Genomic DNA, 57,671 nt, shown 5'->3' on the forward strand with positions numbered 1-57,671 from the left:
GCGAACCAGAACCCCTGGACTTCATCGCAACCCAGTTCACGCAAGCGCTCGGCCTGCTCCTCGGTCTCGACACCCTCCGCTGTCACGCGCAGCTTGAGCGCATGTGCCATGGCGATGATGGCGCCGACCAGCGCCGCGCACTGCGGGTCGTTCATCATTCTGACGACGAAAGACCGGTCGATTTTCAGCCGGTTCAGCGGGAAGCGCGTCAGATACGCGAGACTCGAATAGCCGGTGCCGAAATCGTCCACGGCGACTTCGACGCCTAGCTCGCGCAACGCATGCAAGGTCTGCAACGCCTCGTCGGTATCGCCCAGCAGCACGCCTTCGGTGATTTCAACCTCGAGGCAGGACGGCGCAAGCCCTGCGTCTTGCAGCGCGCTCTCGATCGTCGACAGCAGATTCTGGCGCTGGAATTGCTGCGGTGACACATTCACCGCCACCCGCGGCATCGCACCGGTGAGCCGCAGCAGCCGGCCGGCATCGCGGCACGCGCTGCGAATCACCCATTCGCCGATCCGTTCGATCAGGCCCGCTTCCTCCGCCACCGGCACGAACTCCACCGGGCTGATCAGGCCGCGCTCCGGATGACGCCAGCGCAGCAGCGTCTCGACCTGCGCGATCTGTCCGGTCGCAAGCGTGATCTGCGGCTGATAGACCAGGTGCAGTTGCTGGCGGTCGAGCGCCTCGCGCAGCATGGTTTCAAGTTCGAAGCGACGCGCAGCCTGACCTTCGAGCGCCGGTGAGAAGCGCCGCACCACGTTGCCGCCCGCCGCGCTCGCCGCCGACAACGCGACGTTGGCCCGCCGCATCAAGGTGGAAGCGTCGGCGCCGTCGTACGGATACGTCGCGCAGCCGAGGCTCGCGTTGATGGTGAGCGGCGTGCCCGTGCAGTCGACCGGCTCGGCGATACGCGCGAGCGCCGCGCTCGCCAGTGCATCGACGGCGGGCCCTGTCTCGTTGACCAGCAGCGCGAATTGCGCGCTGCCCACCGACGCGATCGTGCCTTCGTAGGCAATCAGGCCACGCAGACGCTCACCAATGATCTGCAGCACGAGCTCGCCCGCATAGGTGCCGAGTGCGTCGCGCAATTTGCGCAACGAGTTCAGCTCGACCAGCATGACCGTGAAGCCCGCGCCGTCACGCCGGCATCGCGCGATGGTCAGATCCAGCCGTTCGGTGAAGAGCGTCTGGTTCGGCAAGCGCGTGACGCCGTCATGGTGCGAGACATACCAAAGCTTCGCTTCGGATTGCGCGTAGCGGGTCATCTCAACGGCCATGCCCACGTAGTGGGCTGTGGCGTTGCGCGTGCCGTTGTCGAAAGCGATGGGTTGAGCGGCGCGCGACGCGAGCGGCGCGGAGGCGGTGTCGCCTGCGGCCAGCGGCGATAGCGCCAGCATCACCGAGATCCGCGTGTTGTTGCGCCGCACGTAGGTCCACTCGCTCTCGTAGCGGGCGGGTGCCATGAGAGATGTCGACGCGGCGGCGCCCAGCGCGTCCACGTCCCAGCGCCCGACAGTCGGCAGTTCCGTCCGGCGGCGCGTCAGTTCAGCCGTGTCGTGCAGGGAATCGAACGTGCGGCGGCCGACGAGTTCGCCCGCCCGGTATCCGGTCAGCTGTTCATAAGCGGCGTTGACGTACAGGAAGGTGCCGTCCGCCGCGCAGAGGAAAACGCCGTAGGGCGCAGCGGCGAGCGCGCTTTCATGAATCGGCGCGTCGGCATGGCGATCGGATTGCATGCGGGCGCCCTTCAGAACGAGAACCTGCGCATACCGGTCCACGCGTGAGCAGCTGAAAAGTGCCGCCGATGAATACGCCTGCTCATAACTCGCCCGCTCTCAGATTATTCGAATGGTGGCATCTGCAACCGCGCTGCTGCTGCGCGCGGCCGCTGACCGTCTGGCGATGCCGGGCCGCTCTCTCGGCCCCATGCCCATATCATCATAACGTTTTGCGCTTGCCCATCCGCATTTACGCCGTGATGCAACATTTTTTGCGTGCGGAGCCCACGTTCCTGCCAGACGACGACCTTCGGCACTGTTCCGGCCCCGCAGCAAAGCATGCTAATCCGACGAGCGCTCGTCGCGCGGCGCTGGTGTCAGCGAGACGCACCATCGTCCCGACAAATTTCCTGCCGATCCGTGTCGATTGGCTGCCTCTTCGCCCGTCGTGTCGATGAAGCCCGGTTGAACGCAGCCGGGTTTTCTGACTCACCAACCCGCTTACAAGGAGCGCCCGCCATGTCCGCACCTGCTGTCAAACCGATTCCGGAAGGAATGCACTCGCTGACGCCGCATCTGATCTGCGCCGGCGCCGCCGACGCCATCAAGTTCTATACCGAGGCGTTTGGCGCCATCGAACAGTTCCGTCTGCCCGGTCCGGAAGGCAAATTGATGCATGCCTGCGTGAAAATCGGCGACTCGATGCTGATGCTGGTCGACGAAATGGCAGGCTGTTCGATGCTCGGGCCGAAGTCCCTGAAAGGCTCGCCGGTGGCGATTCACCTGTACGTCACGAACGTCGACGCGGTCGTCGCGCAGGCCGAAGCAGCCGGCGCCCGCGTCACGATGCCCGCCGCCGACATGTTCTGGGGCGACCGCTTCGCCCAGCTCGAAGATCCGTTCGGACATCGCTGGTCCGTGGCGACGCATCAGCGCGACGTGCCGATGGAGGAAATGCAGCAAGCCGTCCGGGCGATGCAGTAGCGCGGCGCACGGCGCGGGCGCATGTATGCGGGCACGCGCGACGCGGCCCGCCCGCTCACCACGTCATCACGTCAACGCGTCGAACGAAAACGTGCCGAGCGCGGCCCGCACCTCGTCCAGCGTCGCCTGCGTGACCGCCTGCGCGCGCTGGGTTCCGGCGCGCAGGATGTCGAACACGTGACCCGGCTCGCGCGCGAGCCGTTCGCGCCGCTCGCGGATCGGTGCGATCAAGGCCTGCAACTGCTCCTCGAGGCGGCGCTTGACCACCATGTCGCCAAGGCCGCCCACGCGGTACTCCGATTTCAGGCGCTCGACGGTGGCGCGGTCCTCATCGAAGGCATCGAGATAGGTGAAGACCATGTTGCCTTCTACCGTGCCCGGATCGGCGGCACGCAGATGGTTGGGATCGGTGTACATGCTGCGGACCGACTCACGGATCGCATCGGCCGAGGACGACAGCGGGATCGAGTTGCCCTGCGATTTGCTCATCTTGGCCTTGCCGTCGACACCAGGCAGACGGCCCATGGTCGGCACCAGCGCCTGCGCCTCCGGCAGCACGTCCTTGCCGACCTGCCGGTTGATGCGACGGACGATCTCGTTGGTCTGTTCGATCAGCGCTGCCTGATCTTCACCAACCGGCACGACATGGGCTTTGAAGCCAGTGATGTCGGCCGCCTGCGCAACCGGGTAGCAGAGAAAGCCCGCGGGAATATCGCGGCCGAAACCGCGCGCCTGAATCTCGTCCTTGATCGTCGGGTTGCGCTCGAGACGCGCGACGGTGACGAAGTTCATGTACAGGAGGGTCAATTCAGCCAGCGCGGGCAAGGCCGACTGCACCGCGATGGTGGTCTTGTCCGGATCGATGCCGACCGCCAGATAATCCAGCGCGACCTCCAGCACGTTGCGGCGCACCTTGTCAGGATCGTGCGCGTTGTCGGTCATGGCCTGTGTGTCCGCGACCAGCACGAACTGCCGGTGCGTCTCCTGCAACGCCAGACGGGTCTTCAGGGAGCCCACATAATGCCCAAGGTGAAGCGGACCGGTTGGACGGTCGCCGGTGAGCACAGTGCGGCGTGGGGATGCGGTGGTGTCTTGCATGAAACGGTCTCTCTGAAAGCGCCGCCGCAGGACAAGCTAACCGGAGATACCACACCCTATCAGCCAGACTGCGGCGGACAGGGTCGTAGTAAAGACGTGACGATGCCGCTCCTTCAGGAGCGCCACCAGGCGTAGATCAGCGAAGCGTTCATCGTGCACATGGCGTAAGCATGCCATAGGCGCGCGTGTGTTGACAGCACAGGCGCTGAGCAAAAAGAACGGAAACTACGAGAAAAAAGCAAACGGCAACGTAGCAACCAGATAAATTCCCAGCCCCATTGCTGGCAGCCCTGCCGCAATCGCGACCGTCGCCACCACACTCGCCAGCACCGTTATTCCAAGCAGACGAGCGCGGCGCGCGCACCGTGCCGTCAACGCGGGACTGCGTAGCTCGACGCCGGCCTCTTGTGTGACCGACGGGGTGGGTTGACCGATATTCAGACTCGACATGATCGTGCCTCGCTCATTAACAAGTGGATTCTGGCACCCCACGTATATCGGACGTCTAAATAGTTCGGCAGGAAATGCAAACGCCACGTATAGGAAGGTTGGGCATACCGCGTGGCGCTGCTGCAGCCCCGATGGTCGTAGAAACGTCTACACCTCACATCAACGGCGCAACCGTCGACTCCGCTTCCGGCGCGCAATGCACGTTGAAGCCGATCAGCGTGGACGGACCGAAGGTATTGCTCAAGGCCACATCCGCGGCGTCGCGGCCGAGCGCCATCAGTACGCGACCCGTACGGGCCACGTTATTGCGCGGGTCGAAAGTCTGCCAGGTGCCGCCCAGATAAGCCTCGAACCATGCGGCAAAATCCATTGCACTATACGGCGGCGGCACGCCAATGTCGCTGATATATCCCGTGCAATAGCGCGCGGGGATATTCATCGCGCGGCACAGCGCCACGGCCAGATGCGCAAAATCGCGGCACACGCCGGTGCGCTCGTTCCACGCCTGCCAGGCGGTTTTAGTCGGCCGCGCGTGGCCGTAGCCAAACACAATATGGCGATGCACGAAATCGCAGATCGCCTGCACCCGTGGTCGTCCGAGCGGCGTCTTGCCGAACAGACGCCAGGCGAGATCAGAGAGGAGATCGGTCTCGCAGTAGCGGCTGCCCAGCAGAAACACCAGCGTTTCGTCGGGCAATTCTTCGACAGGATGCTGGTAGTCGTTCGATGCAATCGTTTCGGGTTCGGCGGAGATTTCGAGCACTGCCGTGGTCGACAGCGAGATGCGTCCCGCCGGCGCGACGATGCGGCTGCACAGATTGCCAAAGCCATCCCGGTACTGTGTAATCGGAACCGGCGGATCGACCTTCAGCACATCGATGCTCAGCACATCCTGCACCCGCGAATAGTGCGTATTCAGCATGAGCATCATCGGAGTGGCCTGTTCACACTCGTACACCAGATCGTAACCCACGCGCAATTTCATCGAGCCGCCCTTGCTTCAGTCAAGATCTTCGGTTGAGACTTTCGGTTAAGACGTTTACTTGGGACTTCCGATATTTTCCATCACGCTCACGAAGCGCCCAACGATCCACCTCTGCATCAGGGTATTGGCGGTAGTGATGGTCACGTTACCACCCATGAAAACCTGCTCAAACGTGCGGGGACGGCAGCGGCCGCCAGCATTATGTCGCCGCGTCTGACATTCAGGGTGGCATCACTGATCGCGCAGAAAACATCGTCCAGTCCAGCATACACCGGACGGAATGGTGGAAAGTATTCATTTGGGCAGGGCTGGCGGCGAGGTGTAGTGACCACCACTTGATCTCACCCGTCGATTCACACACCCCGCCCTGCACCATCCGTATTTCCCGTCTCACGCACGCCCGGCGCCGTCCTCTCTTCCTGCGCCCATTGCCGCCGCGAGCGGTACATCTTGCCGAGCGCGAGCCGCGCCATCTTGACCCAGCCAGACGGTCGCGGATCGGCCAGCATGCTCAGCGCACGCGCATAGTCGAGCGTGAGTCCCGGTGTCCAGGCCATCGTCGCCGCGCGTTTGCGCAATTGAGCGGCCACCCATAATTCAGGCGTCATGACGACCCGAAAGAAAGGCTTCCAGCCAGTGTGACGGCCCCATACGCGTGCCGACGCCCCTTCGATCGCCGCTTCGAGCGCACGCGAAACGCTGCTCGAGCAGTTGCGATGCGTGAGGTTGTAGGTCGTGTCCTGCCGGTAGGTTTCCCAGAAACGCCGCAGCCGTTCGGGATCGTAGTTGCGGATGCGCACCTGCACCGTCGACGGGCACCACGCTTTCGATTCCGTCCCGTAGTCGGGCTGGAACAGGCCCGGCACATCGTTTTCACGCGTGGCCCGCAAGAGCCGCGTGAACTCGTCCGGCGAACGGTCGATCTCCACGCCGGGATACAGGCTGATATAGACACCCTCGGGCGATTCGAGGGCCGCGTGTCCGGTCGAGATCACGCCGTTACGGTCCACTGCGGCAATGTAGCGTTCGATGATCGGCTGACGTCGCGCCTCGCCCTTCGACGATCCAACCGGCGTCCACACATGCACGGTCAGCGCCGCTTCATCGGCGGCTGGCGGACCGTCCCACAGCGCAACGGCCGGCGCCGTCCGCTGCGGCCCGGCAGTCGAGCTGGCGGCTTGCGCCGCATCGTCCGTGGCCACCGCCGGATTCGACGACAGCCGCCGCACGCGTGAAGCCAGCAGGATCATGTTCCAGCCGCCGAACATCAAGCCGAGACCGAGGCAATACGGAACCGTGCCGACGTAGTGGGTTGGAAACGGCTGGTAGAAGAACACGGCCAGCGCGATTTCAACGACGCCGCCCGCTATCGCGAGACGCCACGTGCGATAACGCACGACTCGCGCGGAGATGATCTGCAGGAGGCCATCGGCAAAAAAGAGCGTGCCGAAGATCATCGAAAGGATGAAGTTACCGTGATGATGGCCCGCCAGGATCAGCAGCGCGGCCACGCAAAACGCCAGCCCTTTTACGTAACGCAATGTGCGCTGGCCGCCCATGCCCGTCCACGCGACCGCGAGCGTAGCGAGGCCTTCGAGCAGGAGCAGGCAGGCAACCGGCGTGATGGGGAAGTACAGTGCGCTGTCGAGCGCGTCGATGAAGACGGCGATGCCGATCAGCAGACTGAGCCAGCCTGCCGTCGTCAGCGCGCGCCAGCGGGTGCGCAGATAGTCGACGCCCAACAGGATCATCACCAGCCGAACCATCGTCAGTCTCAGGATGCCAGCGCCGTGTTCGAGCGGGGCCGCGACCGCACCGGCGGCGCAGGTGCGGCGACGCGCGTTTCAGCGTTTTATAGCACGCTCGCGGCATGCCACGATCGTGCTGCACCCAGACTGCGCAAAAATGTCAGGCCGCGGCGGCTTGCAACATCGCATCGCCCTGCTCGCCGCCCAGCACCTCGACGATATCGGCGAACATGCGTGCGAGTTCGCCGGTCATCAAGGTCATGTCCGAATCGAACACCTCGTCGTCGTTTTGCGCGGTGGGGTCGCTTGCATCCTTGATGACGTCGAGCGCCGTGACGCGCTTGATGGTCAGCGACGGCGTGAGGACAAACGACACGCGATCGTCCCATGTCATTGCCAGACGCATGCATTGCTTGCCCGCTTCGATGTGGCGGCGCATGTCTTCGATATCCAGCGCATGTCCGACGTAGCGCACGGTCGCATTGCCTTGCGCGGGCGAAACCAGCTCGGTGTCCTGATCGAGCGTGAAGCCGGCCGGCGCCTCGCCCGACAACAACCACTCCGTCATGGCCGCCACCGGCGATTGCGCGACGCGCACGCTGGAAAGCGGCAACTGATCGATGGATTTGACCAGCAAGCCGAGCACCTCGTCGGACACCGCTTGCGACGCGGCATCGATCACGAGCCAGCCGTGCACGGTGTCGATCCAGACGCGCGTATCGCGGCGAATGCTGAAGGCGCGCGGCAGCAGTTCGTCGGTCACCTGCTCCTTGAGCTCGCGCATCTGTTTGCGGCCGAGCTTGAAGCCCTGCTGCTCTTCGACTTCGAGCGCACGCGCCTTGGTCACCTGCGTCACCACCGAGGCGGGCAGCAACTTCTTTTCCGTGCGGAATACCAGCAACATCTGGCGATTGATCGAATAGACGAGCGCGTCGTTATCGCGCGGCGAGGCCCATCCCTGAGTTTGCATCTCGACGCTGCTGCCTGGCTGGAATGCATGCGGCGCAAGCCACTTTTCCATCTGCTCGGGGGTGACGCTCCACGGAACCGGGAGACGATGAAGCTGAAGGTTTTTGAACCACATGAGCGTACGGGCAAAGCGCACCATTCTATACGACCCGGCGGCCCCAAGGGACCCTCGCACGAACATCGAACGCGAGGGTCAGACCGGCGCTTTTCAGGGCCGAGATCACCCGAGCGCCAGCCGCCGTTTTTCGCCAGATCACCTAGACTTTTGTCATGCAGTGGAAATGGATGGAGGCTGCCATGGCGGAATCAATGGTCAGCATCGTGGTGGGACTGGTGGTCATTGTCACGGGCGTCATGATCTTCGGCGCGCACTACCGGCGCTTGCATCACAGGACAGGACACCTGGCGCGGCTGGACGGGCACCGGCTTTGGGACAGGATGCGGCACCGCCACTGAGGGTCGCCCGCCCCCTTGGGCGACGCACCGCCCTGCAACTCGGGCCGCCGCGCCTGATGCGATCGTCGCGCACCCGGCTCGAACGGCCTGAACGGAGACAACCATGTCCGATGAAACCGATGCCTGGCAAATGGTTGATTACGAAGGCTTCGAGATTCACACGTCGCCTCGTCCGAAACAGCCCGACGAGGGTCGTTTTACCTATATCGGCTACGTGTGCCACCCGGGTGCGGACCCGGCGTTGCCGGGGCACGTGGTGCCGTTCCATGCAGACGGCGAAGCGTCGTTTACGAGCGTGGTGGATGCTTCATATGAAGCTGTACACGAGGGACGCAGTATCGTCGACGGCACGCATCCGGACCTGTCGGTGCTCGCGCTCGTGACGGGCGGGGTGTGAACAGGCTCACAGGAATCAACTCGGTTGGCAACCGCTTTTGCACCACGCCGACAGCCGCGTTGGCAGCCCCGATTGCCAGCCCGATTGCCAGCCAACCCCGCGGTTAAGGCAGCCGCCCCGCCACCGCCGAGTCGCGCCCATTCCACGCCAGCCCGGACGGGCCATCGTCGCCGGAAATCTGCTGTGCGAGCGTCAACATGCGTTGATTGGCGCTCTCCGGCGCCAGGGTCGCCACTTTCCTGAGGGCGTTCTGCACCACGCTTCGGCGCAGCAGGGTGTCTGTATGCAGCCGTTCGATGGCGCGCGCCATTTCGTCGACATCGCCAATCGGCACCAGCAGACCCGCCTTGCCGCCCTCCAGCAGATCGCCCGGGCCGGTAGGGCAATCGGTGGAAATCACCGGTGTACCGAGCGCCATCGCCTCGCCGAGCACCATGCCAAAGCCTTCGTAGCGGCTGCTGAGCACCAGCATTTCCGCCTGACGAATGAAAGGGAACGGATTCGAGCAGAAGCCGAGGAAATGCACCGACTCGCGAATGCCGAGTTCGACCGCCAGTCGCTCGAGCGACGCCTGGTCCGGGCCTTCGCCGATCAACACGAGGTCGGCCGTGCTCAGACGTTGCGCGCGCAGCTGGGCAAACGCGCGCAGCAGGGTGCGATGATCCTTTTGTCCCTCGTCGAGGCGTGCCACCGAGACGATAAACGTCTCAGCCGGACGCTCGATTGCCGCACGCGCTTTCTGGCGCAGCACTTCGACATCGATCACGTTCGGCAATTCGACCAGATTCACCCGGCCGGCCGGAAACAGTGCCTGTCCTTCGCGCAACATGTCGGGCGTCAACACCGCGACCGCGGCATAACGGGAATACTGCCGCGTGCGGCGCGCGAGGTAGCGCGCACTCTTCTCGCCCAATCGCGCGGCGAGACTGAAATGACTCACACCGATCCACGGCACGTTGCAGGTGCCGGCAAGGTGCCGCAGCGAGAAATCAAAGTCGCAGACGATATGCTGCTCGCGCGCAATCCGCCGGAAACGCAGGGCGGCGAGCGGCCGGATCACCCCGTAGGTCAGCACCTTGTGCAATAGCTTCAGATGGCCGCCCAGTTTGCCCTGACGGCGCTTCTGGTGCAGCGCATGCATCCACTTCGAGGACGCCAGCACGTGCACGGGCACGTCGTCGGGAATCGAATAGGCTCGCCAGAAAAGCAGTTCGTCCGTCGGATACGTCACGCAGAGGCTCGGCGCGAAGAGTTGCCGGTCGAGCGTTTTCAACCACGCCAGCAAGGAAGTTTCCGTGCCGCCTTTGCCGAAATCGTTGATGTGAAACAGGATGCGCCGCGGCGGATGGAGCGGTTCGGTGCGGTCGTGCCGACTATCGTATTTCATGCTCTGAATGCGTCCAGACCTGACTTCAACGGGTGATCGTGACATCGTATGCGGGCCGGTTCCTGTTGCGCCTAAAACGGCCCGCGCGGAGCACGCCGCGATCCGTCCTCGCCAAGGCGCTGTGCGCTGCCCAATAAAAGGCCCGCGAACGACCAGAATGCGAGCATGGTGGTCTGCCACATGAAATCGTCCGTGGTGTTTTTCGCGATCATGCCCGCGACCAGCGCAATGCCCGCGGCGCACAGCCACGGATCCCCGTGCCGCGCCTTCCAGAAGCTCAGCGCGAGGAATAGCAGCAGCGCCGCTTCCAGCGCGACGCCAATCACGCCGGTCTGCAGCCACGTGTTCAGAAACAGATTGTGCGCGTGCGTCAGCGCCTGCGGTTCGATCGTCAGCAGGCTTTGCGGCATTTCCTGCCGATAAACCATGCCCGGCAACGGCTTGCCGAAACCGACCCCGAGCCACGTATGCCGCTGCGCCTCAGCCGTATAAAACGCCCACAATTTGGGCCGCGTATCGGACGACACCGTGTCGCCAATACTGGAAAACGCCTGCGGGACCAGCACCTGATGACCGTCGATGGCCATATCGTGCGCTGCGCTCGCGGGCGCGACGGCACCGAGACGCAAGCGCGCACTGTATTCGAGCGTGCCGATGCCCGCGGCGCCGACCACCGCAAACGCGAGCAAGGCGAACAGCACATGCCGCCGATACAGCGGGAACAGCGCCACCAGAAGCACGGTGGCAGCGGCCGGCCAGAAAAACCGGTTGAGCGTGGCGAGACCGATGAACAGACACAGCACCAGACCGCTCAGACCGAACACGCGCCAGCCCGGACGCAACAGCGTGCCGGCAAACAACGCCATGGCAAACACCGCCATCGTGCTGGTGTGGCCGACCCGGTTATAGAAATGCAGGGGAAACGTCTCCGCGGTAGGCGGCTGCAGGTGTCCCCAGTAGAGAGCGCTGATCAAGGCAAGCAGGACACACGCGACCCAGGTGACCAACACAAACGGAGCCGGCCGCTCCGCGCGGGTGCCGAGCAGCCAGAAGCCCCAGAACGACACCAGCGGATACAGCACCTCGTCGCACCATGCGTGCATGCTGACCGCCGGATAGGCGGACCATCCTACGGCCGCGAGACTCCAGAGCGCCCAGCAGGCGATCGGCACGAGCAGCGGCCAACGCCTGAAGGACGGGCGCTGCGGCGAAACCACAGCGGCCAGCGTGCCGAGCGCGAGCCACCCCAGCGCGATAAACACGATGGCCGTCATGTGACCGAACATCACCGCAAACAGGATGATCGGACACGCAATCCACAGGACGCGCTCGACGCGCGCGAACGTGTTCGTCATTACACTTCCACCAGAACGTTTTGCAATGCGTTGTACACCGACTCGACCGAGATGCGCCCCATGCAGTCGGCGTGATCGCCCTTCCAGGCCACGCAGGTTTTCCAGTTGCGGTCGCACCGCCGAACCCATGCCACATCGCGCCGGAAAATGAACGGCTGATCCCGGCACGGCATCTGCTCAATGGTCACCGGTACGAACGGCACATCACGCCAATAGCGGCCCGCACCATGAATCTGCGCGTTGCCGGGGCCAAACAGCGTGACCGTGGGCACGCCGATCAGCCGTCCCAGATGCGCGACGCCCGTATCCGGGCACACCACCGCTTTCGCGCCAGCAAACAGGTGCCACACTTCGCCGAGGCCAAGCCGCCCGGCCATATTCGGATGACGCGAGTCAGGATCGATGCTGCGTATCAGCTCGGCCTCGCCCGGCCCACCGCTCCACACGGGAATATAGCCGAGCGCTTCGACCCGCTGCGCCAGTTCACGCCAGCGTGCATCCGGCCAGCGCTTGACTTCGGTACTCGCACCGGGATGCAGAACGACGTACGGTTGCGCGAGCCGTTCCGCATCCGGCAACGGCGCATGCCTGGGCGCGGGCCAGTCGGCGGGCCGGTAAGCACGGGGCGGCGGTCCGCTCACCAGCTCGGCAGCCAGATCCGCCCATGCGGCCGGCGTATCCGGATAGGGCACGTTCTGGTTGACCGGCCAGTTCTTCCACGCGGGCACGTCGCCGGCATGCGCCACGATCCAGCGGCAACCCGCGCCGAGGGCGAGCCAGCTATGCCGGTTGTCACCGAGCACATAGCCGAGATCGTACGGTCCGCTTTGCAGGACCGCCTTGACGGAAGCCAGATCGCGCGGATCGAACGGCACCGCGGTCACGCCGAAAGGCCGCCCCGCGTAAAGCGGCACGATCGCCTTCGGACACGCGAGGTCGATCTGCGCCTGCGGATAGTGTGTGCGCAACTTGGCCAGCAAGGGCGTCAGCAGCAAGGTGTCGCCGAGCAACAGATGGTGCGCCACGAGAATGCGTTGCACCGACGACGGCGCGCGGCGCAACGGCTTTAGAACGAGGCGCGGAATGGCACGCGCAAAGATGCGGATACGCCCGGAAAGTCGGCTCATTGGGTCATCGGCACGTGGCTCGCGTCCGCGATCTGGCTATGCGCCGGTACCCGGCTTGAGGTGGCGTTCCCCACGCAGAATCTCCAGCGGTCTTCTTGTCGATGACTTTCGCCCCCGGTGCCGCTCCGAGGCGTACACAACAACGCTGACGCGGTTGCCGCGGGTAACCCGCACCCGCCGTCTGACTGCGCCGGCACTGAAAGCGAAGTGAATGAATGGATTGGTCGGCGCGGTGGTCGCGCCACCCCGCTGCTTATACAAAAATTATACCATGGGCGTCATGGCTGAATCGCTGCGCGGGCGGGGCTGGGCGGGCTTTCGTCACGGGCCGGCAAAGGTTTCCGGCGCCCCGTCTGCAACGGTCAAGCGCCGCCGCGGATCTGCCTCGCCAACCTCAGCATGGCCTCGACATGGCCGGCCACGCTGACGTCGTACAGCACCGCCCCACGCGCCACTTCGGCTGGCTCGCGGGGCGTGGCGGCAAGCCGCTGCTGCACGGCACGCTCGAGGGTTGCGCGCAGGTCTGCCTCGTCGTCCGGCTTGAAGACGAACTTCGCGTGCGACGCGATCGCATCGCAGCAACCGATGCTCGACGGAAAGATCACCGGCGTGCCGCACATTACCGATTCGACGCCGACCAGCCCGAACGGCTCGTACTTCGAGGCAAGCAGGGTGAAATCGGCGGCCCGGTAGCCGTCCTCGATGTCTTTCACGTAGCCGATATAGCGCACCCGCTCCGACGTGCGCGCGGGCGGACGCCCCGCCACCGCGAGGACCACGGGCAAGGTCGTGTCGCGCAGCGCGGCTTCGATCAGCGGCAAACCCTTACGCTCGTGGCTGCTGGAGGGAAATAGCAGCACGACTTCATGATCCGCGAAGCCGAACTTGCGCCGCAACCCGGCGCGCCGTGCGGCGTCCACCGGCGTGAAGCGCGCGCCGTCGACCGGCGGATACAGCACACGGATCTTCGCTTCCTCGACACCGTAGAGTTCGCGCAACTCGTCATGCATCAACTGCGAATGCGCGACGATCACGCTCGACTGCTCGTACTGGCGGCGTTCGAGCGCGATCTGCCAGCTATCCGAACGCTTTTCCGGGCGCGCGGTGGCACGCAGGAAACCGAGGTGCGTGCCGCCGCAGATGGCGATTTCGGACGAGTCGACGCGGTTGCAGCCAATCAGCACATCGACCTTGGCGGCGCGGCGCGCGCGCCGCAAACGCCAGGAGAACCAGCGGTCGCGCAGCTTGCCGGGCAGGACCGACACGTTGATACGATGCGCCTCGACCATCCGGCTTTCCGGCACGGACATGTCGAAACGGCGCGCGAAGAAAGCCAGTTCGATGCCAGCGGCCGTGAAGCCGCGCACCAGATCCATTGCATAGCGTTCGAGGCCGCCGCTATGCTTCAGCGCATTGCTGGAGACGCCGATTTTCATCAGGCCGCGTTCTGCTGGAACTGGATTCGATGCAGATGCGCGTACAGACCATCTTGCTCAAGCAGTTCGCGATGACTGCCGCGCTCGACGATGCGCCCGGCTTCCATCACGAGAATCCGGTCCGCGCGCTCGATGGTGGACAGCCGGTGCGCGATGACGAGCGTGGTTCGTCCCCTCATCAGCGTTTCCAGCGCCGCCTGCACATGGCGCTCCGATTCCGAATCGAGCGCCGAGGTGGCTTCGTCGAGGATCAGGATCGGTGCATCCTTGTAAATGGCGCGCGCGATTGCGAGGCGCTGGCGCTGACCGCCCGAGAGCATCAGGCCGTTGTCGCCGACCAGCGTCTCCATGCCCTTGGGCATGGATGCCACGGTGTCCCACAGGTTGGCGGCCTGCAGCGCTGCCTTCACCTTGTCCGCATCCGGCGTCTGACCGTAGGCGACATTGTGCGCAATGGTGTCGTTGAACAGCACCACGTCCTGGCTCACCATGGCGATCTGGCTGCGCAGCGCGTGCACGTTGTACTCCGGCAAGGCAACACCGTCGACCAGAATCTCGCCGCCGGTCGGATCGAAGAAACGCGGCAGCAGGTTGACGAGCGTGGTCTTGCCGCTGCCCGACGGCCCGGCGAGCGCGACCATCTCGCCCGGGGCGATCTTGAACGACACGCGGTCCAGCGTTTGCCGGTCGTGCGTGCTGGTGGCGCCGTAGTTGAACGACACCTCGCGAAACTCGATATGACCGGCCGCATTGTCGAGCGTCGCTGCGCCGCCCTGCGGCTCGGACGGCTCGTCGATCAGGCCGAAGATCAGCTCAGCCGCGGTCAAGCCGCGTTGCAGCGGCTGGTTGACGTCCATCACGTGCTTCAGCGGCGAGACGATCAGCAGCATCGACGTAATGTACGAGACAAAGCCGCCGACCGTGGTGTGCCCATGCGCCGACTGCACAACCGCAATCGTGACGACGACAGCGAGCGCGATCGCCGCCAGAAACTGCGTAAGCGGCTGAGCCAGCCCGCCGGAAGTGACCATGCGCAGCGAGTACCCGCGCAGGCGCCGGCTCATTTCGGCAAAGCGGTCGGCCTCGTACTTTTCACCGTTGTGCACCTTGACCACCTTGTAGCCGGCCACCGTCTCTTCGACGATGTACGACAACTCGTTGGTGAGCATCTGGTTTTCGCGATTGAGCCGGCGCAGCTTCCGGTTGATCTTGCTGGTCACCCAGCCGATGGTGGGCAGCATCACCGCGAGGATCAGGGTCAGCTTCCAGTCCAGATAGAACAGATAGCAGAGCAGAAAGAAGACCGTCAGCGAATCGCGCACGAGCGTGACCATCACCCCCAGCAGCACGTTGAGAATCTGATTGACCTCAAAGACGATTGCGTTGATGACGGTACTGGCGGTTTCACGCTGGAAGAAGCCCACGCTGGCGTGGGCCAGCCGGTCGAACATCTCCAGGCGCAAGCGAAGCAGGATCGTGTTCGATACGTAGGCGATCAGATATCCCGACGCGTATTGGCTGACGCTTCGTACCAACGCGAGTGCGATCATGCCGAGCGGCACCAGCCACACCAGCTTGTGGCTGGCAGTCGGGCCGAAGCCCTTGTCCAGCAGCGGCTTGAGCAGCATCGCAATGAGCGCGTCGCTGCCGGCGCTGACGCCCATCGCGACAATGGCGCCCACCAGGGTCCACAGGACCGGCTTGATATATGGCCAAAGCCGGCGCAACAAGGCGAAAGGCGAAGAGGCGTCGCCTGATGAACCGATGACTTTGCTTAACGTGGGCTTCGCGCTCAAGGAATCCTCTGGGAAGGCGAACAGCGCGCCCACCGGCTGGGCGAACGCACAAAATACCGCATTGTAAACGCTTGGGCGGTCCCGGCACGGGACGCGTTGTGCCGGAATGACACGCTGCCGGCAGCCGGCCGGGATGAGCGCGCCGCGCGCTGTGTATACTTGCGCGACGCGTTTTGCCCACTCCGCACTCTCCACGCTATTCAGGCATGAAAGAAACCACTCTCGGCGTCGCCATCATCACCAAAAATGCGGCGCCGCGCCTGGCCGAGTGCCTGTCCGCCCTGGCCTTCGCCGACGCGATCGTGTTGATCGACGGCGGCAGCACCGACGGCACCGTCGAGATTGCGCGGGCTCACGGCGCACGGGTGCTGCAGCAGACCGACTGGCCCGGTTTCGGACCGCAGAAAAACCGCGCGCTCGACGCGCTCGATACCGACTGGATCCTCTCCATCGACGCCGACGAAATTGTCTCGCCGGAACTGGCAGCGGCGATCCGCGCGGCGATTGCCGCGCCGGACGCCGAGGTGTACGCCGTGGACCGTCTGTCGAGTTTCTGCGGACACTGGATTCGCCACAGCGGCTGGTATCCGGACTGGATTCCGCGTCTGTTCAAACGCGGTACCGCCCGCTTCTCCGACGACCTCGTGCACGAGCGGCTCGTATTCGATGCCCCGGCGCGGCGGCTGACGGGCAAGCTGATGCATTACTCGTACGAAGACTTCGAAACGGTGCTGCGCAAGCTGGACGCGTATTCGACGGCCGGTGCGCAGCAGCGCCACGCAGCAGGCAAACGCGGCAGCTTCGGTCAGGCGCTTGGACGCGGCGCGTGGGCGTTCGTCCGCACTTACGTGCTACGGCGCGGGTTTCTCGACGGGCGGGCTGGCTTCATGATCGCGGCGTTCAATGCGCAAACGGTTTATTACCGGTTTCTCAAACTCGCGCAGTTGGCGACTCGGGAGCGGTGAGCGAGTTTGCTTGCGGTGGGTGGCGGGGACGACGAGGTTGGTTGTCGGGCGCCTGGTGCCGGCTACAGGTTACTGCCTACCGGCTACCCAATGATGTTGCCAGCCCGCGCCGTGGAGCGCGGGCCGTTGCCTTCCATCAATAGACGATCTCGATCGAGCTTCCGGCAAACTCGCCACGCAAAGCTGCCAGTAGCTCGTCGGTAGGCTTCACGCGCCATGCATCGCCGAGGCGCACTTCACCTTGCGCATTCTCGCTGCGGTAGACGATCTGCACCGCCAGTCCGCTCGGGATCTGCACGGCCTGGCGCTGACGGCCGCCGTCGCCACCATAGCCGCCGCCTCCACCGAAACCACCACCGTTGCGTCCACCGCCACCGCCACCGCTCCGCGCTGGCGCGGCAGGTGCCTGCGCGGCGTGCGGCTCATCCGAACCAGCGCTATGCGCCTCCAGCACGCGACGCAGCGCGAGCGCGTCCGCGTTGCCGTTCATCTGCACCTTCACGGCTTCTGCATAACGGCAACGCGCGCGGCCGAGATCCATCACGGTGTCGACCGTGAAGCGGATGCCGCCCGTGAACGCGTCGTTGCGCGCCTGACCTTGCACCACCAGCAGTTCGTCTTCCTTGAAGAGCTGTTTGTGGGCTTCGAACGTTTCATTGAAGACCGTGACTTCGCACTGGCCGGTGCCGTCGTCCAGCAGCGCGATCAGCATCTTGCCGCGCTGGGTCATCTGCGTGCGCAGCGAGGCGATCACGCCCGCCACGAGTTTGTCGCGGCCTTCCTTCAACTCGCCGATCTTCTGGCGCGCGAAGCGGCGCACTTCGTCCTTGTAGGCGTCGAACAGGTGGCCCGACAGATAGAACCCGAGCGCACCCTTCTCCTCCTGCAATTTCTTCTTTTCAGGCCATTCGGCCTCGTCGACCAGTTCGTGGCCTTGCGAGGGCGCGTCGCCCATGTCGAACAGACCCGCCTGCATTGCGTTGGCGCTGGCCTGGTCGGCGGCTTCCATGGCGAGCGAGACCGAAGCGATCAACTGCGCGCGATTTGCATGCAGCGCGTCGAACGCCCCGGCGCGGATCAGCGCTTCAACCGTACGACGGTTGACCACGCGGCGGTCGATACGATTGCAGAAATCGAACAGGTCGATAAACGGACCTTCTTCGCGCGCCCGCAGGATTTCTTCGATCGCGTTCTGGCCGCTGCCCTTGATGGCGCCCAGGCCATAGCGGATCGTCTTCGAGCGCTTGCCGTCAGCTTCCGCAACCGGCTCGAAACGATACGCGGATTGATTGATGTCTGGCGGCAGCACGGCCATCTTGTTCGTGATGCAGTCTTCGAACAGGATCTTGACCTTGTCGGTATCGTCCATGGCGAGCGACATATTCGCTGCCATGAATTCGGCCGGATGGTGCGCCTTTAGCCACGCGGTGTGATACGCGAGCAACGCATACGCAGCGGCGTGCGACTTGTTGAAGCCGTAGCCCGCGAACTTCTCCATCAAGTCGAAGATTTCGTCGGCCTTTTCGCCGGTCAGGCCGTTTTTGGCCGCACCTTCGCGGAACAACGCGCGGTGCTCGGCCATCTCTTCGGCCTTCTTCTTACCCATCGCGCGACGCAGCAAGTCGGCGCCACCGAGCGAGTAACCGCCGATGATCTGCGCCATCTGCATCACCTGCTCCTGGTAGACCATGATGCCGTAGGTCTCTTTCAGGATGGGCTCGACGCGCGGATCGGGATATTCCACCACTTCGCGGCCGTGCTTACGCGCACAGAAGCTCGGGATCAGGTCCATCGGACCCGGACGGTAGAGCGCCACGAGCGCAATGATGTCTTCGAAGCGGTCAGGCTGGGCGTCTTTCAGCATGCCTTGCATGCCGCGGCTTTCCAGCTGGAACACGGCAACCGTGTTGGCCTTCTTGAGGATCGTGAACGACGGCGCGTCGTCGAGCGGCACTTGTGCAAGCGACCAGTCCTGCTTCGACGGATCGAGCCTGCGGATATAACGCTCGGCCCAATCGAGGATCGTCAGCGTGGTCAGACCCAGAAAGTCGAACTTCACGAGGCCGACCGCTTCCACGTCGTCCTTGTCGTACTGGCTCACGACGCCGCTTTCGTCGCCCTGCGTGTAGAGCGGGCAGAAATCGGTAAGCTTGCCGGGCGCAATCAGCACGCCGCCCGCGTGCATCCCGACGTTACGCGTCAAACCCTCGACGCGCTGCGCGAGTTCGATCAGCTGATGCACTTCGTCTTCGTTGTCGAAGCGCTCCTGCAAGAGCGGCTCTTCCTTCATCGCGTCGGCAATGGTGACGTGCTTGCCCGGCTTGAACGGAATCAGCTTGGCGATACCGTCCGTAAACATGTAGCCGAGATCGAGCACGCGGCCAATGTCGCGCACGGCCGCCTTCGCGGCCATGGTGCCGAAGGTGGCGATCTGCGATACGGCGTCCGCACCGTATTTTTCCTTTACATACTGGATGACGCGATCACGCCCTTGCTGGCAGAAGTCGATGTCGAAGTCGGGCATCGACACCCGTTCCGGATTCAGGAAACGTTCGAACAGCAGGTTGTAGCGCAGCGGATCAAGGTCGGTCACGCCGAGCGCATACGCGACCAGCGAGCCTGCGCCCGAACCCCGGCCCGGCCCCACCGGGACACCGTTGTTCTTGGCCCAGTTGATGAAGTCCGCCACGATCAGGAAGTAGCCGGGAAAGCCCATCTTGACGATCGTGCCGCACTCGAATTCGAGGCGTTTGTAGTACGTCTCACGCTGCGCTTCGCGCTCCGCCTCATTCGGGTACAACTGCTCGAGGCGCTTTTCCAGCCCTTCCTTCGACAGATGCACGAGGTAGTCGTCAAGCGACATGCCGTCCGGCGTGGGGAACAGCGGCAGCTTCGGCTTGCCGAGTTCGAGCGTGAGGTTGCAGCGGCGCGCGATTTCGACCGTATTGGCGAGCGCCGACGGAATGTCAGCGAACAACGCGGTCATTTCCTCCTGCGAGCGGAAATACTGTTCGGTCGTGAAGCGCTTCTGGCGACGCGGATTCGCGAGCATGTCGCCTTCCGAAATACACACGCGCGCTTCGTGCGCGGTGAAGTCGTCAGGCGTCATGAACTGCAACGGATGAGTGGCGACCACCGGCAATTTCAGCGCAGCCGCCAGCGTCACCGCCTGCTGCACGTAGGCCTCGCCGCCAGGCTGACCGCAGCGCTGCAGCTCGATATAGAAACCGTTGGGGAAAACCTTTGCCCAGTATTGCGCGTTGCGTTTGGCCGCCTCTTCGTTACCGGCGGCGAGCGCCAGGCCGATATCGCCTTGCTGCGCGCCGGAGAGCGCAAGCAGCCCTTCGCCCAGGCCGGTTTCGAGCCAGCCGGCTTCGACTTCTGCACGCCCGCGATACTGATTCGTGAGCCATGCCTTGCTTAGCAATTCGCACAGATTCAGGTAGCCGCGTTTGTCCTTGACCAGCAGCAACAGACGCGAAGGCTTGTCGCGGTCGTCCGGATTGGTGATCCAGACGTCGCAACCGGCAATGGGTTTGACCCCTTTGCCGCGGGCTTCCTTGTAGAAACGGACGAGGCCGAAGGCGTTGCCGAGGTCGGTGAGCGCGAGCGCGCCCTGACCGTCTTTGGCCGCGGCCGCGACGATGTCGTCAAGGCGCACGATGCCGTCGGCAATCGAGAATTCGGAGTGAACGCGGAGATGAACGAAGCGGGGATCTGACATGGGCGTTATTGTAACTCCACCCTCCCGAAGTTTTGGGCCGAAACCGGCGCGTTAGCCGTCCGGCCAGGACGCGACCGGCGCGCACCGCATGCGCGCTGCGGCACTGACCATTTGCAGCGCTCGCGAGCCGCCCGCGCAGCACTGCTCAGCGGATACGCGTTGCGGGCCGCCCGGACAAATTGACGGGTGTCTTGCGCTACCGCAACCGGATAGCCGTTCGGCCGAGTCGGGCAATCCGGCCGGTTGAGGGATAATAGAGGTTTCGCCCTGTTTGCCGTGGCCGCGCCACGCGCGCGGCCACCTCGTGCCGCTTGCGCTGTTTGCTGCGCCGCCGGGCCACTTTACCGCTGGACCATCATGAGCATCGTCAATCTCGCCGCCTATCAATTCGCGACCCTCGAAGCCACTGCCGAGTGGCGCCCGCTCCTCACTGAGCGCTGCAACGCCCTCGGGCTGCGCGGCACGATCCTGCTCGCGCCGGAGGGCATCAACCTGTTCGTCGCGGGCACGCCGGACGCCGCGCAAGGGTTTATCGACTACATCCGCCACGATCCGCTGTTCGAGGGCAAGTTTGCGAACCTGCAGTTCAAGGAAAGTCTCTCGGAGAAGCAGCCGTTCCGCCGCATGCTGGTGAAACTGAAGCGCGAGATCATCACCATGAAGAAGCCGGCGATCCGCCCTGAACTGGGCCGCGCGCCGTTCGTGGATGCGCTCACGCTCAAAACGTGGCTCGACCGCGGCCACGATGACGAAGGCCGTCCGGTGGTGATGCTGGATACGCGCAATGCGTTCGAGGTGGACGTCGGCACGTTCGACGCCGCGCTCGACTACCGCATTACAAAATTCAGCGAATTTCCGGCTGTGATCGAGCAGAATCGCGCCGACCTCGAAGGCAAGACGGTCGTGTCTTTCTGCACGGGCGGCATCCGTTGCGAGAAGGCGGCAATCCACATGAAGGAAGTCGGTATCGAGAACGTGTACCAACTCGAAGGCGGCATCCTGAAGTATTTCGAGGAAGTGGGTGGCGCGCATTACCACGGCGAGTGTTTCGTATTCGACTACCGCACGGCGCTCGATCCCAACCTGAAGCCGACCGCGACGGCGCAATGCTTTGGCTGCCGCGCGGTGGTGAGCCCGGAAGCGCAACAGTCGCCGCTCTACGTGCCCGGTAAAACCTGTCCGGAGTGCCATCCTGAGCGAAACGCCGCACGCGCAGCGTGATGGCAGACTAAGCTTCAGCGCGTGGATGGCGAGGGCAAGCCTCGCCGCCTCTCCTGCGGCAAGTCGACGTGCCGGGATGCCTTCGGCGAGGAGACGAAAGTGGCCTTGTGATGCAGCCCGACAAGCAACCCGCGGTTAGCGCGAGGCAATCCACCTTCCTATATCTGCCCCGAGCCGTGGCGCAATACGCGACCCAGTTGCCTGATGTCCTTGAACCCGCGCAAGCATCGGCCCAGCGCGACGACATGATCGAGAACGGTATCGGACCGAGAACCAGACCATGAACTACCGAGGCCGTTTTGCGCCATCTCCCACCGGGCCATTGCATTTTGGCTCGCTGGTGAGCGCCCTTGCGAGCTGGCTGGATGCACGCACACATGATGGCGCGTGGCTCATCCGGATCGAGGACATCGACGGACCGCGCACCGTGCCGGGCGCGGCCGAGGACATTCTGGCGACGCTTGACCGCTTCGGCCTGCGCGCGGACGAACCGCCCATCTGGCAAAGCGAGCGGACTGCACGCTATCAGCAGGCGCTGGACCAGTTGCGGGGCGCGGGTCTTGTCTATCCATGCGGCTGCACGCGCAAAGAGATCAGCGATTCGCTGCTGAACGCCCACGCCCGCAACACCACGCTCGCCTATCCCGGCACGTGCCGCCATGGCCTGCACGGCAAACCCGCGCGCGCGTGGCGTTTGCGGGTACCGGATGGCGATGCGGGGAAAAACGCGGCAGACATCGCTGCGACGATCGCGTTTGACGATCGCTGGCAGGGATTGCAGACTCAGGACCTGGCGCATGAGGTGGGCGACTTCGTTTTGCGACGAGCGGACGCCCAGTGGGCGTATCAACTGGCGGTGGTGGTGGACGACGCTGACGCGGGCATCACGCACATCGTGCGGGGCGCTGACCTGCTTGACTCGACCGCGCGTCAGATCTATTTGCAGCGTTGCCTGGGTGCTCCGACACCGAGCTACCTGCATGTGCCGGTGGTCACGAACCGTGAAGGCGAGAAGTTGAGCAAGCAAACTGGGGCAACGGCACTTGACGCGAGTCGTCCGCTGGACGCACTGCACGCGGCGGCGCGCCACCTGAATCTGGATGTGAGTGCGGACGGCCAGATGCACACCTCGCTCGACGCGTTTTACGGCGCAGCAACGAGAGCCTGGGCAAGACGTTACAAACAAGAGACCTGCTGACGCAGGGAGAAGATGGCTAAATAGCGCCGCGAACAGTGATCGCGAGAAATAACGAGCGATTGAGTTGAATTGAATCGCGCAGCACAGCACAGCAAGCATAAGGCGACGCCCCGCCCAGAAGCAAAGATCGAAGGGGGGCAACCCAACGGCGGCGCGCAGCGCACGCTGGAGCGGATGACTGCTGTGCCACTGAGAGAAGAGATGCGAGAGCACACCTCGTCTCGGACCACTACCGACACAGCACAGAGAGGGCTCACTACGAGCTAGCGGTGTGAGGCCGCTTTCTTTTGCCTACTTTTCTTTGCGGCCGGCAAAGAAAAGTAGGTGCCGCCCCGCACAGGGGCAACGCCAATAAACCACGAACAAAACAAGAGAAGGCCAACACCCCAAAGCGACCACCAAAAGACCCGCCGGAGGCAAAAACCCAAAAAAAACCAAAAACCAAAAACGAAAAAACGAAAAACCCAAACTACGACGAAGAAGGACTCTTCCTGGGCATCCCAAACCCACCCAACAAAGCAGCAAGCGGCTGCTTGGAAGCCGCCTTGGGCAGCGCGGCGACATCCGCAGCGTCATCCACCTTGCGACTGGAAGGCGACGGCTCATACGGCCTGGAGAAAAAATCATCCACCGGCTGTTGGCGATGATGATGCGGCCGCTCGAACGAACTCGAAGCCCCCGAACCGGAAGCCCCAGCACGCCGCCGCCCGCCGCGCTCATCACGCGCTTCACGCTCACGCCGCGGACTACGCTCTTCGTGGTGATGCCGCACCGGCACGGCAACAGTCAGCCGTTGAACATCGAGCGGCCGTTTGATCAACTTCTCGATATCGGCGAGCTGCTTGCGTTCATTCGGGCTACACAGCGAGAGCGCATCCCCCGAAGCCCCCGCGCGCCCAGTGCGCCCGATCCGGTGCACATAGTCTTCCGCGTTGAACGGCAGATCGAAGTTGATCACCGCCGGCAACTCGACGATATCGAGCCCGCGCGCCGCGACATCCGTCGCCACCAAAGCCTCGATCTCACCGCGCTTGAAGGCGTCGAGCGCCTGCATCCGCTCGGTTTGTGTCCGGTCGCCGTGAATCGCGGTCGCCACCACACCGTCGCGCTCGAGACTGCGCGCAAGACGGCTCGCGCCGATCTTGCTGTTACAGAACACGATCACCTGCTTCAGACCGCGCTCGCGAATCAGTTGCACCACCGCGCCAGTCTTGTCGCCCTCGGCGACTTCATAGACCGTCTGCGTCACATTGGTGGCCGTCGAATTGCTGCGCGCCACTTCGATAGTCTGCGGGTTGCGCAGATACGTCGCGGCCAGCTTCTTGATTTCGCCGGAGAAAGTCGCCGAAAACAGCAGCGTCTGACGTTCCTTCGGCAACAGATTCAGAATGCGCTGCAAATCCGGCAGGAAGCCCATGTCCAGCATACGGTCGGCTTCGTCGAGCACCAGCATCTGCACCTGACCCAGATTGGCCGTCTTCTGTTGCACGTGATCGAGCAGACGACCCGGCGTCGCAATCAGGATCTCGACGCCGCGGCGCAGTTGTTCGGATTGCGGATTCATATCCACACCGCCGAACACCACGGCGCTGCGCAGCGCCGTGTGCTTGGCGTAAGCATGCACGTTGGCGGCGACCTGGTCGGCCAGTTCGCGGGTCGGCGTGAGAATCAGCGCACGCACCGGGTGGCGAGCCGGCGAAGCGCTCGTGCTCGCGTGCGGCAGCAGGCGCTGGATGATCGGCAGCGAAAAACTCGCGGTCTTGCCGGTACCGGTCTGGGCGGCGCCCATGACGTCGCGACCTGACAGCACGACGGGAATCGCCTGTTCCTGAATCGGCGTGGGCGTGGTGTAGCCCTGCTCGACGATCGCTTTCAGGATGTCGGGTGCGAGGTCAAACTGGTCGAAGGTCGCGGTACTGGGCGTGACAGCTGTGTCGGACATGGTGGCTTTCGCTAAAAATGCGCCTGCGCGGGGGGCGCGGCAGCGGCCGGGACCGCGGAGGGCATCAGGATGAAGCGGAGCCACGGCGTGCCGCACGGTACCTGATTCGGTCAGGAAGGATGCAGCCGGCTCCGGCCGACGGAAACACCCGCCGGAAAGGCCGGTATTGTAGCACTTCAGCAAAAACACTCATGGCGCACGCGCCCGCTTTCTGCTCACACCCCGCACAAGCAGGTCGCAGGACGCCGGGAACGGCCACAGGCTCGCACAGACTAGGCCACTCAGACGACAGTCCTGTGACAGCGGCGCGGGGTTGCGTCGAACCCCGGCCACCCCTCACCCGGCAACGCTCACCACGTCTCGCGCATCACCATCAGCCGCAGTTCGGTCATGTCCTCGATGGCGTAGCGGATGCCCTCGCGCCCCAATCCGGAGTCTTTGACCCCGCCGTACGGCATATTGTCCACCCGGAACGACGGCACATCGTTGATCACCACACCGCCGACGTCCAACTGGTCCCACGCCTGGTGCGCATGGGCGAGCGAATCCGTGAAGATGCCCGCCTGCAGGCCAAAGTCGCTGTCGTTGACGGCCGCGAGCGCCGCACCGAAGTCGTCGAAGCGCTCGAGGATCGCCACCGGCCCGAACGCTTCCTTGCGGTACAGGTCCGAATTGCGCTTCACGTCTTCGAGCAGGGTGGCTTCGAAATTCGCGCCGTCCACCTTGCCGCCCGCCACGATATTCGCGCCATCCAGCACCGCGCTCTCCATCCAGCCGGCCAGACGCTTCGACTCCGACTCGGAGATCATCGGCCCGACAAACGTCTTCTCGTCCTTCGGATCGCCCATAATCAGCGAGCGGGTCTTGGCAATCAGCTTCTCGCGCAGGGCGTCGTAGACGTCCTTGTGGACGAGAATGCGCTGCACGCCGATACAGCTCTGCCCCGACTGATAGAACGCGCCGAACGCCAGCCGGTCGACCACGTAGTCGAGCTTGCCACCCTGATCGCCATCGACGATCGCCGCCGCGTTGCCGCCCAGTTCCAGAATCACCTTCTTCTTGCCGGCCTTTTTCTTCAGATCCCAGCCCACTGCAGGCGAACCGGTGAAGGACAGCAGCTTGAACCGCTCGTCGGTGGTGAACAGGTCCGCGCCGTCGCGATGGGCCGGCAAGATCGAAAAAGCGCCCTTGGGCAGGTCGGTTTCCGCGAGAATTTCGCCCATGATCAGCGCGCCGACTGGCGTGCGGCTGGCTGGTTTCAGCACGAACGGCACGCCCACGGCCAGCGCCGGCGCCACCTTGTGCGCGGTCAGGTTGAGCGGGAAATTGAACGGCGAGATAAACGAGCACGGTCCGATCGGCACACGCTTCACATAGCCGTGATAGCCCTTGGCGCGCGGCGAAATCTCCAGATTGATGATCTCGCCGTCGATGCGCACCGATTCCTCCGCGGCCACCTTGAACGTATCGATCAGCCGCGTGACTTCGCCGCGGGCATCGTTGATTGGCTTGCCGGCTTCGATGCACAGCGCCATCGCCAGTTCGTCGTAGCGTTCGCGGAAACGGCTCACGCAATGCTCCAGCACCGCCTGGCGCTTGAACGGCGGAAACGCGCGCAGCGCGGGCAGCGCGTCGACGGCATGGCCGATCGCCTTGTCGATCGCCGCGGCGTCCGCCATCGCGACACGCGTCGCCACCTCGCCGCTGAACTTGTCGGTGACTTCGAGATCGGTATTGGCCGCCACCGCAACGTTGGCGAGGTAGTACGGGTACGTCTTCTTCAACATGACACGTTCTCCTTTAAGCGAGCTGTCCTAACCGGTTCCACGCGGCAAGCCACACGTCGCGCCGACCTTCAGAGTTGCGCGCTCAGCCGCTTGATCTCGCGGTTCAGTACACGCTCGTTGTCCGAATAGTCGATCGGCAGATCGATCACATGTACGCCCGGCGTCGCGAAGCATTCGCGCAACAGCGGCGCAAACTCATCGGCCGAGGAAATGCGGTGACCCTGTGCGCCATAGCTCTGTGCATAGGCCACGAAATCGGGGTTCTTCAGCGTCATGCCATAGTCGGGGAAGTTCATGTTCTCCTGCTTCCAGCGGATCATCCCGAAGGCATCGTCGCGCAGGATCAGCACCACCAGATCGAGCTTCAGACGCACCGCCGTCTCGATTTCCTGCGAATTCATCATGAAGCCGCCGTCGCCGCACACCGCCATCACCTTGCGGTCCGGATGCACGATCTTGGTCGCAATCGCCGACGGCAGCCCTGCGCCCATCGAGGCGAGCGCGTTGTCGAGCAACAGCGAATTCGGCTCATGCGCACGGTAGTAGCGCGCGAACCAGATCTTGTACATGCCGTTGTCCAGACAGACGATGCCGTCCACCGGCGTGGTCTCATAGACGTCGTTGACGATCCGCACCGGATACATCGGGAAACGGTTGTCGAGCAGCCCTTTGACCAGATGTTCCTCGAAATGCTGCTTGATCTCCTTGAAGCGCGCAAAGTCCCAGTGCTCCTGACGCTGCTTGAGACTTTCCTTGAGTTGCCATACGGCATTAGCGATATCCCCCACCACTTCGATCTGCGGGAAATACACCGGGTCGACTTCCGCGCCGAGAAAATTGACGTGAATCACGGTCTTCTCGCCGGAGTCGCCCGCGCGCATGAAAAACGGCGGCTTCTCGATCACGTCATGGCCGACGTTGATGATGCAGTCCGCATGATCGATGGCGCGGTGTACGAAATCGCCGTCGGACAGCGTGGCGTTGCCGAGCCACAAGGGATGCGACTCGTCGATGACGCCCTTGCCCATCTGCGTCGTGAAGAACGGAATGCCGATCTGGTCGACGAATTCGCGCAGCATCTTGGTGGTGGTCTTGCGATTGCCGCCCGCGCCGATCATCAGCAGCGGATGCTTCGCGCTGGTGATCGCCTCGACCGCCCGCGCGATCGCCTTGTCCTCGGCAACCGGCCGGCGGCTGAAGCTCTTCGGAATCGGCTTGCCATCGCCTTCTTCGTCGGCGACGTCCTCGGGCAATTCCAGATGCGTGGCGCCGGGCCGTTCCTCTTCCGCCTGCCGCACCGCTTCGCGCACCAGCGCGGGAATATTGCCGATGGAGACAATCTGCCGCGTGTATTTGGTGAGCGGCTCCATCATGCGCACCACGTCGACGATCTGGAAATGCCCCTGCTTGCTGGTCTTGATCGGCTTCTGGCCGGTGACCATCAGCATCGGCATGGCACCGAGCTGGGCGTACGCGGCGGCGGTGACGAGGTTGGTGGCGCCTGGACCCAGGGTCGAGAGGCACACACCGACGCGCCCCGTCAGACGTCCATAGGTCGCGGCCATGAAGCCGGCCGCCTGTTCGTGACGGGTAAGAATCAGTTTGACTTTTGAGCGGCGCAGCGACTCGAGGAGATCGAGATTTTCTTCCCCTGGAATGCCGAACACGTACTCGATACCTTCGGCTTCCAGCGACTTGACGAACAGATCCGATGCTTTCATTGAGAGTCTCGCTTGACGAACGAGCGCGGACGGCACGCCCACGCAGTGGGTCCGGGAACGGATGACCGAAGACGACGACAGGCGCGGCCACCTTTGAAGCCGTGGACGCGTGGACAGCTTACTACCTGGGAGAAAAAACTGCGCGCAGACCGGGCCGGAGGCCGAGTCTGCGGCGGCGCAGCATTTGGGAAAGGGGGGTGCTGTGTGGGTGATGCTGTTCGGTTGGCGCTGTGCGGGTGGCGCTGTGTGGATGACGCTGTGCAGTTGGCGCCGTGCGTGGGCGGGCCGCCCGCTTACCGCACAATCGTCACGCAGTCGGACAGAATCGGCGGGGCGTTCTCGCCCGCTGTCGCGTCGTACAGATCAGCGCGCGGACCTTTGGTCCACCACGTATAGCTGCCCGCCTGATATTTCGCGCCGGAGGCGGCGAGCGTATTGACGAACAGCATTGGCTGCCCTTTCACCGGCACGAGCGCGAAGCTCTGACCGTTCTCCGCGCTCCAATAGGTCACCTGCAGGATTTTGCCGGTCGCGCAGGTGTACTTGTGGGTCTGCCGGTCTTTTGTCTGAATCTCGGCGAGGCGCAAGGAGGCCGACCAGGCGCTATCCATCGATGCTGCGACTGCCAGCACACCGGTTACTGCGACGAGCCATTTCCGCATCTGCTGCCTCGCTGGGTGATTGCCTGCCTGCGCGGCCGGACGGGCTATCGGCGCGTCCGGACATGCGAGCCTCGACGAACGAACCCGCAGCCGCCGACGCTCGAGCGTCGACCACTCACGGATCGATCACCGCCGCGCACGCGTCGGTCGGCGCGGCGGCTACGTGACCGACCACCGGTACGATCTTCAAGCCAGCCGACGCCACGCGGCACGGCGCCGCGGCAAGACCGCAGCCCGCCAGCCCCGCGCACAGCGCGACCAGCACGCCCAGCGCACCGAGGCGGCCGGCCTGACGAAGCCGCGCGATCTTGCGGGTGCCTGCGTTCATGAGTCCTTTTCCTGCCTTCAATGCTGTAACGGTTCGCGCGCCTGCGGGACGCCCGACAGGCCGGTTGCGCACCCTGCGCGAACTGCGCGGATGGCACCCGTCACAACCTCACTGTGCCTTTTGACTGCCGGACACCGGACGCACCGCTGCCGCAGCCTGCTTTGCGCGGGTACGCGCTTCGTCCGTGTCCGCACCGGTGGCAAGCGCCACGCCCATGCGCCGCTTGACGAAGCTCTCCGGCTTGCCGAACAGCCGCAGATCGGCGTCCGGCACGGCCAGCGCAGCCGCCACGCCTTCGAATGCGATCCCCGCTTCGTCGAGACCGCCGTAAATCACCGCCGATGCCCCCGGCGCGCGCAGCGACGTATCCACCGGCAAACCGAGGATCGCCCGCGCATGCAACTCGAACTCCGACAGACGTTGCGAACACAGCGTGACGAGGCCCGTGTCATGCGGACGCGGACTCACTTCCGAAAACCATACGTCATCGCCGCGCACGAAAAGTTCCACGCCGAAGAGGCCACGGCCACCGAGCGCCGCCGTCACCTTGTGCGAAATGTCGCGCGAACGCTCGAGCGCAAGCGCGCTCATTGGCTGCGGCTGCCAGGATTCGACGTAGTCGCCGGCCACCTGCACGTGGCCGATCGGCGCGCAGAAATACGTGCTCGTCTCAGCCGTTGCCGGGTCGATCGCGCGGACCGTCAATTGGGTGATTTCGTATTCGAAGTCGATAAAACCTTCGACGATCACACGCCCATGATTGACGCGGCCGCCCGCCATGGCGTACTGCCAGGCCGGTTCGACATCGGCATCGCTTCGCAACACCGATTGCCCCTTGCCCGACGACGACATCACCGGCTTCACGACGCACGGATACCCGACCTTCGCGATGCCCGCCTTCAACTCCTCGAGCGAATCCGCGAACGCATACGGCGAGGTCGGCAAGCCGAGTTCTTCGGCGGCCAGACGGCGAATGCCCTCGCGGTTCATGGTCAGTTGCGTGGCACGCGCGGTCGGGATCACTTCGGCGAGACCGTCGGCTTCGATGGCGGCGAGCGCATCCGTGGCGATGGCTTCGATCTCCGGCACGATCAGATGCGGGCGCTCCTGTTCGACCAGTGCGCGCAAGGCGGCACGGTCCGTCATGTCGATCACATGGGCGCGATGCGCAACCTGATGACCCGGTGCATTCGGATAACGGTCCACCGCGATCACTTCGACGCCAAGGCGCTGCAATGCGATGATCACTTCCTTGCCCAGTTCGCCCGCGCCGAGCAGCATCACGCGCGTGGCGGAGTTCGAAAGGGGGGTGCCGATCCGTTGGCCGATCTGCATGAGGTCTCCAGAAAAATGTCAGATGAGATGGAATGGGTAGATCAGCAATGTTAACATGCGCAACCTCTGCACCGGACGCACGGCGCCGTGCGCAACAAGGCTGTGCGCGGCCTCGTGCACTCGCGTGCGGCAACCTGAGTGCGTTACCCTTACGCCTTTGCCAGTTTGAAGAGGATCGACGCCATGTTCCCAACGTCTTCAGCGCGACGTGTTGCGCGTCTCGTTGCAGCGCGCCTTGCACCCTGTGTTGCAACGGTTTTTGCAACGCTCCAGCCTCCCCGTGTTGCAACGGTTCTTGCAACGCTCCGGGCATCCTGCGCTGTAACCGTTCTTGCAGTGCGCCGTGTCGTCCGCGTGGCGTTGCAGGACACGCGCCGGCTCGCGTCGTCCGGCTTGCGCCGGCGTCTGCAGACCCGCACCCGCTTCGCCGCGCTGGGCGTTGCCGCGCTGTTGACCGCCTGCGCGATGCCCACGCATCCTGACGCCAAGGCGCCGCCGCCCGATCCGTTCAATCCGGCGGCCACGCAACTGCTCGACGATACCTCGTGGGACCTCACCAGCTGGAAGCAGGCCGACGGCACGCTGCGCGCCATCCCCGGCGCCGGCAACGGTGCGCCGATCACGCTCACGCTGTCGACGGCAACCGGCCAGCGGCACGCCAGCGGCTTCTCCGGATGCAACCGCTACATGGGCACTTATGTGCTGAAGAACGGCAAGCTGAGCTTCGGAACGCTGGGTGGAACGCGCATGGCGTGCGCGACACCGGGCGGCCAGATTGAAGGCGCCTATCTCGATGCGCTGGGACACATCGACCACAGCGGTGTGCAGATGCTGGCACCGCAGGCGTTGCAGTTGATCCTCGACAATGGCGACCAGCTGGTTTTTGCGCCGCACGTTCCGTGACGGGCGTGCGAGCGGTTTGCAGCTTGGGCGGCGCTGAGCCCGACGAGGCCCGCTCAGGCCCGAACACGCGCCATCCGGCTTTTCAACCGGGTCGAGCAGAAGCCGATCCGCTTGCCGCTGTCTTCGAAGCCTCGTGCTTCGCCGGTTTAAACTCGACGGATTGCGTTTTCGCGGATCCGTCATTCGTTGATGTCTAGCATGCACACGGTAGTTTTCGGCTGGTTCGGCGGGTCAGCCGTCTGGTTCCTCCCCCTCTTGTGGCGTCTCGCGAAGTCTGTGCTGCCAGGCGGCGTCGGCCTGCGCGGGCCCGGCACGATCCGGCTCTGGCTCGGCTTTATCTGCGTCCTCGTGGCGAGCTGCACGCTGGAAGCGTCGTTGCTCGGGATGGCGGGCGTCGACGGCTTCGGGCATGCGCTGACTGCGGGTTTCGGCCGGCTGCTGGGACATGTCGGCACGCCGCTCGTGATGCTCGGCCTGCTGGGCGTGAGTCTCCCGTGGCTGCTCGAGTTTCGCTGGAGCGCCGTCGCCATCTGGGCGGACGGTGCCTTCGGTCTTGGCCTGAGCCGTGGCTTGGCGAGGCGCGATGAAGACGCGCGCCGCCGCAGCAGCATCGACGACACGCTGCCGCCGTACGCGTCGACACCGACCAATACGATGGCGCCGAAAGCCAAGGGTCGCTACGCGCGTCCGACCGTCTGGCGGCCGCCTGCGGCGACACGCGGCGTTGGCGTTGGCGCGGCGGGGCTTGCTAGCGGCAAGGACGTGCTGGGCAAAGACGCGTTGGGCGGCGACGCCCGTGCGAGCGGAACGCAAGGCGGTGTCAGCTGGCAAGCCAGAAATGCGACGCTACGCAGTCAGCCGGACGCCGCTGATGGTGCTGGCCGCACGCGCGCCGGCACGCCGGGTCGGTCTGGCGGTGGGGCGGCCGCGGGGCAAAAAATCGGCACGTCGTCGGATAGGGCCGCGCCGTGGACGCCGTCGGAACCCGTCGCGCCAGCGGGATGGCTGCGTGAGCCGGGCGTCGCGTCGCGTAGTGCGGCGGGAGCGCGGGGTGCGGCTCAGGCGGCCCATGGAGGTCAGGTGGGTCAGGTAGGTCACGCCACGGCAAATCTCGATGGTCGCTCCGCCGGCCCGTCGAGTGCCGTTGGTATCGCTTCGATGGCGGCCGTTGCAAGTGGAACAGCGGGCGCGACAAAGGCGGCCATCCCGAGCCGCGTCATGACGGGTGCGACAGCAGGCTCCATAGCCACCACCCACCGTGCGTCGTCTGCGCAAGCGCTCAACCACACGACCCGCCGTGGCACACCCTCCACCGTCACGCGCAGCGTGGCGCCGGCCACACCCATACCGGCCCAGCGCGCCGTTGCCGACGGGCGTGAAACGCAGCGGCGTCGTGACCTCTCTGCAACGCGCGCGCCGAGCTTTTCCCGGCCCGCCGCGCCGAGCGAACGCGTCACTCCGCCCGCCAGCGTGCAGGAGACCCTGCGCAGTATCGAAGAGAACGCTGCACAGTGGACCACCATCGCAGGCGCCAGCCTCGCGCGCCGCAGTGGTGCCGATACGACCAGAATCATCACCGACGCACCCGCTGTGAGCGAGGCGCCGGCCGAACCGGTAGTCTGGCCGATTGCGCCGCCGCAAGCCGCGCAGACTGCGATCGGTGAGTCAGCGGCGGACGCCGTTTCAGTCGCGCCGCGATCGAGCGACACACAACGCAATGCTGAGACGCCGCTGGAAGTGGCAATGGATACGCCCTCGCATACAGCCAGTCACGAGGCAGTGAACCCTGCCGCGACAGTCGCTGTCGCTACAGCAAACGAAACCGCTCTGCCCCGCGTCGAAGACGTCGCAGTGACGGCGGCGCCTGCCCTTTCGGCCACCGTCGCCGAGGCGGCGACACGCGTTGCGCCGCTCACGGCAACACTCACGGCGCCACTCTCAGCGCCGCTCTCGGCGACGGCCACGCCCGCAGCCGCAGCCGCGACCGTCGAGAACGTCGAAACAGTCGCTCATGTCGCGACCGCCGTGAATGCCGCCGACCACGCAGGCGCAACGAACTTGGCACGTGCGCCGGCAGCGGAACTCGTCATCGACCAGGCGCTCGTGCCGTGGGAAACAGAAATTGATGCCGCCACGCTTCGTAGCGAATCGTTGACCGACTCCAAGTCTGCCGCCACCGCACTTCACACCGCAGCGCCGACCGAGTCTGGGTCTACTGCCACCGAACCCGCCGCGCCGGATCACAGCTCACGCGTGCAGACCATCGTGCCGCCGACGCCACCTCTTCAGCCCGCAGCGCCACCGATCGCCTCCGCTCCATCCAACGTCGTACGCTTCCCCGGCTTTGCCGCGGCGAATGTCGCGAGCAGCGCGGCTCAGGCCCCGCGCGAACCGCGGCATCCCCTCGTCGACAGTCCCGACGAAACTCCGCTCACTGCCATACCTGCTGTCTCAACTGCAACTGCAATTGCAACCGCCGCCTCAACCGCAACGCCAGTTTTCGACGAGCCGGACTACGAAATCGACGGCCAAACCGACGACGATCTCGTCAACGAAACCAGCAACGCAACCAGCAACCAACCCGACGCCCCCCTCTCCGCGCCGCTCACCCTCCCGCGCAGCGAACCGGCCAACGAACCCATCGCACCGCGCCAGCCCCCGCGCGGCCACGCATCGACGGGATTCGAATTCCGCGCCCCTGCGGCGTCGATGGTCGAACTCCCGACCCTCGACCTGCTGGCGCGCGCCGACACCGATGTCGAACCCGTCTCCGAAGAACGCCTCGCCGAAACCGGTCAGTTGATCGAACAGCGTTTGCAGGAATTCAAGGTGCCGGTCACCGTGGTGGGCGCATCGGCCGGCCCGGTGATCACACGCTTCGAGGTCGAGCCCGCGCTCGGCGTGCGCGGCAGCCAGATCGTCGGCCTGATGAAAGACCTGTCGCGCGGCCTCGGCCTCACGTCGATCCGCGTAGTCGAAACCATTCCGGGCAAGACCTGCATGGGTCTCGAATTGCCGAACGCGAAACGCCAGACCATCCGTCTGTCGGAAATCCTCGAGGCGAACGTCTATCAGCATTCGCACTCCATGCTCACGCTCGCGATGGGCAAGGACATCACCGGCCATCCCGTCGTCGCCGATCTGGCCAAGGCGCCGCACATGCTGGTGGCCGGCACGACCGGTTCGGGCAAATCGGTGGCGATCAACGCCATGATCGTCTCGTTGCTCTACAAGGCGACGCCCGAGGAAGTGCGGCTCATCATGATCGACCCGAAGATGCTCGAACTCTCGGTCTACGAAGGCATTCCGCATCTGCTCGCACCAGTCGTGACCGACATGAAGCTCGCGGCCAACGCACTCAACTGGTGCGTCGGCGAAATGGAGAAGCGTTACCGGCTCATGTCCGCAGTCGGCGTGCGCAACCTCGCGGGCTTCAACCAGAAAATCCGCGACGCCGAAGCCGCCGGCAAGAAGCTCGGCAATCCGTTCTCGTTGACGCCCGAAGCCCCCGAGCCGCTCGCCACGCTGCCGTTGATCGTGGTCGTGATCGACGAGCTGGCCGACCTCATGATGGTCGCCGGCAAGAAGATCGAAGAACTGATCGCGCGGCTCGCGCAGAAAGCGCGCGCCGCCGGCATTCACCTGATCCTCGCCACGCAGCGCCCGTCCGTGGACGTGATTACCGGCCTCATCAAGGCCAACATTCCGACGCGGGTCGCCTTTCAGGTGTCCTCGAAGATCGACTCGCGCACGATCCTCGATCAGATGGGCGCCGAATCGCTGCTTGGTCAGGGCGACATGCTGTTCCTGCCGCCCGGCACCGGTTATCCGCAGCGCGTGCACGGCGCGTTCGTGGCCGACGAGGAAGTGCACCGGATCGTCGAATATCTGAAGCAGTTCGGCGAGCCGCAATACGAGGAAGGCATTCTCGACGGCCCCGCCACCGAAGGCGCAGCCCAGGACCTGTTCGGCGAGACGCCGGACGCCGAAGCCGATCCGCTCTACGACGAAGCGGTGGCCTTCGTGGTGCGCACGCGGCGTGCGTCGATCTCGTCGGTGCAGCGGCAACTGCGCATCGGCTACAACCGCGCAGCGCGGCTCGTGGAGCAGATGGAGACCGCGGGGCTGGTGTCGGCGATGGGCATCAACGGCAGCCGCGAAGTGCTGGCACCGGGACCGGCTGAATAAGCGGCCACTGATGCAATGAAAACGGGCTTCGGAGCGATGCTTCCGAAGCCCGTTTTACTTCGGATTCAGGATGCAGCAAAAGGCTGCTGCATCCCCTCAACCCTTACGCTTAATCCCGCCGCTAACCTCAGGACGGCGAAACCAGCTTGAAATCGACCGGCGAACCGATCTCGATCCGCTTCGGATTCGCTTCCAGCAGCCCGGTCTGCGGATCGCGCCTGAACACATACACGGTGTCGCTGTTCTGATTGCCGACGATCAGCCAGTTGCCGGTCGGATCGATGACAAACTCGCGCGGCGACTTGCCAAGGCTCGACTGGCGGCCGATCAGTTTCAGATGACCGCTCGCCGGGTCGACCGAAAAAATCACGATCTCGTTCGCATCACCCCGGTTGGTCGCGTACAGAAAACGTCCATCCGGCGAAAGATGGATCGCCGCGGCCCCCACCTGCCCCTTGAAGCCCGGCTCGGTGAGCGGCGACACCTGCAGCAGCGTGAGCTTGCCGTCGTCGTAGCGGAACGTGCTGACGGTCGCCGCCAGTTCGCTCGTCAGATACGCGTATTTGCCGTCCGGCCCGAACACCAGATGACGCGGACCGCTGCCGGCCTTCACATCCGTATAGCGCCATTCGGTGGGACCGAACAGACCCCGGCTGCCATCAGGCGTGTAACGGTACGAGTACAGCTTGTCCGCGCCGAGATCCTGCGCGAACAGATACTGGCCGTCCGGCGAGAACACGGTTGAATGCACATGCGAATTGTCCTGACGTCCCTTCACCGGGCCGCCGCCTTCATGATGCACGGTCAGCACCGCCTGCCCCACCTGACCGTCGGCCTGCAGCGGGAACACCGCGAAGCTGCCGCCCGGATCCGCCGCAACCGAATAGTTCGCGGTCAGCAGATACTTGCCGTCCGGCGAAATCTTCAGATAGCAGGGGTCGTTGCCCTCCGCCGACACCTTGTTGAGAAACGTCAGCTGGCCGCTCACCCGATCGAAGCCAAACGCGCTGATGCCGCCGCGTTGCGAAGCCGGGCCATTGTCGCCGGGCAGTTCGTTGACCGAATAGACATGGCGGCGGTCGCTGCTCACCACCAGATACGACGGGTTGACCGTCTTTGCGACCGATACGGGTGTGGCCTCACCGGTTTTCGTATCGAACCGGTAGACGTAAATGCCTTCGCTCTTGCCGCCCGTGTAGGTGCCAACAATCATGTCGTAGACACCGTCCGCGGGGGCCGGCCCGGTATCCTGGGCAAACGCATGGGAAGCAACTAGCGAGACCATAAGCACGAAACCTTTTATTATCGAATGGGCAGACCGGGCTGGCTGCGCAAAGGCGGCCTTCCGAACAGGTTGAAGCGAGGGCTGTGACGCGGCGCTTGCGGCGACTCTGGCACTACGAAGCATGTCGACCTCCTGGACATCGGATTGTTCGGTTTTGACGGTGTCACTGGTCTGCCGCGCGATTTGGAACGTTTTAGTTATCGGCGCAAGTATAGAAGATAGCAGCGCAGCGTTGAGCCGGATCGCGCAGCCCGTCAGGCTGGCAACCGGTGCTGGCGGGCGATGTAGCCGGGCGCCCGATGAGAAGCCCCTCTCACCCCCGTGCCACCACTCGGAGTCGCCATGAACGTCACATTCAGTCTGGGTCCGCTTGTTTCGCTGATCGCCGGCATTCTCATTCTCGTCATGCCGCGCCTCCTGGCTTACATCGTCGCGGTCTATCTGATCGTCATCGGGGTCATTGGTATCTTTGGCGTGGGCGCCTCGCACTTCTGAGCGGGCGACGCTAACGTACAGCTCATGACGCGCCGCCCGCTGTGCGTGGCATAGCGCGTGCTACCCCGCACACTCAGGAGCAACGGAATTGTCGGGACGAACGGAACCGGCCGGGAGCGCAGCAGGCTTCGCCCGGATGAGGTGAAATTGATCGCAGAAGATACCGCGCCGCCGATCCCGCGGGATCACCCGCTGGGTTCAGCCGTTGGCCAGTTGGTCCAGACGCAGCCGTCCCTGCAGCGACAGTCCGCCGACGGCATAATGACCGTCACCGTTCTGGTAGCTTCTGAAACAGGCGCGCTCGCTCAGGAACGCGAGGGCGGTCAGCATGCCGTTGCGGGACAGGCCGAGGCGGCCGGCATCGAGCGGCAGCAAGGAGTCGTCAGCGAGTTCGCTGGCGACCGAGAGAATGGTGATGCAATCGGATTTCGACGGGTTCAGCATGGCTTTCGTCCTCGAAAACAGCGTTTGCGTGCGCGACGGACTGGCGTTCCCACGCTTGCGGCCAGACCCTCGCCCATCATTCGAAAGCCTGATTGTAGGCAGACAAAATTCGACCTGCCAATGCGAACTTGCCCCGAATGCGCGCCGACCCTGCCTGCGGCACACGCTGAACGAAACCGTATGGAACCGGTCCGGTCATAACCACGTCGCGGCACGCGGCGAGCGCACGCTGTACGCGCCCGTCACGCCCCGCTCACTCCGCTTACTCGGTTACTTATGCCCGCACTCATCGAAGACTATGCTCTCGTCGGCGACGGCCACACCGCCGCACTGATCTCACGTGACGGTTCTGTCGACTGGCTCTGCTGGCCGCGCTTCGATTCCGGCGCGTGCTTTGCCGCGCTGCTCGGCACCGAAAAGAACGGCCGCTGGCTGATCGCGCCCGTCTCCGACACGCCGGTGAAGACCACCCGCCGCTATCGCGGTGAAACGCTGATTCTCGAAACCGATTTCGAAACCGACGAAGGCGCCGTCACGGTGATCGATTTCATGCCGCCGGGCAACGGCTGGTCAGAACTGGTGCGGATCGTAGTGGGCCGGCGCGGCACCGTGCGCATGAAGATGGAACTGGTGCTGCGCTTCGATTACGGCTTTTCGATTCCGTGGGTCAGCCAACTGAAGCACGACAACGGCATCAAGGCGATCGTCGGGCCGGATACCACCGTGCTGCGTACGCCCGTCGAACTGCGTGGCGAGAATATGCATACCGTCGCCGAGTTCACGGTGTCGCCCGGTGAACGGGTGCCGTTCGCGCTCGCGTATTCGCCGTCGCACTTGCGCATTCCGCCGGCCCGCGATCCGTACACCGCGCTCGCGCGGACCGAGAATCACTGGCTCGAGTGGTCAGCGCGCAGCACGGTAGAGGGCAAATATGCCGAGCCGATCCGCCGCTCGCTGATCACTCTCAAGGCGCTCGCTTATGAGCCCACCGGCGGCATCGTGGCGGCACCCACCACGTCCGTGCCCGAACAGCTGGGCGGCACGCGCAACTGGGACTATCGCTACTGCTGGCTGCGCGACGCCACCATCACGCTGCTTGCCATGATGCGCGGCGGCTATTTCGACGAAGCACGCGCGTGGCGAAGCTGGCTGGCCCGCGTGATGGCCGGCGCGCCCGAGCAATTGCAGATCATGTATGGAATCAGCGGCGAGCGGCGCCTGCCCGAGTTCGAAGTGGACTGGCTGCCGGGCTACCAGGGGGCGAAGCCGGTGCGGATCGGCAATAACGCGGCCGGCCAGTTGCAGCTCGACGTGTACGGCGAAGTGATGAACGCCCTGCATCTCGCGCGGGTAGGCGGCCTGCAAGCGGACGAGACCACCTGGAACGTGCAGTGCGAGATGCTGGAGCATCTGGAGACGATCTGGCAGGACCCCGACGAAGGCATCTGGGAAACGCGCGGCGGCCGCCAGCATTTCACCTTCTCGAAGGTGATGGCCTGGGTGGCGTTCGATCGCGCCATCAAGTCGGCGGAATCGTTCGATTTGCCCGGCCCGATCGACCACTGGCGCCAGGTTCGCGAGCAGATTCACGCGCAGGTCTGCGAGAAAAGCTGGAATCCCCAGCTCAACGCGTTCACCCAGGTCTATGGCGGCGACGAACTCGACGCAAGCGTATTGCTGTTGCCGCAAGTCGGATTTCTGCCGCCATCGGATCCGCGCATCATCGGCACGCTCGCCGCCACCGAGAAATACCTGCTGCGCGACGGCTTCGTGATGCGCTACCGCACGACCGAAGTCGACGACGGCCTGCCGCCCGGCGAGGGCACCTTCCTCGCCTGCAGCTTCTGGATGGTCGACAACCTCGCGATGCAAGGACGCGTCGCCGAAGCGGAAGAGATGTACGAGCGGTTGCTGGCGCTCGTCAATGACGTCGGTCTGCTGTCCGAAGAATATGACCCGGCTGCGAAGCGACTGGTTGGTAATTTCCCGCAGGCGTTTTCACACGTGGCGCTGGTGCACACCGGACTGAACCTGATGAAACACGAGCAGGAAATGGCGAAGGCAACCGGACAACCGGCGCATGGCGCAGCATCCACTGACGCCACGACCGCGAACGCCTGATCGGCCATAACGGCAGTCGCAGGGCCAAACTTGACCCTGCGGCAACCCCGGATAGCGGCAAAGCAACATCGCTCGTACCATGATTTAATGACGTTTTAGCTGCCGAGGGGCCCCGCGTTGCTGCATTGCACAAATTCGCTTTGTCCGATATCATCAAACGAGACTCTTGGCCGATAATCAAGCGCCTACAACCAAAACGGCCCGCCGCAACGCGATACGCGTGTTTGCGCAGCCCCATGCGAATCGCCTCACCACGGAGCGCCCATGCTCTATCAACTGCACGAATTCCAGCGGGCATTGCTTAGCCCGCTGACCGCCTGGGCCCAGGCCGCGTCGAAATCCTTCGCGAACCCGGCCAGCCCTTTTGCCTACGTTCCGGGCGCCACCCGGCTTTCCGCCGGCTATGAACTGCTCTACCGGCTAGGCAAAGACTACGAAAAACCCGAATTCAATCTGCACCAGATTGTTAAGGATGGTCATAACATCCCGATCATCGAACAAACGATCGTCGAGAAACCGTTCTGCCGTCTGCTGCGTTTCAAGCGTTTCGCTGACGACAGCGCCGCTGTCAGCCAACTGAAAGACGAGCCGGTCGTGCTGGTCTGCGCGCCGCTTTCCGGTCACCACTCCACGCTTTTGCGCGACACGGTGCGCACCCTGCTGCAGGACCACAAGGTGTACATCACCGACTGGATCGACGCACGCATGGTCCCGCTCGCGGAAGGCGAGTTCCATCTCGACGATTACGTTGCTTACATTCAGGAATTCATCCGCCACATCGGCGCGAAAGATCTGCATGTGATTTCCGTGTGCCAGCCGACGGTGCCGGTGCTGGCCGCCATTTCGCTGATGGCGAGCCGCGGCGAAGACACGCCACGCACGATGACGATGATGGGCGGCCCGATCGATGCGCGTAAGAGCCCGACCTCGGTCAACTCGCTCGCCACCCAGCATTCCTTCGAATGGTTCGACAACAATGTGATCTACACGGTGCCGCCGAACTATCCGGGTGTCGGCCGCAAGGTCTACCCGGGCTTCCTGCAGCACACCGGTTTCGTGGCAATGAATCCGGAACGGCACGCGGCTTCGCATTGGGACTATTACCAAAGCCTGTTGCGTGGCGACGAAGACGACGCCGAAGCACACCGCCGCTTCTACGACGAGTACAACGCCGTGCTCGACATGGACGCCGACTATTACCTCGACACCATCCGCGTGGTCTTCCAGGAGTTCCGCCTGGCCGAAGGCACCTGGGATGTGGCGGGTGAGCGCGTCCGGCCGCAGGACATCAAGAAGACTGCCCTCTTCACGATCGAAGGCGAGCTCGACGACATCTCCGGCGACGGCCAGACGCGCGCCGCCCAGGATTTGTGCAGCGGCATTCCGGCCGAGCACAAACAGCATTTCACGGCGGAAAAATGCGGTCACTACGGCATTTTCTCAGGACGGCGCTGGCGCACCATCATCTATCCGCAGTTGCGCGAGTTCATCCTCGCGCATAACAAGGCTCCGAAGACTTCGAAGGAAAAGGTCGAAGCCTGAAGCGACTGCGCGCTGGGCTCCGGGTAAACCGGGACCCCAGCGAGAAGGTTGCGCGCGCATCCATTGCAAAACAACGGCCCCTGCGGGGGCCGTTGTCGTTTGTGGCTAGCCTGGCTTAGCCGCTTTAGCGTCTAAGCAGATACGCGAGCAGCAACTCGGTGTTCATCTGCACGATTTCGCTGCGCTCGGACGCGGTGCTGAAATCGCGGCCGAGTGTCGCCTCGAGCGTGAAGCGATTCGACACGATGTAATAGCCCATGCCCGACAGCGTGACATAGAAGCGCAACGGGTCCACATTGGTGCGGAACAGACCGGCGCGCTGGCCGCGCTCCAGGATGCTGCCTAGAGTGGCAACAATCGGCGAGATCATTTCGCGAATGCGCGTGGACTTCTGCATGTAACGCGCTTCGTGAAGATTCTCGTTGTTGACGAGACGCAGCAGCTCCGGATGATCCCGGTAGTAGTCCCACACAAAATGCGCAAGACGCGTAATCGCCTCGACCGGCGCAATGCCGTTCAGGTCCAGCGTGCGCTCAGCCTCCGTGAGCGCGCCGAAGGCGTGTTCGAGGACGGCCGTGAAAAGCTGCTCCTTGCTACCGAAGTAGTAGTAGAGCATTCGTTCATTGGTTTCTGCGCGGCGGGCGATCTGGTCGACGCGTGCGCCGAACAACCCACCATTTGCAAATTCCTCAGCCGCCGCGAGCAGAATACGGCGCCGGGTGCCTTCAGGATCTCTTTTGATTTTCGGCTGATTCATGGTGGCATCATCGTGAGCCGCGTTATCCGGATCGCGCCGCCGGCCTCTCCTCGGGCCTTGCACCGACAGCGTTAGCGGGCGCGCCATGGTTGGGGGACACCCTTCTGCGGTCTTTCGAAAAAGCGCTTCGATTATGGCACATGGTTTGACAATGGCAATCGGGGAAATCGGCGATAATGCGCTATTTCCCCTACGCCTGACTGAGTCAGCCAATTCGTGCTGCTCCCGTCTGCCGCCAGGCGCCCGCAGCGGCTTGCCGGCAAGCCTCACCGTCGTGACCGTGACCGATTCCATAACACTCGCAGACCGCATCGAAGATCTGCTTCCCCAGACCCAATGTACGAAGTGCGGCTATGCAGCATGCCGGCCGTACGCCGAAGCGGTGTCCGTTGGCACAGCCAACTACAACCAGTGCCCGCCGGGCGGCGCCGAAGGCGTGGCGCGACTTGCCGCCCTCCTCGGCAAGCCCGTGATACCGCTCAATCCCGTCAACGGTCTGGAGCGGCCCCGGCCGCTCGCGGTGATCGACGAGAGTCTGTGCATCGGTTGTACGCTGTGCATGCAGGCGTGTCCGGTGGACGCGATACTTGGCGCACCGAAGCAGATGCACACGGTGATCGAATCGTTGTGCACCGGCTGCGATCTCTGCGTCGCACCCTGTCCGGTCGACTGCATTGCCATGGTGCCCGTCACCGGCAATGCAAGCGGCTGGGAAGCGTGGAGTGAACAACAGGCGAGCGCTGCCCGCGCACACCACGATCAGCGCGCCGCGCGTCTCGAGCGCGAACGCCAGGCCGCAGAAGCGCGTGTGGCAGCCCGCAGGGCCGCGAGTACCACAACCGGCGAACTTGCCGCCGGCGGAAGCACTGCGCCCACCGGCTCCGGTGCTGCCGCTACCACCACCGCCCCCGCTTCTGACGACGCCGAAGCGAGAAAACGCGCGATCATCCAGGCCGCGCTCGAACGTGCTCGCCAGAAGAAGCAGGAACTGGCCGCCAAAGGCGCGGGTCCGCACAATACGGAGCGCGTAAGTGCCGACGTGCAAGCCCAGATCGACGCGGCGGAAGCTCGCCGCCGGCGTCTCGGCATCGAAGCCGCGCAGCCGGAGCAGGCAGCGCCGGCTACCGAAGTCACGCCCGGCCCCCGCACCTCCAAACCCTGACCTTCCGCCCCGGTATGAACGCGAACAAACGCCGCGCCATCTACGAGACGCTCCAGAGCCTCAACCCGCATCCCACCACCGAACTCGAATACACCACGCCGTTTGAACTGCTGATCGCGGTGATGCTGTCGGCGCAAGCCACGGACGTATCGGTCAACAAGGCGATGCGCAAGATGTTCCCGCTCGCGAACACGCCGCAACAGGTGGCCGATCTCGGCGAAGAAGGCGTGGCCGACTACATCAAGACCATCGGCCTCTATCGGACCAAGGCAAAGAACGTCATCGCGACCTGCCGGATTCTGCTGGAACAGTATGACGGCGAGGTGCCGGACGACCGTGTGGCGCTCGAAAGCCTGCCTGGTGTGGGCCGCAAGACGGCCAATGTGGTGCTGAACACGGCCTTCGGCCATCCCACCATTGCTGTCGACACGCACATCTTTCGGGTTGCGAATCGAACCGGTCTGGCGCCGGGCAAGGACGTGCGCACGGTGGAAGCGGCACTGGAGAAATTCACCCCTGCCGAGTTTCAGCAAGACGCCCATCACTGGCTGATCCTGCACGGACGGTATGTTTGCAAGGCGCGCCGGCCTGAATGCTGGCATTGCGTGATCGAGCCGCTGTGCGAGTTTCGACCAAAGACTCCGCCGCCCGACCTGTAAGCATCCCGCGCGTGACCGGCCGCGCCGCGGCCTTGCGACCTCGTTGCGGTGCCAAGGCCCGGTGCCAGGGCCGCGTGCCAGCATGGCGGCGGGCTCCAGCGTAAAATAACCGCTCACCGTCGCGCACCGGATTTGCCCCGCATGCGCACCCTCTCCCATACCGCCTTTAGTTCACGATGTTCAATCCCAGCCGCGACGAAGTCCGAAGCTTTTTCACCGAGACCTGGCGCAAGCAGCGCGAAGGCGCAATCCTGACACCGCTCGAGGCCATCGCCGCCGACTGGATCGTCGAACACCCCGAATACCACGCCGAGTTGACCGAAGGCGAAGCGGCGTCCGCTCAGGACTACTCGCCGGAGCGCGGCCAGACCAACCCGTTTCTGCATCTGTCGATGCATCTCGCGATCAGCGAACAGTTGTCGATCGATCAACCGCCCGGCATTCGCGCCGCCCACGAGCGGCTTGCCGCGCGCTTCAACTCGACCCATGACGCGCAGCACGCAATCATGGAGTGCCTCGGGGAAACCCTGTGGGAAGCGCAACGCACCGGTACGCCGCCCGACACCGACGCATACCTGCAACGCATCGAACGCCGCGCCTCGCGCGACTGATACATCCACGGAGCCATCGTCGCGCAACCACGGCGACCGGTGTCGAGTCTCATGGTCCGCCTCAAAGCAAAACACCCCGCCATAGCGAGGTGTTTTGATAGCGGCAACGCAAAGCGCAGCGTGCGATAAGACGCTTACTTCTTCTGGACCAGATCGCCGTTCAGCGACTCGACGTAGGCCGCGATGTCCTTCATGTCGCTTTGCGACAGGCTTTGCACCTGCGCCTGCATGATCGCGTTGTTGCGACCCAGGTGCGGGTTGCCATTGCCCATCTGATACTGACGCAGCGCCCAGTAGACGTAGTCGGAATGCTGGCCTGCGAGCTTCGGATATTCCGGACTCACCGGCTTGTTGAGGTTCACGCCGTGGCACGCGGCGCAGTTGTGCGCGTCGGCCAGCACCTTGCCATTGCCGGCGTCGGCGGCGTGCGCCACGTTGGCTGCGGCCAGACCGAGCAACGCCGCCGCTGCACAGGCAGCCTTGAACATCGTGTGGAGTGCCAGTTGAGGCTTCTTCATGAATTCTCCTGTCCCGCGAAAGTAAATAACCGAATGACTGGAATGGATGACCGCAGCCGGTTACTTGTCGGGATTGCTTTTCGAAGCGGGGGTCTGCGCCGCGTAGTACGCAGCGATGTCGGCAATGTCCTGGTCCGACAGCGACGCGGTGATGGCATGCATGGTCTCGAAGTGACGGTCGCCCTTCTTGTATGCGTGCAACGCGTTCTCGAGATACGCCTGATTCTGGCCGCCGAGCATAGGCACCCGGTAGACCTCCGGATAGGCCGTGCGGTATTCGGGAATGCCGTGGCAGCCAATACACATCGCGACCTTGCCCTGACCTGCCTTGGCGTTGCCGACGACATCCGCTGCCTGCGCACTGGCCGCGTAGCCCGCTAGCACCGACAGCGCTGCGATTACAACGTGTTTGCCGACGAATTTATTCATAGCATGTAACCTGGCTTGAGGGGAAACGGGCGCCCGAAAGGCAACGGCCTGCACCATTCTTCTTCTAGGGTTGCCACGCAGGCCAAAAAAATCGGGCTAATTGTACCGCGCCGCCGCCGCGGGCGTCCACCGGGCGGGGAGGCGCGGTCCGGCGCGCCTCCCCGCTCGCCACCGGCTGCCCTGGCACGCCGCCCGCCCACCGGGCCGCGCACCCGGCAGCGGTGCGGGTGACACCATACGACAGCCCGCGTCAGCCCAACAGGGCTTCTGACTTATACTGGAATTTTTCTCCGAACGAGCGTCTCGTCATGCGTTTCGAAGGCTCATCGCAGTACGTCGCCACCGACGACCTCAAGCTCGCGGTCAACGCCGCGATGACCTTGCAGCGCCCGCTGCTCATCAAAGGCGAGCCCGGCACCGGCAAAACCATGCTCGCCGAGGAAGTCGCCGCGGCGCTTGGCATGCCGCTCCTGCAATGGCACATCAAGTCCACTACCAAGGCGCAGCAGGGCCTGTATGAATACGATGCGGTGTCGCGCCTGCGCGATTCGCAGCTCGGCGACGAACGTGTCAAGGACATCCGCAACTACATCGTCAAGGGCGTGTTGTGGCAGGCGTTCGAAGCGGATCAGCAAACCGTGCTGCTGATCGACGAGATCGACAAGGCCGACATCGAATTTCCCAACGACCTGCTGCGCGAACTCGACCGCATGGAGTTCTACGTCTATGAGACGCACGAGCTGGTGCGCGCGAAACACCGCCCGCTCGTCATCATCACGTCGAACAACGAGAAGGAATTGCCCGACGCGTTCCTGCGCCGCTGCTTCTTCCACTACATCAAGTTCCCGGAGCCGGTGACGATGCAGCAGATCGTCAACGTGCACTTCCCCAACATCAAGAAGGACTTGCTGAGCGCGGCCATGGCGAGTTTCTTCGAACTGCGTAACGTCTCGGGGTTGAAGAAAAAGCCGTCCACCTCGGAACTGCTCGACTGGCTGAAGCTCCTGCTGGCCGAAGACATTCCGCCCGAAGCGCTGCGCTCGACGGACAACAAGCAGATCATTCCGCCGCTGCATGGCGCGCTACTGAAGAACGAGCAGGACGTGAGCCTGTTCGAGCGGCTCATTTTCATGAATCGCAACAACCGTTGAAACTGGTGCGTGCGTGGAATAGACAAGCGCACGAGTGGGGCCGGCGCGCCGGAAGCACGATGCGCGAGGCGCGTTAACGAGAGAGGGACCTGCATGCTGATCGATTTCTTCTATTCGTTGCGCGCGGCGAAATTGCCCGTTTCCGTCAAGGAATATCTGACGCTGCTCGAAGCGCTGAAGGCGAACGTGATCACGCCGTCGCTCGACGAATTCTATTACCTCGCCCGTCTCGCGCTGGTGAAAGACGAGCAGTATTTCGACAAGTTCGACCAGGCGTTCGGCGCGTATTTCAACGGCGTCGCAGCGAAGTCCGAACTCGCGCTCGACGTACCGCCCGACTGGTTGAAGAAAAAGTTGCAGCGCGATTTGTCGCCGGAAGAAAAAGCGCAGATCGAAGCGATGGGCGGTCTCGACAAGCTGATGGACCGCCTCAAGGAACTGTTCGACGAGCAGAAGGACCGCCACGAAGGCGGCAACAAATGGATCGGCACGGGCGGCACGTCGCCGTTCGGCAACGGTGGCTACAACCCGGAAGGCATCCGCATTGGCGGCGAGTCGAGCGGCAACCGCACCGGCGTCAAGGTGTGGGAAGCGCGCGCCTATCGCGACTACGACGACCAGGTCGAGATCGGTACCCGCAACATCAAGGTCGCCCTGCGGCGGCTGCGGCGCTTCGCGCGCGAAGGCGCCGCGGAAGAACTCGACCTGCCCGACACGATCCGCAGCACCGCCGCCAACGCCGGCTGGCTCGATCTGAAGATGGTCCCGGAGCGGCACAACAACGTGAAGGTACTGATGCTGCTCGACGTGGGCGGCTCGATGGACGACCACATCAAGCGCACCGAGGAACTCTTCTCCGCCGCCAAGGCCGAGTTCAAGCACCTCGAGTTCTATTACTTCCACAACTGCGTGTACGACTTCCTGTGGAAGAACAACCGCCGTCGCCATGCGGAACGCATGCCCACGTGGGACGTGCTGCACAAGTTTACGCCGGAGTACAAACTGATTTTCGTCGGCGATGCCACGATGAGCCCGTACGAAGTGCTGCAGCCGGGCGGCTCGGTCGAGTACAACAATCCTGAGCCGGGAGCCGTGTGGCTACGGCGTCTGGCCGACCACTTTCCGCGACATGCCTGGCTGAATCCCGAGCCCGAGGGTCTCTGGGAATACCGGCAATCCGTCTCGGTGATTCGCGAAGTGCTGGGCCACAGGATGTATCCTCTCACCCTCGCCGGACTGGAAACCGCCATGCGCGCGTTGAGCAAGTAATCTGGCCGACCCGCCGCGCGAATCGGCCGAGCAAGCAGCGGCCAGTACCAAGTTGCTCGTAACGCCAACCAGAATCTGATCCACCAGAAACCCGAGACACCCTGCATGAGTTCCCCTTCGTCGCCTGAGTTGTCCCCTTCCGCCGCGCCGCCTGCGCGCCTACGGCCATTCGCGGACACCTCGCTATCGGCCGTGGTCGCCGGCTTTGTCGCGATGATGACGGGCTATACCAGCTCACTCGTGCTGATGTTCCAGGCGGGCCAGGCGGCGCATCTGTCCGATGCGCAGATTTCTTCGTGGATCTGGGCGCTCTCGATCGGCATGGCCTTGTGCACGATCGGCCTGTCGCTGCGCTTCCGTGCGCCGATCGTGATCGCCTGGTCGACACCGGGCGCCGCGCTACTGGTCTCTTCCCTGCCGCATGTGACCTATCCGGAAGCGATCGGGGCGTTTATCGTCTGCGCGGTGCTGTTGACGGTGGTCGGACTGACCGGCTGGTTCGATACGCTGATGAAAAAGATTCCAGCCGGGATCGCCTCCGCGCTGCTGGCGGGCATCCTGTTCGAGATCGGCATCGAAATTTTCCGCGCGGCGCAGTTCCAGACCGCGCTAGTGCTGGCGATGTTCTTCACGTACCTCGTCCTCAAGCGCCTCGCGCCCCGCTATGCGATCGTGACCACGCTGATCGTCGGCACGGCGGTGGCCGGCGGGCTCGGCCTGCTCGACTTCAGCCACTTCCGCGTGGCGCTCGCCCATCCGGTGCTGACCCTGCCGGTGTTTTCGATCGCGGCAATCGTCAGCATCGGCATTCCGCTGTTCGTGGTCGCGATGGCGTCGCAGAACGTGCCGGGTATCGCCGTGCTGCGCGCCGACGGCTACACGACGCCGTCCGCCCCGCTGATCGCCACCACCGGCCTCGCCTCGTTGCTGCTCGCGCCGTTCGGCTCGCACGGCATCAATCTCGCGGCCATCACTGCGGCCATCTGTACCGGCCCCGAAGCGCACGAGGACCGCAACAAGCGCTACACGGCGGCCGTCTGGGCTGGCGTGTTTTACCTGATCGCGGGGATTTTCGGCGCCACCATCGCCGCCCTGTTCGCTTCGCTGCCCAAGGCGCTGGTGGTGTCGGTGGCGGCGCTGGCGCTGTTCGGCTCGATCATGAGCGGTCTCGCCAACGCCATGCAGGATCTGAAACAGCGCGAAGCGGCGCTGGTGACCTTCATGGTGACTGCCTCCGGACTCACACTTCTGTCGATCGGCTCGGCTTTCTGGGGACTGGTGGCGGGCGTTCTGACGCAGATCGTGCTGAACGCGCGGCGTGCCTGAACGAAGGTGGGACGGCAGCTGAGCGATCCCTGAACGAAGGCTGGCCGAACCCTGAACGAACTCTGAGCGAAGCCTGAGTAAAGCCGGAACGAAGCACGACCAAAGCACGAACCCTGCCGGGACGAGGCTCAGCCCACCCGCACACAGCCGGGAGCCGGCCGCGACGAAGGTTGAACGTATCGGCAAATGCACATGTCAATATCGCATGAGCCGATCCGCCATAGAATAGAAGTACCGGGCGGCATTTCCCGGCAGAATCATGGAAGTGCCGCAGCGTGAAATGCGGCCGCCCGAGCAACCGCCCCTGGTTGCCTCTGCGGCACCCTCCACCCTTGGACCATTGCGCCTGTGCGCCTTGAAGGCTCGACATGACTACCGCACTCGATCAACTCAAGCAGTTCACAATCGTCGTCGCCGATACTGGTGACTTCCAACAACTCGCCCAGTACAAGCCGCGCGACGCGACCACCAATCCGTCGCTGATCCTCAAGGCCGTGCAGAAAGACGACTACCGCCCGCTGCTCGAAAAAACCGTGCGCGATCACGCGTCGAAGCCGGTCGGTGAAATCATCGACCATCTGCTGATCGCCTTCGGCACCGAAATCCTCAAGATCATCCCGGGCCGCGTCTCGACCGAAGTCGACGCGCGCCTGTCGTTCGACACCAAGGCTTCGATCGCCAAGGGCCACGAACTGATCAAGCTGTACGAAGCTGCCGGCATCGGCCGCGAGCGCATCCTGATCAAGCTCGCCTCCACGTGGGAAGGTATCCGCGCGGCCGAGCAACTGCAGAAAGACGGCATCCACTGCAACATGACGCTGCTGTTCTCGCTCGCCCAGGCCGCGGCCTGCGCCGAAGCCGGTGCGCAACTGATCTCGCCGTTCGTGGGCCGTATCTACGACTGGTACAAGAAGAATGCCGGCAGCGCGTGGGACGAAGCGAAGGACGGCGGCGCGAACGATCCGGGCGTGCAGTCGGTCCACCGCATCTACGCGTACTACAAGAAGTTCGGCTACAAGACCGAGGTGATGGGCGCGAGCTTCCGCACACCGGGCCAGGTTCTCGAACTGGCGGGCTGCGACCTGCTGACGATCAGCCCCGACCTGCTGCAAAAGCTGCAGGACAGTACCGACAAGGTGGAGCGCAAGCTGTCGCCGGAACTGGGCCAGAGCGGCAATATCGAACGCGTGCCGGTCGACGAATCGTCGTTCCGCTTCCTCGTCAACGACGAAGCCATGGCCACTGAAAAGCTCGCCGAAGGCATCCGCGCATTCGCCGCTGACGCCCGCAAGCTGGAAAAGCTGATCGAAGAACTGCGTTAAGGGCCGCTTCGGGCTCGGTGGGGCTTGGCGTTCTGTCGGACAGGTCAGGTTCCATCGGGTGTCCCACGGCTTTACCGGCTTTCACAATTGACGCCACAGCAGACGGCTACAATCGTCTGCTGTGGCGTTGTTCTATCCGCCCGGATAGTCAATGCGCCGCGTGAGTCAAATATTCCGGGAGACGACGATGGAAATCCAGCCCTATGTATTTTTCGACGGCCGCTGCGAACAAGCGCTGAGCTTCTATGCCGACACGCTCGGCGCCGAGGTCATGCTCAAGATGCAATACAAGGACGCGCCGCCCGACGCCAACCGCCCGGCCGATCCGAAAAACGACAACAAGATCATGCATGCCTCCGTGAAAATCGGCTCGAGCATCCTGATGATGTCCGACGACTGCATGAGCGAAGACGTGACCCCTAACGGTTACAGGCTGTCGCTGACGGCCGACGATCTCGCCCACGGCGAAAAACTCTTCAACGCGCTGGCTGAAGCCGGCACGGTCAATATGCCCTGGCAGCCCACGTTCTGGTCCAAGGGCTTCGGCATGGTAACCGACAAGTTCGGCATCGGCTGGATGGTGACCATTCCCCAAGGCAGCTAAGGGCAGCTAAGGGCAGCTAAGGGCAGCTAAGGGCAACTAAGCGCGGCCGGCTCCGCCTTCCGGCCGAAGCGCAAAACACGCGCTTCAGCGCCTCAACCGGACCGGCCCGCGGCACGCACCTGCGGGCCGTGCCGCTCGATATTCCAGTTCGGCTCCGTCTCGAGCAGCAGCGCCCGCAAGTGGTCCACCTGCTCGATCATCCGCTCGCCCAGCCAGTACGGCCCCTGCAGTTCCGGGGCAAGGTGCTGCGCGAGCGCGGCGCCCGGAACCCGCGCCAGCACGACCTTAGGCGCGAGGAACCGCGCCGCGCCGCCGAAGCGCAGGCCACGCGCCATCGTCAGCAACATGGCGCGCACCGCGCGTGCCTCGGCGCCGCACTGGCGCGCAAACGCCGCACGCCCTGCGACGTCCGCTTGCGCCAGCGCGCCGGTCGCCATGATTTCGAGGGCACTCAACACCGAGCGGTGCACGCGCTGAATCTCATCCAGTTTTCCTGGCGCTGCCTCGATTTCCTTCGCCACCGAAGGCATCAACCCGCGCAATTGCACGAGCCGAGCGCCGAGTTCGAGAAACGTCTTGAGCTGTTCGTCCGCACTCAATGGCGCGCCCTCCACGAGGCGCGTATAGATGCGCGCGCAGCCACGCAGATTGTCGGCGAGCAGGTAACGCCACGAATAGGTCGCATGCAGCGGTAGCGCGAACGAGAACGCCAGCGCAATCACAATGCCGATCAGCACGTTCAGCGTGCGCCACAAGCCCGTATCCATCATATTGTCGCCGTGGCCCGCGACGACGCACATGGTGATCGCCGTCAACAGCCCGATATACCCGGCCTTGCCGATGGCGTACCACGCGCAGATACCCGCCACGATGGACATCAGCACGTAGGTGAGCCACAGCGAACCGATCAGACTCTGCTGCAGGATCAGCGTGAGTCCGATGCATGCCCCGAGCAGCGTGCCGGCCGCCCGGTCCGCGGATTTCTTGCGGATATTGCCGTGATGCTGCAAGCCGCCGATCACCACCAGCACCGTCACCGAGGCCCAGATGCCATGCGGAATATTGATGCCCGTCGTGGCGAGGATCGACACCATCATCGCCAACCCGACCCGCACGCTGTGCAGCAGTTTGGCGTGCCGGTAGCGGTAGTACGGCGAGGTGATCATCCTGATGACGCGACCGACCCGGCTACGGGGTAGACGCGGCATCGCAGAATCAGAATCGGCTGAGGACATGGTTGCGCGGGAGCGGGGGACGCAGTTCGCCTATCCTGCACCAAAATGCAAAACGCCCGCAAATTTTCGTTGCGGGCGTCTGGAAAATGCCTGGAAAACGCCTGGGAACGCCTGGGAACGCCTGGGAACGCCTGAAGAATACATACGAACGGCTGGGGATGCCTCGGGACGCTGACTCCCCCGCCGCCGCCGGATCGGTCTTAAGCCAGGTCCAGATAGTCTTCCGGCCGGGTGCGATCTTCCGCGTGCTTCATGCCCATCGCACGCACCAGCAGGCTCGCCACCACGGACACTACCAGGTTCACGATCAGCGACCACACCGCGGCATAGCCCGGAATTGCGAGACCGAACAGGTGGAGGGTAAAGATCGAGGTCGTCAGCTTCAGCGACACCGCCATCCACGTGCCGGTCGCAATGCCCGCTGCCCAGCCTAGCAGCAGGCCGCGATAGTCGAGTACGCGCGTGTACAGTCCCAGCACGATGGCCGGCAGCGTCTGGATGATCCAGATGCCGCCCAGCAACTGCAACTGGATCGCATACGTGAGCGGCAAGCCGAGAATGAAGGCCACCGCGCCCACCTTGACGATCAGCGAAACCAGTTTGGCGATATTGGTTTCCTGCTCATTCGTCATGTTGCGGTTGATGAACTCCTTATGGATGTTGCGCGTGTAGAGATTGGCCGCCGCGATCGACATGATGGCGGCCGGCACCAGCGCGCCGATGCCGATGGCCGCGAACGCCACACCGACGAACCACGACGGAAAGAAATGCAGGAACAGCGCCGGCACCGCGAAGTTCGGGCCAAAAGCCTTGAAGTACGGCGCGAATTCCGGCATGTCCTTCACGCCCGCGGCGAGCGCCATGAAGCCGAGCAGCGCCAGCAGGCCGAGCACCAGCGAATAGGCCGGCAACATCGCCATGTTGCGGCGGATCGTATTGCCCGACTTTGACGACAGCACTGCGGTAATCGAGTGCGGATAGAGGAACAGCGCGAGCGCCGAGCCGACTGCCAGCGTGGCATACGCGCTATAGCCGTTCAGACTCGACACGTCAGGCGCCTTGAGCAGCAGCTTGGCAGGCGGTACCGCGCTGAAGATGTGACCGAAGCCGCCCAGTTGCGGCGGAATCACGATCACCGCGGCGGCAATCGTGATGTAGATCAGCACGTCCTTGACGACCGCGATCATGGCCGGCGCGCGCAGGCCCGACGTGTAGGTGTAGGCCGCCAGAATCGCGAAGGCGATGATGAGCGGCAGATCGCCGACGAAACCCGTGGTGTCGAAACCGAGCGCGCCGATCACCACTTCGATACCGACCAGTTGCAGCGCGATATACGGCATGGTGGCCACGATGCCGGTCACGGCGACTGCCAGCGCGAGCGTTTTGCTGCCGTAGCGGGCGTTGACGAAGTCGGCGGACGTCACGTAGCCCTGACGTTTCGCAATGCTCCACAGTTTCGGGAAAACCACGAACGCGAACGGATAGATCAGGATCGTATAGGGGAGCGCGAAGAAACCGGTGGCTCCGGCGCCGAACACGAGTGCGGGCACCGCGACGAAGGTGTAGGCAGTGTACAGGTCGCCGCCCAGCAGGAACCACGTGACGATGGTGCCGAAGCGCCGGCCGCCGAGGCCCCACTCTTCGAGGTGCGCGAGATCGCCGCGCCGCCAGTGCGCGGCAATGAAGCCGAGGATCGTGACGCCGATAAAGAACAGGACGAATACAAAGGTAGCGACGGGATTCATTGAACGCCTCCCTGTGAGCTACCCGTTGAACGTTTTTTGGTCTTGAAGTAGACGAGTGCCGTGATGACTGCGCTGATCAACACCCACAGCAGTTGATACCAATAGAAGAACGGGAAATCGAACAGTTGGGGTTCGACCTTGTTGTATGACGGCACCCAGATCATCGCGATCCAGGGGAGCAGCAGCAACCAGAGCCAGTGTTTGCTGGCCTTGTTCGCGGTGGCGTCTTGAGCCATGACGTCTCTTTCCTTTTATTGATTTGTGTCCCGTAGTTGACGGACGGCGACCCCGGTGGCTAGAGGCCGCCCCGCGGATGGGCCACGAACGCCCCCGAAAGCAATGAAAGAGTATAGGAGTCGCAAAGGTACGGTCAAGCAGGGACGACCCGAGGCGAAACGGCCATGTTCGGGGGTAGGAGAAGCGATGTATCGCGGTCAGGAACGTTCGCTGGGTGGACGTGGTGGTGGCTTGGAGTACGTGCCTGGCGGGGGCCACACCGTGGTGGTGCGGTGGTGCGGTGGTGCGCTGGTGCGCTGACGCAATGACGCGATGACGCAATGACGCAATGTACGGGCCGGCGTCGCCGCCGGCCCTGCTGCCGGTGCACGAGGTCGCGTGCACCGGGCCATCAACCTAGATCGAGAACGAAACGCCCTGCTGGCCGGTCGATTCCTGCAGACCCTTGATCCACTTGCGCGCCGGCAAACCGAGTTCGGCTTCGATCAACCTCGCGCGGTCCTGCAAGGTCGCGAACGGCACATCGAGCGCCGGCCCCGAAAACGCGATCGCCACGCGGTTGCCGTCATGCACTTCCGGCAGCGCAAACACGCGGCCGTCAAAGGCTTCGTTCAGGCGCTTCATGTTACGCACGAAGCTCGGGTGATCGCCGAACAGGTTCACCGTCACCACGCCCGCATCAGTCAGGCACGCGCGCACGGCACGGTAAAACGCCACGCTGTCGAGCACCGGACCCCGTGCGGTGGCATCGTAGACGTCGATTTGCAGCGCGCCGATCGTGCCGTGGTTGGCGCGATCGTTGACGAAGTCCCATGCATCGGTTTCGTGCACCGTCAAACGGGCATCGTCATGCGGCAGTTCGAACATGGTGCGTGCCGCGACCACCACCGCCGGATTCAACTCCACCGCTTCGACCTTCGCCTGCTTCAGGAAACGATAGGCGAACTTGGTCAGCGCCGCGGAGCCGAGGCCGAGCTGGACGACGCGCGCCGGCGTTTCGAGGAACAGCAGCCAGGCCATCATCTGCTGCGCGTATTCGAGTTCGATGTGATCGGGCTTGCGCAAACGCATCGCGCCTTGCACCCATTCCGTACCGAAGTGCAGATAGCGCACGCCGCCCTCTTCCGAGAACGTCACCGGTGCGAAGCGCGGCTTGCGCGGCGCTTCGATTGGCGGGGCGTCGTCGAGTTCTTCGTCGCGCGCTGCACGTTTGCCCGTGCGCGCGATTTTCTGCAGGGTCTGGCTGGCGTCGGCCGGGTCGGCGCGCTTGCTGCGGAATGCACGCGCTTCAGCCGAAGCGCGCTTGATGAGTTTCGTCATGTGGGGATATCGCGTCGAAGACGCCATTTTGGTTCGAACGAGAGCATAGCATTCGCCAGACCCGGATTTCTTTTCCATGTACGCTGCCGTTTACCGCGTGGTTGCCGGCGCGCGGTCCGCGGATATGCGGCTGTTACCTTGCCTGAAGCTTTCTTCGCCGTGCCGTCACCTGAGCCTGATACGGTCGTCCGGTCAGACATACACCACCACAAAGGAACCGTAAGCATGAGCACCATTCACTTCATTGGCGGGGAAAAGGGCGGCGTGGGCAAATCGCTCGTCGCCCGGTTGCTGGCCCAGCATTTTATCGACACCGGCGTGCCGTTTCTGGGCTTCGACACGGACCGCTCGCACGGCGCACTGCTGCGCTTTTACGCCGATTACGCCGCGCCGGCCGTACTCGACCAGCACGACAGCCTCGATCCCATCATCGAGGCCGCCAGCGAAGATCCGCAGCGACGCGTTCTGGTCGACCTCGCCGCCCAGACGCAGCAGCCGCTGGCCCGATGGCTCGACGATGCGGATGTGCTCGGCGTCGCCGGCGAGCTTGGCATCACGCTGACGTGGTGGCACGTGATGGACAGCGGCCGCGACTCGGTCGATCTGCTGCGGCAGTGGCTCGACCTGTTCGGTGGACGGCTCAAGCTGGTTCTGGTTCTGAACGAAGTGCGCGGCGATCGCTTCGAGATTCTGGAGGCTTCCGGCGAACGCGCACGGGCCGAAGCGCTGGGCGCCAGCGTGATGACCTTGCGTCATTTGCCCGACACGACGATGCAGAAGATCGATAGGCAAAGCACGAGCTTCTGGGCGGCGGTGAATCATCCCGACCGCGCCACGACCGGGCTCGGTCTGCTGGAGCGGCAACGCGTCAAGGTGTGGCTGCAGCGCGTGTACGGCGAATTTGCAAGACTCGGGGTATAGGCCGGCGTGACGACGGTCGCGCGCGGTGTCGACTGCGCGCGGCTAGACCAGCCACTGCCGTAGCGCCTGCCATGCCTTGAGCTTCTCCGCATACGACAGCGTGTAAGCCGGGCTGCTCGAAGGCAGGCTGATGAATGCAACCTGCCCCACTGCGCCCTGCAAAGCGCGCATGCCGAGCCGCGTCGCCGTGCCGCCGTTGAAAGCGACGGCGGCAAGATGCGGCAGCGATTCAACCAGCGCCAGCAGGTCATTGCTTGCATGGTTGCGAATCCGGCTGTCCAGACTGCCTTCCCGCTGCGCCTCGGCGACGACATCCCACAAGCCGATGCGTTGGCGCAGCAGCGTTTGCAGGCGCGCGTCGTAGTCGAGGCTCAGCAGATCCTCTCCCGTTACATCACCGATCAAAGCCCAGAAGCGATTCTGCTTGTGGGCGTAGTACTGGGATTGCGCCAGTGAGACTTCGCCCGGCAAGCTGCCGAGCACCAGCACGCGCGTACGGGCGTCGACCACGGGCGGAAAGCATCGCTTCACTGCGCCTTCCCGCTGCACTCATGCTGCGCCACCGGATGGGCGCGTGAAGCCGTGTGCTCGAGCGGCCGGCCATGTTCGCGAACATGCGCCCGCGTCTGCTGCGC

The 57,671-nt window shown here is 63.8% G+C and carries 49 protein-coding genes (2 of these 49 cut by a window edge); 20 read left to right on the forward strand and 29 right to left on the reverse strand.

The features are described 5' to 3' along the window. A protein-coding gene (locus P3T43_RS16135) for an EAL domain-containing protein (RefSeq protein WP_429282032.1) crosses the window boundary here: on the reverse strand, window positions 1–1,739 show its 5' portion. The gene continues 100 nt to the left of window position 1, outside the view; the window shows 1,739 of its 1,839 coding nt (coding positions 1–1,739); its start codon is at window positions 1,737–1,739; its stop codon lies beyond the left edge, outside the window. 501 nt (window positions 1,740–2,240) lie between these two features. Here P3T43_RS16135 and P3T43_RS16140 point away from each other — a divergent pair. Next, window positions 2,241–2,705, forward strand: a complete 465-nt coding sequence (locus P3T43_RS16140) for a VOC family protein (protein ID WP_429282033.1) — start codon at window positions 2,241–2,243, stop codon at window positions 2,703–2,705. Between the two features lie 66 nt (window positions 2,706–2,771). Here P3T43_RS16140 and trpS read toward each other — a convergent pair whose 3' ends face one another. The 5 genes from trpS to P3T43_RS16165 form a co-directional block, all read right to left on the reverse strand. Further along, window positions 2,772–3,803 carry a tryptophan--tRNA ligase gene (trpS, locus tag P3T43_RS16145; protein ID WP_429282034.1) on the reverse strand — a complete coding sequence of 344 codons (1,032 nt, stop codon included), beginning with the start codon at window positions 3,801–3,803 and terminating at the stop codon, window positions 2,772–2,774. 225 nt (window positions 3,804–4,028) lie between these two features. Then, on the reverse strand, window positions 4,029–4,253 hold the full coding sequence (locus P3T43_RS16150) for a hypothetical protein (protein WP_429282035.1): 225 nt from the start codon (window positions 4,251–4,253) through the stop codon (window positions 4,029–4,031). Window positions 4,254–4,407: 154 nt separating this feature from the next. Next, window positions 4,408–5,238: a transglutaminase-like domain-containing protein gene (locus P3T43_RS16155; RefSeq protein ID WP_429282036.1), complete on the reverse strand. Its 831-nt coding sequence runs from the start codon at window positions 5,236–5,238 to the stop codon at window positions 4,408–4,410. A gap of 353 nt (window positions 5,239–5,591) precedes the next feature. Then, window positions 5,592–7,004: an HdeD family acid-resistance protein gene (locus P3T43_RS16160; RefSeq protein WP_429282037.1), complete on the reverse strand. Its 1,413-nt coding sequence runs from the start codon at window positions 7,002–7,004 to the stop codon at window positions 5,592–5,594. Window positions 7,005–7,146: 142 nt separating this feature from the next. Beyond that, a complete protein-coding gene (locus P3T43_RS16165; protein WP_429282038.1) occupies window positions 7,147–8,070 on the reverse strand; it encodes a recombination-associated protein RdgC in 924 nt (307 codons plus the stop codon). A gap of 182 nt (window positions 8,071–8,252) precedes the next feature. On the opposite strand from P3T43_RS16165, the gene P3T43_RS16170 reads away from it, so the two are divergent. Together P3T43_RS16170 and P3T43_RS16175 are read left to right on the forward strand one after the other, a co-directional pair. Then, window positions 8,253–8,411, forward strand: a complete 159-nt coding sequence (locus tag P3T43_RS16170) for a hypothetical protein (protein ID WP_429282039.1) — start codon at window positions 8,253–8,255, stop codon at window positions 8,409–8,411. Between the two features lie 103 nt (window positions 8,412–8,514). Then, entirely contained in the window at window positions 8,515–8,808 is a 294-nt protein-coding gene (locus P3T43_RS16175; protein WP_429282040.1) for a hypothetical protein, read from the forward strand. Window positions 8,809–8,911: 103 nt separating this feature from the next. On the opposite strand, the gene P3T43_RS16180 is transcribed toward P3T43_RS16175, so the two are convergent. From P3T43_RS16180 to msbA, 5 genes are all read right to left on the reverse strand, one after another. After that, entirely contained in the window at window positions 8,912–10,195 is a 1,284-nt protein-coding gene (locus P3T43_RS16180) for a glycosyltransferase (protein WP_429282041.1), read from the reverse strand. 71 nt (window positions 10,196–10,266) lie between these two features. Continuing rightward, the gene (locus P3T43_RS16185; RefSeq protein ID WP_429282042.1) at window positions 10,267–11,550 is read right to left on the reverse strand and encodes an O-antigen ligase family protein; all 1,284 of its coding nucleotides are present in this window, start codon (window positions 11,548–11,550) and stop codon (window positions 10,267–10,269) included. Next, on the reverse strand, window positions 11,550–12,677 hold the full coding sequence (locus P3T43_RS16190; RefSeq protein ID WP_429282043.1) for a glycosyltransferase family 9 protein: 1,128 nt from the start codon (window positions 12,675–12,677) through the stop codon (window positions 11,550–11,552). Before P3T43_RS16190 ends, P3T43_RS16185 begins: the two co-directional genes overlap by 1 nt. A gap of 362 nt (window positions 12,678–13,039) precedes the next feature. Continuing rightward, entirely contained in the window at window positions 13,040–14,113 is a 1,074-nt protein-coding gene (locus P3T43_RS16195) for a glycosyltransferase family 4 protein (protein ID WP_429282044.1), read from the reverse strand. Next, on the reverse strand, window positions 14,113–15,909 hold the full coding sequence (gene msbA / locus P3T43_RS16200) for a lipid A export permease/ATP-binding protein MsbA (protein ID WP_429282045.1): 1,797 nt from the start codon (window positions 15,907–15,909) through the stop codon (window positions 14,113–14,115). The genes P3T43_RS16195 and msbA overlap by 1 nt, the downstream gene beginning before the upstream one ends. Before the next feature lie 206 nt (window positions 15,910–16,115). Here msbA and P3T43_RS16205 point away from each other — a divergent pair, with 206 nt between their 5' ends. Beyond that, window positions 16,116–16,874: a glycosyltransferase family 2 protein gene (locus P3T43_RS16205; protein WP_429282046.1), complete on the forward strand. Its 759-nt coding sequence runs from the start codon at window positions 16,116–16,118 to the stop codon at window positions 16,872–16,874. A gap of 136 nt (window positions 16,875–17,010) precedes the next feature. Here the strand turns inward: P3T43_RS16205 and dnaE are convergent, their stop codons facing one another. Further along, a complete protein-coding gene (gene dnaE, locus P3T43_RS16210; protein ID WP_429282129.1) occupies window positions 17,011–20,607 on the reverse strand; it encodes a DNA polymerase III subunit alpha in 3,597 nt (1,198 codons plus the stop codon). Window positions 20,608–20,955: 348 nt separating this feature from the next. Here dnaE and P3T43_RS16215 point away from each other — a divergent pair, with 348 nt between their 5' ends. Together P3T43_RS16215 and gluQRS are read left to right on the forward strand one after the other, a co-directional pair. After that, window positions 20,956–21,819, forward strand: coding sequence for a sulfurtransferase (locus tag P3T43_RS16215; RefSeq protein WP_429282047.1), 864 nt, complete (start codon window positions 20,956–20,958; stop codon window positions 21,817–21,819). A gap of 280 nt (window positions 21,820–22,099) precedes the next feature. After that, window positions 22,100–23,017 carry a tRNA glutamyl-Q(34) synthetase GluQRS gene (gene gluQRS / locus P3T43_RS16220; RefSeq protein ID WP_429282048.1) on the forward strand — a complete coding sequence of 306 codons (918 nt, stop codon included), beginning with the start codon at window positions 22,100–22,102 and terminating at the stop codon, window positions 23,015–23,017. 469 nt (window positions 23,018–23,486) lie between these two features. On the opposite strand, the gene P3T43_RS16225 is transcribed toward gluQRS, so the two are convergent. The 6 genes from P3T43_RS16225 to purT all read right to left on the reverse strand — a co-directional run bounded on the left by P3T43_RS16225 (window position 23,487) and on the right by purT (window position 30,792). After that, window positions 23,487–24,959 carry a DEAD/DEAH box helicase gene (locus P3T43_RS16225; protein WP_429282049.1) on the reverse strand — a complete coding sequence of 491 codons (1,473 nt, stop codon included), beginning with the start codon at window positions 24,957–24,959 and terminating at the stop codon, window positions 23,487–23,489. 350 nt (window positions 24,960–25,309) lie between these two features. After that, window positions 25,310–26,746: an aldehyde dehydrogenase family protein gene (locus tag P3T43_RS16230; protein WP_429282050.1), complete on the reverse strand. Its 1,437-nt coding sequence runs from the start codon at window positions 26,744–26,746 to the stop codon at window positions 25,310–25,312. Window positions 26,747–26,814: 68 nt separating this feature from the next. After that, window positions 26,815–28,467, reverse strand: coding sequence for an acetolactate synthase large subunit (locus tag P3T43_RS16235; RefSeq protein ID WP_429282051.1), 1,653 nt, complete (start codon window positions 28,465–28,467; stop codon window positions 26,815–26,817). Window positions 28,468–28,760: 293 nt separating this feature from the next. Continuing rightward, entirely contained in the window at window positions 28,761–29,129 is a 369-nt protein-coding gene (locus P3T43_RS16240) for an MliC family protein (protein WP_429282052.1), read from the reverse strand. Between the two features lie 115 nt (window positions 29,130–29,244). Next, window positions 29,245–29,457, reverse strand: a complete 213-nt coding sequence (locus P3T43_RS16245) for a DUF6726 family protein (protein ID WP_429282053.1) — start codon at window positions 29,455–29,457, stop codon at window positions 29,245–29,247. 108 nt (window positions 29,458–29,565) lie between these two features. Then, complete coding sequence (gene purT, locus P3T43_RS16250) at window positions 29,566–30,792, reverse strand: formate-dependent phosphoribosylglycinamide formyltransferase (RefSeq protein ID WP_429282054.1); 1,227 nt, start codon at window positions 30,790–30,792, stop codon at window positions 29,566–29,568. A 393-nt stretch (window positions 30,793–31,185) separates the two neighbouring features. Between purT and P3T43_RS16255 the strand changes: the two genes are divergently transcribed. Next, window positions 31,186–31,695 carry an META domain-containing protein gene (locus tag P3T43_RS16255; RefSeq protein ID WP_429282130.1) on the forward strand — a complete coding sequence of 170 codons (510 nt, stop codon included), beginning with the start codon at window positions 31,186–31,188 and terminating at the stop codon, window positions 31,693–31,695. A gap of 198 nt (window positions 31,696–31,893) precedes the next feature. Continuing rightward, entirely contained in the window at window positions 31,894–35,883 is a 3,990-nt protein-coding gene (locus tag P3T43_RS16260) for a DNA translocase FtsK (RefSeq protein WP_429282055.1), read from the forward strand. Window positions 35,884–36,010: 127 nt separating this feature from the next. Here the strand turns inward: P3T43_RS16260 and P3T43_RS16265 are convergent, their stop codons facing one another. Continuing rightward, entirely contained in the window at window positions 36,011–37,291 is a 1,281-nt protein-coding gene (locus tag P3T43_RS16265; protein WP_429282056.1) for a lactonase family protein, read from the reverse strand. A 219-nt stretch (window positions 37,292–37,510) separates the two neighbouring features. Between P3T43_RS16265 and P3T43_RS16270 the strand changes: the two genes are divergently transcribed. Beyond that, a complete protein-coding gene (locus P3T43_RS16270) occupies window positions 37,511–37,663 on the forward strand; it encodes a DUF3096 domain-containing protein (protein ID WP_429282057.1) in 153 nt (50 codons plus the stop codon). Window positions 37,664–37,861: 198 nt separating this feature from the next. Here the strand turns inward: P3T43_RS16270 and P3T43_RS16275 are convergent, their stop codons facing one another. Next, window positions 37,862–38,107, reverse strand: a complete 246-nt coding sequence (locus P3T43_RS16275) for a hypothetical protein (RefSeq protein WP_429282058.1) — start codon at window positions 38,105–38,107, stop codon at window positions 37,862–37,864. Window positions 38,108–38,383: 276 nt separating this feature from the next. Between P3T43_RS16275 and P3T43_RS16280 the strand changes: the two genes are divergently transcribed. Next, window positions 38,384–40,228 carry a glycoside hydrolase family 15 protein gene (locus P3T43_RS16280; protein WP_429282059.1) on the forward strand — a complete coding sequence of 615 codons (1,845 nt, stop codon included), beginning with the start codon at window positions 38,384–38,386 and terminating at the stop codon, window positions 40,226–40,228. Window positions 40,229–40,492: 264 nt separating this feature from the next. Then, entirely contained in the window at window positions 40,493–41,770 is a 1,278-nt protein-coding gene (locus tag P3T43_RS16285; RefSeq protein WP_429282060.1) for a polyhydroxyalkanoate depolymerase, read from the forward strand. A gap of 124 nt (window positions 41,771–41,894) precedes the next feature. On the opposite strand, the gene P3T43_RS16290 is transcribed toward P3T43_RS16285, so the two are convergent. Beyond that, window positions 41,895–42,527 carry a TetR family transcriptional regulator gene (locus tag P3T43_RS16290; RefSeq protein WP_429282061.1) on the reverse strand — a complete coding sequence of 211 codons (633 nt, stop codon included), beginning with the start codon at window positions 42,525–42,527 and terminating at the stop codon, window positions 41,895–41,897. Between the two features lie 274 nt (window positions 42,528–42,801). Here P3T43_RS16290 and rsxB point away from each other — a divergent pair, with 274 nt between their 5' ends. The 3 genes from rsxB to P3T43_RS16305 all read left to right on the forward strand — a co-directional run bounded on the left by rsxB (window position 42,802) and on the right by P3T43_RS16305 (window position 44,959). Beyond that, entirely contained in the window at window positions 42,802–43,689 is an 888-nt protein-coding gene (gene rsxB / locus P3T43_RS16295) for an electron transport complex subunit RsxB (RefSeq protein ID WP_429282131.1), read from the forward strand. A 14-nt stretch (window positions 43,690–43,703) separates the two neighbouring features. Then, window positions 43,704–44,348 carry an endonuclease III gene (nth, locus tag P3T43_RS16300; RefSeq protein WP_429282062.1) on the forward strand — a complete coding sequence of 215 codons (645 nt, stop codon included), beginning with the start codon at window positions 43,704–43,706 and terminating at the stop codon, window positions 44,346–44,348. A gap of 176 nt (window positions 44,349–44,524) precedes the next feature. After that, entirely contained in the window at window positions 44,525–44,959 is a 435-nt protein-coding gene (locus P3T43_RS16305; RefSeq protein ID WP_429282063.1) for a DUF1841 family protein, read from the forward strand. A 134-nt stretch (window positions 44,960–45,093) separates the two neighbouring features. Here P3T43_RS16305 and P3T43_RS16310 read toward each other — a convergent pair whose 3' ends face one another. Together P3T43_RS16310 and P3T43_RS16315 are read right to left on the reverse strand one after the other, a co-directional pair. After that, window positions 45,094–45,477, reverse strand: coding sequence for a c-type cytochrome (locus tag P3T43_RS16310; RefSeq protein WP_429282064.1), 384 nt, complete (start codon window positions 45,475–45,477; stop codon window positions 45,094–45,096). A 60-nt stretch (window positions 45,478–45,537) separates the two neighbouring features. After that, window positions 45,538–45,906 carry a c-type cytochrome gene (locus P3T43_RS16315; protein WP_429282065.1) on the reverse strand — a complete coding sequence of 123 codons (369 nt, stop codon included), beginning with the start codon at window positions 45,904–45,906 and terminating at the stop codon, window positions 45,538–45,540. A gap of 308 nt (window positions 45,907–46,214) precedes the next feature. Between P3T43_RS16315 and P3T43_RS16320 the strand changes: the two genes are divergently transcribed. The 5 genes from P3T43_RS16320 (at window position 46,215) to yjdN (ending at window position 51,578) form a co-directional block, all read left to right on the forward strand. Further along, window positions 46,215–47,057, forward strand: a complete 843-nt coding sequence (locus tag P3T43_RS16320) for an AAA family ATPase (RefSeq protein WP_429282066.1) — start codon at window positions 46,215–46,217, stop codon at window positions 47,055–47,057. A gap of 93 nt (window positions 47,058–47,150) precedes the next feature. Continuing rightward, the gene (locus P3T43_RS16325) at window positions 47,151–48,326 is read left to right on the forward strand and encodes a vWA domain-containing protein (protein ID WP_429282067.1); all 1,176 of its coding nucleotides are present in this window, start codon (window positions 47,151–47,153) and stop codon (window positions 48,324–48,326) included. Window positions 48,327–48,431: 105 nt separating this feature from the next. After that, window positions 48,432–49,652, forward strand: coding sequence for a benzoate/H(+) symporter BenE family transporter (locus P3T43_RS16330; protein WP_429282068.1), 1,221 nt, complete (start codon window positions 48,432–48,434; stop codon window positions 49,650–49,652). A 368-nt stretch (window positions 49,653–50,020) separates the two neighbouring features. Next, window positions 50,021–50,974 (forward strand): transaldolase, encoded by a 954-nt coding sequence (tal, locus tag P3T43_RS16335; protein WP_429282069.1) that lies wholly within the window; start codon window positions 50,021–50,023, stop codon window positions 50,972–50,974. Window positions 50,975–51,161: 187 nt separating this feature from the next. Then, entirely contained in the window at window positions 51,162–51,578 is a 417-nt protein-coding gene (yjdN, locus tag P3T43_RS16340; RefSeq protein WP_429282070.1) for a VOC family metalloprotein YjdN, read from the forward strand. A 92-nt stretch (window positions 51,579–51,670) separates the two neighbouring features. Here the strand turns inward: yjdN and P3T43_RS16345 are convergent, their stop codons facing one another. From P3T43_RS16345 to P3T43_RS16360, 4 genes are all read right to left on the reverse strand, one after another. Further along, window positions 51,671–52,813 carry an FUSC family protein gene (locus P3T43_RS16345; RefSeq protein WP_429282071.1) on the reverse strand — a complete coding sequence of 381 codons (1,143 nt, stop codon included), beginning with the start codon at window positions 52,811–52,813 and terminating at the stop codon, window positions 51,671–51,673. Window positions 52,814–53,013: 200 nt separating this feature from the next. After that, window positions 53,014–54,558 (reverse strand): monocarboxylate uptake permease MctP, encoded by a 1,545-nt coding sequence (gene mctP, locus P3T43_RS16350; protein ID WP_429282072.1) that lies wholly within the window; start codon window positions 54,556–54,558, stop codon window positions 53,014–53,016. Next, window positions 54,555–54,794 (reverse strand): DUF3311 domain-containing protein, encoded by a 240-nt coding sequence (locus P3T43_RS16355; protein WP_429282073.1) that lies wholly within the window; start codon window positions 54,792–54,794, stop codon window positions 54,555–54,557. Before P3T43_RS16355 ends, mctP begins: the two co-directional genes overlap by 4 nt. Window positions 54,795–55,191: 397 nt before the next feature. Then, window positions 55,192–56,115, reverse strand: a complete 924-nt coding sequence (locus P3T43_RS16360; RefSeq protein ID WP_429282074.1) for a spermidine synthase — start codon at window positions 56,113–56,115, stop codon at window positions 55,192–55,194. Between the two features lie 225 nt (window positions 56,116–56,340). Here P3T43_RS16360 and P3T43_RS16365 point away from each other — a divergent pair, with 225 nt between their 5' ends. After that, on the forward strand, window positions 56,341–57,036 hold the full coding sequence (locus P3T43_RS16365) for a mobilization protein (protein ID WP_429282075.1): 696 nt from the start codon (window positions 56,341–56,343) through the stop codon (window positions 57,034–57,036). A 42-nt stretch (window positions 57,037–57,078) separates the two neighbouring features. Here P3T43_RS16365 and P3T43_RS16370 read toward each other — a convergent pair whose 3' ends face one another. Both P3T43_RS16370 and P3T43_RS16375 read right to left on the reverse strand, forming a co-directional pair. Beyond that, window positions 57,079–57,567, reverse strand: a complete 489-nt coding sequence (locus P3T43_RS16370) for a DNA-deoxyinosine glycosylase (protein ID WP_429282076.1) — start codon at window positions 57,565–57,567, stop codon at window positions 57,079–57,081. Further along, window positions 57,564–57,671: the 3' end of a chorismate--pyruvate lyase family protein gene (locus P3T43_RS16375; protein WP_429282077.1), read on the reverse strand. 579 nt of this gene lie beyond the right edge of the window; only the last 108 of its 687 coding nucleotides appear in the window; its start codon lies beyond the right edge, outside the window; the stop codon is at window positions 57,564–57,566. The genes P3T43_RS16370 and P3T43_RS16375 overlap by 4 nt, the downstream gene beginning before the upstream one ends.

It is taken from the genome of Paraburkholderia sp. GAS41, from assembly GCF_050436545.1.
GTDB lineage: Bacteria > Pseudomonadota > Gammaproteobacteria > Burkholderiales > Burkholderiaceae > Paraburkholderia.

Bases quoted from the DNA above. Each gene is read 5' to 3' on its own strand.
- P3T43_RS16140 (WP_429282033.1), top strand. From the start codon at position 2,241: ATGTCCGCACCTGCTGTCAAACCGATTCCGGAAGGAATGCACTCGCTG.
- trpS (WP_429282034.1), bottom strand. From the start codon at position 3,803: ATGCAAGACACCACCGCATCCCCACGCCGCACTGTGCTCACCGGCGAC.
- P3T43_RS16150 (WP_429282035.1), bottom strand. From the start codon at position 4,253: ATGTCGAGTCTGAATATCGGTCAACCCACCCCGTCGGTCACACAAGAG.
- P3T43_RS16155 (WP_429282036.1), bottom strand. From the start codon at position 5,238: ATGAAATTGCGCGTGGGTTACGATCTGGTGTACGAGTGTGAACAGGCC.
- P3T43_RS16160 (WP_429282037.1), bottom strand. From the start codon at position 7,004: ATGGTTCGGCTGGTGATGATCCTGTTGGGCGTCGACTATCTGCGCACC.
- P3T43_RS16165 (WP_429282038.1), bottom strand. From the start codon at position 8,070: ATGTGGTTCAAAAACCTTCAGCTTCATCGTCTCCCGGTTCCGTGGAGC.
- P3T43_RS16170 (WP_429282039.1), top strand. From the start codon at position 8,253: ATGGCGGAATCAATGGTCAGCATCGTGGTGGGACTGGTGGTCATTGTC.
- P3T43_RS16175 (WP_429282040.1), top strand. From the start codon at position 8,515: ATGTCCGATGAAACCGATGCCTGGCAAATGGTTGATTACGAAGGCTTC.
- P3T43_RS16180 (WP_429282041.1), bottom strand. From the start codon at position 10,195: ATGAAATACGATAGTCGGCACGACCGCACCGAACCGCTCCATCCGCCG.
- P3T43_RS16185 (WP_429282042.1), bottom strand. From the start codon at position 11,550: ATGACGAACACGTTCGCGCGCGTCGAGCGCGTCCTGTGGATTGCGTGT.
- P3T43_RS16190 (WP_429282043.1), bottom strand. From the start codon at position 12,677: ATGAGCCGACTTTCCGGGCGTATCCGCATCTTTGCGCGTGCCATTCCG.
- P3T43_RS16195 (WP_429282044.1), bottom strand. From the start codon at position 14,113: ATGAAAATCGGCGTCTCCAGCAATGCGCTGAAGCATAGCGGCGGCCTC.
- P3T43_RS16205 (WP_429282046.1), top strand. From the start codon at position 16,116: ATGAAAGAAACCACTCTCGGCGTCGCCATCATCACCAAAAATGCGGCG.
- P3T43_RS16215 (WP_429282047.1), top strand. From the start codon at position 20,956: ATGAGCATCGTCAATCTCGCCGCCTATCAATTCGCGACCCTCGAAGCC.
- gluQRS (WP_429282048.1), top strand. From the start codon at position 22,100: ATGAACTACCGAGGCCGTTTTGCGCCATCTCCCACCGGGCCATTGCAT.
- P3T43_RS16225 (WP_429282049.1), bottom strand. From the start codon at position 24,959: ATGTCCGACACAGCTGTCACGCCCAGTACCGCGACCTTCGACCAGTTT.
- P3T43_RS16230 (WP_429282050.1), bottom strand. From the start codon at position 26,746: ATGTTGAAGAAGACGTACCCGTACTACCTCGCCAACGTTGCGGTGGCG.
- P3T43_RS16235 (WP_429282051.1), bottom strand. From the start codon at position 28,467: ATGAAAGCATCGGATCTGTTCGTCAAGTCGCTGGAAGCCGAAGGTATC.
- P3T43_RS16240 (WP_429282052.1), bottom strand. From the start codon at position 29,129: ATGCGGAAATGGCTCGTCGCAGTAACCGGTGTGCTGGCAGTCGCAGCA.
- P3T43_RS16245 (WP_429282053.1), bottom strand. From the start codon at position 29,457: ATGAACGCAGGCACCCGCAAGATCGCGCGGCTTCGTCAGGCCGGCCGC.
- purT (WP_429282054.1), bottom strand. From the start codon at position 30,792: ATGCAGATCGGCCAACGGATCGGCACCCCCCTTTCGAACTCCGCCACG.
- P3T43_RS16260 (WP_429282055.1), top strand. From the start codon at position 31,894: ATGCACACGGTAGTTTTCGGCTGGTTCGGCGGGTCAGCCGTCTGGTTC.
- P3T43_RS16265 (WP_429282056.1), bottom strand. From the start codon at position 37,291: ATGCTTCGTAGTGCCAGAGTCGCCGCAAGCGCCGCGTCACAGCCCTCG.
- P3T43_RS16270 (WP_429282057.1), top strand. From the start codon at position 37,511: ATGAACGTCACATTCAGTCTGGGTCCGCTTGTTTCGCTGATCGCCGGC.
- P3T43_RS16275 (WP_429282058.1), bottom strand. From the start codon at position 38,107: ATGCTGAACCCGTCGAAATCCGATTGCATCACCATTCTCTCGGTCGCC.
- P3T43_RS16280 (WP_429282059.1), top strand. From the start codon at position 38,384: ATGCCCGCACTCATCGAAGACTATGCTCTCGTCGGCGACGGCCACACC.
- P3T43_RS16285 (WP_429282060.1), top strand. From the start codon at position 40,493: ATGCTCTATCAACTGCACGAATTCCAGCGGGCATTGCTTAGCCCGCTG.
- P3T43_RS16290 (WP_429282061.1), bottom strand. From the start codon at position 42,527: ATGAATCAGCCGAAAATCAAAAGAGATCCTGAAGGCACCCGGCGCCGT.
- nth (WP_429282062.1), top strand. From the start codon at position 43,704: ATGAACGCGAACAAACGCCGCGCCATCTACGAGACGCTCCAGAGCCTC.
- P3T43_RS16305 (WP_429282063.1), top strand. From the start codon at position 44,525: ATGTTCAATCCCAGCCGCGACGAAGTCCGAAGCTTTTTCACCGAGACC.
- P3T43_RS16310 (WP_429282064.1), bottom strand. From the start codon at position 45,477: ATGAAGAAGCCTCAACTGGCACTCCACACGATGTTCAAGGCTGCCTGT.
- P3T43_RS16315 (WP_429282065.1), bottom strand. From the start codon at position 45,906: ATGAATAAATTCGTCGGCAAACACGTTGTAATCGCAGCGCTGTCGGTG.
- P3T43_RS16320 (WP_429282066.1), top strand. From the start codon at position 46,215: ATGCGTTTCGAAGGCTCATCGCAGTACGTCGCCACCGACGACCTCAAG.
- P3T43_RS16325 (WP_429282067.1), top strand. From the start codon at position 47,151: ATGCTGATCGATTTCTTCTATTCGTTGCGCGCGGCGAAATTGCCCGTT.
- P3T43_RS16330 (WP_429282068.1), top strand. From the start codon at position 48,432: ATGAGTTCCCCTTCGTCGCCTGAGTTGTCCCCTTCCGCCGCGCCGCCT.
- tal (WP_429282069.1), top strand. From the start codon at position 50,021: ATGACTACCGCACTCGATCAACTCAAGCAGTTCACAATCGTCGTCGCC.
- yjdN (WP_429282070.1), top strand. From the start codon at position 51,162: ATGGAAATCCAGCCCTATGTATTTTTCGACGGCCGCTGCGAACAAGCG.
- P3T43_RS16345 (WP_429282071.1), bottom strand. From the start codon at position 52,813: ATGTCCTCAGCCGATTCTGATTCTGCGATGCCGCGTCTACCCCGTAGC.
- mctP (WP_429282072.1), bottom strand. From the start codon at position 54,558: ATGAATCCCGTCGCTACCTTTGTATTCGTCCTGTTCTTTATCGGCGTC.
- P3T43_RS16355 (WP_429282073.1), bottom strand. From the start codon at position 54,794: ATGGCTCAAGACGCCACCGCGAACAAGGCCAGCAAACACTGGCTCTGG.
- P3T43_RS16360 (WP_429282074.1), bottom strand. From the start codon at position 56,115: ATGACGAAACTCATCAAGCGCGCTTCGGCTGAAGCGCGTGCATTCCGC.
- P3T43_RS16365 (WP_429282075.1), top strand. From the start codon at position 56,341: ATGAGCACCATTCACTTCATTGGCGGGGAAAAGGGCGGCGTGGGCAAA.